Below are 57,671 nucleotides of genomic sequence, written 5' to 3' on the forward strand. Positions count from 1 at the left end.
CCTGCACGCCGACGGCGAGGTCACCGGCGAGACCCTCACCATCACGTTCCGGAACGTCGGCCGTGCCACCGCGGTGTTCCAGGCACGCTCGGCCCGCGAAGGCGAGGATCCCCGCAGTTACACCGTCGAACCGGGCAAGGCCCTCACCGGCACGTGGTCCGCGAGCGGCCGGTACGACGTCGCCGTGCACGGCCCGAACGGCTTCCACCGCGACTTCCGCGGCGGCACGCTCGGCGTCCGCACCGACTACGACTCGCGGGCGGAGAAGGTCACGCTGACCTTCAGCAACCCTGGCACCCGGCGACTCCAGCTGACGGTGCGGGACGCGTACACGTCGGGCCGATCCACTGTGTCCCTCAGGGCCGGCCGGACCGCGGCTAAATCGTGGTCGGTGGTCCGTACCCGGGGCTGGTACGACCTCACCGTCACCGACGGCACGGACCTCGAGTACCGCTGCGCCGGCCATGTCGAGAACGGCAAGGACAGCATCAGCGACCCGCTGATGGGCGGCCTGATCGGCTGAGCGGTTCGCTCAGGCGGCGGCGGCCGGCCGGCGCCCGAGCCGCGCGGCCAGCCGGTCGAGCGGCGGCGCGGACGGCGCCTGATCCACCGCGTCGGCGAACGGGCGCCGGCCCGCGGGCATCGCGGCCAGCATCGGCGCGGTATGCGCGAGCTCTTGCTCGACGACGTCATCGGCGAAGCCCGGCGGTTGACCCGTGGCGCGGGCGAGATCCCAGCCGTGCACCAACAGCTCGGTGAGCCGAAGGTGGAGGGCGATCGCCCCGGAGATCCGGCCGAACGGCACCTCGACGGTGCGCTCCAGGGCACCCGGCGCCTGGAAGGCCGCCGTCAGGCCGGCCGCGCTCTCGTCGAAGCCGGCCTGGAGATCGCGGAACGTCATCGGGCGAGCGGCGAGCACCGAGACGTCGACGGCGTTGCCGAGCACGAGGTGGCCGACGAGAGCCTGCACATCCCAACCGGCGCAGGGGGTGGGATCGCCCCATTGATCGGGTTTGACGCCGGCGATCAACCGCCCGACGCGGTCGGCCGCCGCCGTCAGCTGAGCAACGGTCGCCGCGGTCACGATGACACCCTAGGGGCACCCCGCACCTCCCCGTTGATCAATGAGTGGCATCGACTGCCTACGATCCAGACGCTGCGGCGCCCGGCCGCGGCATTAATGGAGGGACGAGGATGTCACTATTGTCGAGACGGCTCGGCACAGCGGGGATCGCGGGTGTGCTGCTCGTCGGCGTCGCCGCGACGCCGTCGATGGCCGCACCGACCGCCGGACGGCCCGTAGCGGCCGCTCAGGCCGCCACGTTCGACACGACGACCGCCAAGGAGCGGCAGCGTGTCGACAGCATCGAGGCCCCGAAGCTCGGCTGGTACAAGTGCTTCGATACCGCCGAGTGCGCCACCACTCGCCTGCCCCTGGACTACGACAAGCCGCACGGCGCTACCACGGAGATCGCCGTGCTCCGCGTCAAGGCCAAGGACCAGCAGCACAAGATCGGCACCCTGTTCGTCAACCCGGGCGGCCCGGGCGGATCGGGTACGGACATCGCGCTCGCGGCGCCGTCCTTCCTGAGCGAGTCGATCCTCCAGCGCTTCGACGTGGTCGGTATCGACCCGCGCGGCATCGCGGCCAGTGAGAACGTGCACTGCTTCCCGTCGGTCCGGGACCAGACCAAGGTGCTGGCCGACATGAACGTCGCCTTCCCGTGGGGCAAGGCCGAGGAGAAGAAGTACGTCAAGGCCGCGAAGAAGTTCGGCAAGGCGTGCTCCACCACCGGCAAGCCGCTGACCGGCGCGATGTCGACCGCCGAGGTCGTCCGCGACATGGAGGTGCTGCGCCGCTCGGTGGGCGACACGAAGCTGAGCTATCTCGGTTTCAGCTACGGCACCGCGATCGGGCAGTACTACGCCAACATGTTCCCCGAGCGTTTCCGCGCGGTCGTGGTCGACGGCGTGCTCGACCCGCAGCACTGGGTGGGCACCACGCAGACCGCCGACCAGGAGCAGGACCAGCGGCTGCAGTCGGCCGAGGGCGCCTACCGGGCGCTCAAGGAGATCCTGAAGCGGTGCGACCGGGCCGGCAAGCGCTACTGCGTCTTCTCGGCCGGTGACCCGGTCAAGAGGTTCGAGACCATCGCGAAGAAGCTCCGGCAGAAGCCGCTGGTCGTCGGCGAGGGCGCCGACAGCTACACGATCACGTACGCCGACTTCATCGGTGGCGTCCTGGGCTCCCTGTACGGCACGGGTGCCGGCGACTCGGTCACCTTCATGGCCCAGGACCTGTGGACGCTGCTGAACCCGCCGTCCCCGGCCGCCGCCACCAAGGCCAGGACCGCGCTCATCCAGCGGATCAAGGACTCGCGCTCCAAGCCGAGCCGGGACTTCCCGTACGACAACGGCTTCGAGACGTTCGCCGGTGTCGACTGCACCGACGGTCTGCACCCGAAGGACGCCGACAAGTGGCCGGCGATGATGGAGAAGGCCGACAAGCGGGCGCCGTACTTCGGCCGCGCCTGGGGCTGGGGCACCGCGCAGTGCGCCCGGAACACGTGGACCGTGCACGACGAGGACGCGTACACCGGCCCGTGGACCCGGCGGACCGCCGCGCCGGTGCTGATCGTCGGCACCAAGTGGGACCCGGCGACCAACTACGACGACGCGGTCTCGGCCGCCCGGCGCCTGCCGAACAGCCGGCTGCTCTCCAACACCAACTGGGGCCACACCTCGTACGGCAGCTCGAAGTGCGCCACCGGGGCGATCGACTCGTACCTGCTGACCGGCAAGCTGCCGGCCGCGGGCACGGTCTGTGAAGGCGACCTCCAGCCGTTCACCGAGCCGCTGCCGACCGACGAGACCCGGTCGTCGCTGCGGGCGGGCACCGCGACGCAGGGCCGGCCCCCGGTCGCCACGCCGCTCCCGCCGTCGGTGCTCAACGGCAACCGGTAGTCCCTCCGATCAGGACGGCGCCCCGGACCTCACGGTTCCGGGGCGCCGTTTTGCATGCTCAGGTGATGAGCGGGAGCCGGAACCACACCCGCTTGCCCCCGCCGGGCAGCGGCTCGGCCCCCCAGTCCGACGCGAGGTGGTCGATGATGTGCAGCCCGCGACCGTTCTCGCTCTCCGCATCGGGCGGCCGCGGCTGCGGCGCGCGGTCGCTCGAGTCGCTGACCGCGACGATCAGATCCCGCTCGAGCCGCAGCTCCACCAGCACATCGCCGACCGTGTGCTGGATGGCGTTGGTGACCACCTCGTCCAGCAGCAGCAACGCGTCGCCCGCGAGCGGCTGCTGGCCCCACGCGACCAGCAGGTCGGCCGCGAACCGCCGCGCCGCCGAGGCGCTGATCGCCTCGCCCCGGAACCGCCGCCGCGCGTACGGCGGGAAGGGCGCCGGGGCGTCGTTGGTCAGGCAGAGCACCGCGACGTCGTCGCTGCGGGGCTGCGGCCCGACCGCGCTGCCCAGCACGTGGTCGAGGATCTCGTCCGGGTTCCGGCTCGGGGCGCCGCGCAGTGCCTCGCACAGCTCCTCGAGACCCTGGTCGATGGGGTGCCGGTGGTCCTCGACCAGGCCGTCCGTGTAGAGCACCAGGTTCGCCCCCGGCGGCAGCACGAAGGTGGTCTCGGGATAGACCGCCGACCGGGCCACGCCGAGCGGTATCCCCCGGCGCAGGTCGAGGATGTCGGTGCGGTCCCCGGTACGCAGCATCGGCGGCAGGTGCCCGGCGAGGACCGCGGTGACCGTGGCCTCGGTCAGGTGCAGCTCGAGGTAACAGCAGGTCGCGATGGTGTCGAGGTGCAGGTCGAGCATGAGCTGGTTGACGTGGTGCAGCACCCCCGCCGGGGTGTGCCGTTCCGTGGCGTACGCCCGCAGCGCGTTGCGCACCTGACCCATGGTGGCGGCCGCCGCGGCGCTGTGGCCCGCGATGTCGCCGATGACCACGCCGACGACGCCGTTGCCGAGGGCTATGACGTCGTACCAGTCGCCGCCGACGTCGACGCCGTGGCTCCACGGCAGGTAGCGGGCGGCGTGTCGCAGGCCCGGAGTCTGCGGCAGTTCGGCCGGAAGCAGTGCTCGCTGCAACGCGGCCGCCATGGACGTACGCGCCTCGAACAGCAGCGCGCGTTGCAGGGCCTGCGCGCTCAAGCCCGCCAGGGCGGTGAGCGTGTCCCGTTCCTCGGCCTCGAAGGTCCGCGGTTCGCTGTAGCCCACGACCAGCGTGCCCAGCACCTCCCCGGCGACCGCGAGCGGCAGAAAGGCCCAGGCCTGCCGGCCCCCACGGGGTACGGCCACAGCGGGGTCGGGCTGCGCGGCGTCGAACTCGGCGACGGAAGTGAGGTACCGGGGCTGCCCCGTACGCGAGACCGCCGTGGCCGGGTACGGATGATCCAGGGCGAGCCGGCGGAGCTGCTCGACGACGTCGGGCTCGTACCCGGCGTGGTACTGCAGCCGCAGATGGGTGTCGTTCAGCAGCAGCAGGGCGAGGCCCTGACCGCCCGCGGACGGACGCAGCACCGAGCCGATGGCGGCGTACACCTCGGCGGCGGTGCTGGCCGCGACCAGGGCGTTGGTCACCTCCTGCAGGGTGCGGGCACGCGCCGCGGCCTGTTCCGCAAGCGCGACGCTGCGGGTGAGCTGCTGCTTCCGGTCGACCTCCTCGGTGACCTCGCGGAACGACACCGCCACGACGCCGGAGCTGGCCCGGCCGATGTTGACCTCCCAGGCCTGGCCGATCGCCGGATAGTTCAGCTCCACCCGGCACGGCTCACCGTTGCCGGCGACGGTGCGGTAGCGCTCGAACATGCCGTCCGTCCAGCTCTGCGGCACCACGTCGCTGAGGAGCTGCCCGATGATGTCCTCGACGGTGCGCCCGGCCAGCTTGGCGCCGAGCTGGTTGACGTACTCGCAGACGAAGTCGACGATCTCGCCGTTCCCGTCGCGGACCGGGCGCAGGAGCGTGAACCCGTCGAAGGCGGCGTCGAGCATGTCGTAGAGCCGCGTCCCGCCGGCGGACTGCGGCGCCACGGTGACCTTGCTCAGGTCGACGAAGCGGACACCGAAGCCGTCACCGTACGGGCCGATCCAGAACTCGAAGTGCCCGGCGACGGTGGCCCGGTCGTAGTACACCGTGCGGGTCGCCGGACGCCGCGTCTCGACCACCGTGCAGTAGAGCGGCAGCGTGCCGTCGTGAACGGTCTCCGGCCACAGCTCCCGGTAACGTCGCCCGACCAGGTCCACACGGCTGCGGCCGACGAGTCGGCATCCGGCGTCGTTGATGTAGGTCAGCTCGAAGTCGACGATCCGGCCGTCCTCACGGAGGGCCCGGGCGAGCACCCACCCCTGCGGATCACTGTCCAGCAGCGCCAGCAGCTCCGGGTCGGACGGCGTACCGGCGCCCGCTGTCACCACGCCCCCACCTCCGGACCACCTCCACGCTGCCTCGATGTCATCATCTCCCGGCACCTGCCGGTCCGTCAGTGCCGCTTACGGTGAAGGCATCGGGGCCCAAATGGGTCACAACGCCGCATTCTCCCACTTCGCGCCGGACCCGTCGCCGTTTCGCCCGAGCTCAGGGCCGCGCGACACCGATTGATCCGCATCAGCGGAAATGCCAGGATGGCCTGGCGGTTCAATAGACAACCTTCTATCGCAGGGGGACGTGTCCGTGAACAGAGGTGTGGTCTCGGCCCTCGGCGCCGTGCTCCTGACAGTGACCGGCGCGCTGACGGCGGCTCCGGCTCACGCCGCGCCCGAGCCGCCACCGGGCGCCCGCTCGGAACACCCGTGGCGGATGCGGCACTGGCCGCAGACCCAGCCCTGGCAGCGGTCGCAACCCGCCGCCCGGACGTACCCGGCCGGCGAACCCCGGCCGGTCGACCCGCAGAACTACGAGCTGCCGGACACCATGACCTGGGACGACTACGCGCCGATTCCGGGCACCGACTGGGCGGATCCCTCGACACCCGGATCGGTCGAGAACTTCCGGGGCGCCCTCGTGCTCGTGGACTTCCCGAACCAGCCGCTCGTCGTCACCCAGCCGGCCAACTCCACCATCTACGGCAACCCGTCCAGCGTGCACGATCTGCCGCGCGCCGACGCACCGGCCTTCTACCGGGATTTCCTCAACCGGCCCGGCACGCTGAACGGCGGCCACACCATCCACGAGTACTGGATGGAGGACTCCGGCGGCCGGTACGGCATCGACCTCACCTCCTTCGGCGTGTACCAGATGCCGCACCGCAGCCACGAGTACGGCATCGAGAACTCGATGCAGCGGGGACTCGGCTGCCCGTCCGGTGACACGTGCGGCCGCGATCTGCGTACCGATGCCAAAGCCGCCTGGATCGCAGCCGCCGGCGAGGATGTCGCCTCGAGCTTCGACTTCGTCTTCTTCCTCGCCGCAGGCCAGGACGAGTCGTCCACCTGGCAGGAGTTCGGCCAGATGAAGTTCGCCGGCAAGGAACAGGTGTCCGACGCCTTCGGGCTGCCCGACGAGGCCCTGCCCAACTGGAACGCGACGCGATACGTCGACTGGACCTCCTGGCAGGCCTCGTCCACTATCTGGCCCAACGCCGGCGGCGGCAGCTCACTGCAGGCGGAGAGCTCCGGCATGTCCACGTATGCCCACGAGTTCAGCCACATCCTCGGCGTGGGCGACAACTACAACAACCCGTACTCGGTGCCCGCCCGCCGCGACTACAGCGGCCCGTGGGAGATGCTCAGCCGAGGCACGTTCAACGGCCCCGGCGGCCCGCACAGCCGATGGCTGATCCCGGGCACGGCGGGCTCGTCCATGGGCGCCCAGCACATGCTGCGCAACAAGATGAAGCTGGGAATCATCGACGACGCCTCGGTCCTGCGCCTCTCCCGCGAATCCCTCGCCGACTCGGGCGTCGTCATGGCCCGCCTGACTGCCCGCGAGGTCCAGCCCGGCCCGCACGGCCTCTCCGGCATCAACGTCGCCCTCGACGGCGGCGACGCCGCTCCGCCCTGCAACACCGCGACCGACCCGTACTGCGACGGCGGCGGCTACGACAACTACACGCTCGAGGTCGTCGACCGCCAAGGCTTCGACTCGTTCACCCCGGACTCCGGCGTACTGCTGGCCAAGACCAAGAACGAGGACAACGCGCCGTTCATCTGGACCGTCGACGCCAACCCCCAGGACATCGACAAGGTCGACTTCGTCCTACCGGACGGCACCCCCCAGAAAATGACCATCGGCGACTACCGCCAGCTCTCGGACGCTCTATTCCACGCGGGTACGGATTCCGGCAGCGAATACGAGTACGTCGACACGGCCAACCGCCTGCACTTTTACGTCTTGAACATGCGGCGCGACCGAGCCGGCGTGCTGTCGTACACGGTGGCGGTCCGCTCCCTCGACGGCGCCGGCCCGCAAACCCGCGGCGTGACGGCCGCACCAGACACTGCCGCCGTGGCGCCCTCCGGGTGGGCCCGCTGCCGGATTCCGGTACGCAACACCGCGCCGTCCCCAGGTTTTGACGTGTACAGGATCGCCGCGTCAGCCGGAGCAGGCTGGACGACCTGGCTGCCGCACACCGTCACCGGCATCCCCGCCGGCCGCTCGTCCGGGGTGGACGTCTACGTGAAGCGCACCGCAGGCGCAGCGCGAGGCACGAAGGCGGCGGTCACCATCACCTCGGAAAGCGACCCGGTCGCGACCGTCACGACCGCCTGCCGGGTCGGTACACCGTGACGAGCGACCCCCGTATCGAGCAGGAGTCCGCGACGGTACGCAGCGAGATCTCGAGCGCGAACACGCAGGCGTCGATCGCCCTGGCAACCGTGGCGCTGGCGGCCGGCCCGGTCGCCGCCAACGCCAAAATCCTGTTCGACCAGGTTTGGCCGATAACGGTCCTTGCCGTGGCCGGCGGCCTGCTGGCAGCGGTCGCCGTCTGGTTCCTGCTCAACGTCGTCCTGCCCCGCCTGGACTCCTCCGGCGGCGGCAGCTTCCTGAGCTGGGCCCAGTGCGATCGCGAGGGGCTGCGGGCGGCGCTGGCGAGAGACTATGAGCTGGACGAACTGCTGGTGCTCTCCCGCATCGCCACCGCGAAGTACCGATCCCTGCGCGACGCCGGCAACATGCTGAAGGCGGCGCTGATCCTGCTGGCCCTGGCGGCGCTGCTCAGCCTGATCCGCTGACCGGTGTCCGCCGGTCGGTCAGATGATCTTGGCCAGCTGACCGTACGAAGACCGTCCGAACAGAGGGCCGTGCCGCCAGATCGCGAGGTTAACCTCGGCGGACCACGGAGTGAGGACGATCAAGCTCATGCACGAGGAGCCAACCGCCAACACGCTGCGCATCGGCGGTTGGCTGCCGCCGGCCAATTCCGTACGCCCCCCGGCGCAGGACCCTGCGACCCCTTCGACGCCACCGGTTCACGACCCAGGGGCGGCGGGTCCGGCGGCCGCCGAAACGAATACCCGAACCGCCCGGCGTCGGGCGACGGCATCGACCAGACGCAGGCGTGGCGTCGTCAGCGTCGCCGCGATGATCGTCGGCCTCGGCGGGGTCGGTGCACTGGTCGGCCTCCCCTCCGAGCCCGAATCCCCGGCTCCGGTGGCTCAGCCGCCCTCCGCGGCTGGTCCGCTGCCTTCCGCGTCCGCTCCTTCGGCGGCCGGGCCGGCGCCAAGCCCGTCCGAATCTTCGCCGTCCACCTCGCCGGTCCGGAGCTCACCCGCTTCCGTGCGTGTCGGCCGGCCGTCGGCACCGCGACGCTCGCCCACGCCGTCCGCCACGACTGCCCCGACCAGCCCGGCACCGTTCCAGGCGTCCTTCGAGGCGGAGTCGCAGCGCAACGTGATGGGCGGTCAGGCCCGGCCGATGCCGCGTGACGACGCCTCCGACGGCCTCGTCGTACGGTTCGTCGGCAACAACGAGTCCAACTTTCTGCGCTTCACGGGGCTGACAGTGCCCGATTCCGGGAGTTACAGCGTCCGGATCCAGTACATATCGGGCGATCCGCGGGATACGACCATCCTGGTCAACGGGCGTTCGCTGGGGAACCTCACCTTTCCGGCGAGCCCGGACTGGTACACCGTGGATGCCCTCAGCCTGCGGCTCTCCCTCAACGCCGGCGCCAACACGATCGAGATGCGCAACGATACCGACTACGCGCCCGACTTCGACCGCATCGACGTGACGCGCTGACGTAGTCCCTTCGACTTCGGCCTTGTGAGCGGGTCGCACATCCCTCGCCGAGGGTGATGTCAGGTGTGCCGCCGGTGGTATGTGCTGAACCGATGACGGACAGGAAACCCCGGCGCGACGGAGGCTGGCGGATCTGGCTCGGCATGGTGGTTGCGGCCGTGCTGGGCGCGGTGATCGGCGGTGTCGTCGTTGCCGCGAACAAATCGGATGCGGCGAAAACACCGGCCGCCGCCCAGCAACAGGTTGCCACCACCTGCGAGGTGACCAAGGTGGCCGACGAGGCGTTGCCGTCGGTGGTGACGATCAGCGCGACCAACGGCGAGGCCGGCGGTACCGGATCGGGCGAGGCCGTCCGCCAGGACGGTTACATCCTCACGAACAACCATGTGATCTCACTGGCGGTCGGCGGCGGTCAGGTGTCGGTGCTGTTCAACGACGGCAGGACCGTGCCGGCGACCATCACGGGCCGGGATCCCAAGGCGGATCTGGCGGTCATCAAGGTCGACGGCCAGCCGCCATTGCCCGTCATCCCGTTCGGCGAGTCGGCGGACGTACGGGTGGGGCAGCCGGTCGTCGCCCTCGGCGCGCCCCTCGGCTTGTCCGGCACCGTCACCTCCGGCATCGTCAGCGCGCTCGACCGGACCATCCAGGTGCCCGGCGACAACGGCCAGACGGCGCTGCTCGTCTCCGCACTGCAGACCGACGCCGCCATCAACCCCGGCAACAGCGGCGGCGCGCTGGTCAACTGCGAGGCCCAACTCATCGGCGTGCCGTCGGCCGGCGCGTCCATCCCGAGCTCCGGGCCGGGCGGCGGCGGCAGTGCGGGCGACATCGGGCTCGGCTTCGCCATCCCGGTCGACCTGGCGAGGTCCATCTCCGACGAGATCATCGCAACCGGGGCCGTGACGCACGCGTACTTCGGCGTCAGCGCGGTCACCGTACCGAGCGGCGGTGTCTACCTCAGGTCCGTCGTGCCCAACGGACCGGCCGCCAAAGCAGATCTGCAGGCCGGCGACATCATCACCGCCATCGACGGCGAGCCGGTGACCGGCACCACCGACCCCGCTATGAGCTGCCGCAGGACGAACTCCCGCCGGACGCCGCGTACCAGATCATTCACGACGAACTGATGCTCGACGGCAACGCCCGGCTCAACGTGGCGACATTCGTCTCCACCTGGATGGAGCCGCAGGCGGACCGGCTGATGGCCGAGTGCGCCGACAAGAACATGATCGACAAGGACGAGTACCCGCAGACCGCCGACCTGGAGATGCGCTGCGTCAGCATCCTCAGCCGGCTGTGGCACGCACCCGAGGCGGTCCAGGCGACCGGCTGCTCAACCACCGGCTCCAGCGAGGCCGCCATGCTGGCCGGGCTCGCCCTCAAACGCCGCTGGCAGCAACGCCGGCGGGCAGCAGGTGCGCCGGCGGACCGGCCGAACCTGGTGATGGGCATCAACGTCCAGGTCTGCTGGGAGAAATTCGCCGCGTACTGGGACGTGGAGATGCGGCTGATCCCGATGGAGGGCAACCGCCTGATCCTCTCCGCCGAGGAGGCCGTACGGCACTGCGACGAGAACACCATCGGCGTGGTGGCGATCCTCGGCTCCACATACGACGGCTCGTACGAACCGGTGGCGGACATCTGCCAGGCGCTCGACGAGTACCAGAAGCGCACGGGAATCGACGTACCGGTGCACGTCGACGGTGCCTCCGGCGCGTTCGTGGCACCCTTCGTCGACCCCGACCTGGTCTGGGATTTCCGGCTCCCCCGGGTCGCCTCGATCAACGCCTCCGGCCACAAGTACGGGCTGGTCTACCCCGGCGTCGGCTGGGCGGTGTGGCGTGACGCCGAGGCCCTGCCCGAAGACCTGATCTTCTGGGTCAACTACCTGGGCGACAACATGCCGACGTTCGCGCTGAACTTCTCCCGGCCCGGCGCACAGGTGATCGCCCAGTACTACAACTTCCTCCGGCTGGGCCACTGCGGATACCGCCGCGTCCAGTCGTACGCTCGAGAAGTCGCCACCCGGCTGGCCGGACGGATCGCCGAGCTCGGCCCCTTCGAGTTGCTCACCCGGGGCGACCAACTGCCGGTCTTCGCCTTCAAGATGCGAGACGAGATCAGGAACTTCACGGTCTTCGACGTATCCGGGGCGCTCCGAGAACGCGGCTGGCAGGTGCCGGCCTACCAGTTCCCGAAAAATCGGGAGGACCTTTCGGCGCTGCGGGTCGTCGTCCGGCGCGGCTTCACCCACGACCTGGCGGACATGCTGGTCGACGACCTCAAGAAGCAGCTACCCCGCCTGGAGAAGCAGCACACGCCGCAGCACGACCGCACAACCGCCTCCGGCTTCCATCACTGACTCCCGACTCTCCCGGCCCCGCCGGCGCTACCTCTTCTACGCCCGATAGCGCCGGAGCAAGGTCGTAATCCTTGCGTGATCAGACCGGCTGATCGCCGAAGGCGCCGTCCGTACGCCGAGTTCTGCCCCAGACAACGGGCCTTCGGCTTCCCACGACTCACCTACGTGGAGAGCACCCTCAACAACAGACAACCGACGTCGGCACCGAATTTCGCGAGTCCACTTCGCGAGATGTCACGACGACGTTGCAAGCGTCACACCGATCGACGTCGTCGCAGGTCAGCTCGGACAGGAATGTCCTCGTACGGCGAAGTTGATCTTCTCCTGTGACAAAAGCAGCAGCTTTTCCGGCATCGAACCTCAACGATGAAGGTCGACGCCCCGTAGCGGGCGAGATCACAACGGAAGGAAGCCGCCTGATTCAGCGCGCAGCACACAAGCAGTACCTGTGGCCGGCACGGGCAACAGCCCGGCAGGGGTCACACGCCATTCGGGGGAGGGCACATGAACCACAGGCGCAATGACGTTCTAGGGCCGCTGAGGCGGCTCATCGGGCTGCACGATCGGTCGACCGCCGGGTCGACAGGTCGTCCCCATCCTCAAGGAACCTACCGGTCCTCACGCGATACCGCGGCCGAGAGGCTGCGCGGCGAGGATGCCAGGCTGCTCGGCCTCACGGCCGTGCGCCCCGGGCCGAGCTCATCGTTGATCGACTACTACAACCGGGGTTAGTGGTCCGGCCGCCCCTTCATCGATCGTGACGCACCGGGTCCGAGCTGGTTCACCCACCTGGTGGGCCAGAGGTTTCGGCCGGTCGGGTAGCGGCAAAGGTCGCGCTTGAGGCCGGGCAAACGCTCGGCAGCGGTCGCCTCGCGAAGGGAACGCATGCATGCCGATCTCCGTAAACCTCGACGCCCTGCTCGACAAGGCCTTTGAGTCCACGCCGTTGGTCGAGCTGGCCGACGCACCCGTCTCCGCACTGTCCGGAGTCAGCGAGGCCGACGGCGAGGCTCTGCAGAAGGCGTTCAACATCAAGACCATTGGCGACCTGGCCGGCAACAAGTACATCCGGGCGGCCCAGGCGATCGCGGAACTCGGCCGCCTCGCCAAGTAACAACGGCCAACGGCAGGCGCGTCGCCCAGCGCCGCGCCTGCCGTCATCGCCAGACCGGGACCGCACCAGGCTCGGCCACGGACAAGGTCGGGGGCAGGCCAGCCCGCTGCGCAACCAATAGTCGCCGCGCGGGCCAGAGCTCGACCTCAACGTCGCCGAGGTTCAGCCGCGGCAACCGTCGTCCCGCGCCGCGGATCTGCCACGCCATCGCCATCGCCGCCTCATAGGTCGCCGGGTCCCATCCAGACGGTTCGACCGAAGGCCGCCGCGGTGAAGAGTCGAAGGCCGAATCGAGGAACGTTGTGGCAAGCAGCCCGCCACGGGTCGCGTCCCCTCAAGAGAGCCGAGGCGGTGTCGCCGGTAGTGGGCCGTCCGCGCGGTGACGTGACAGCCCCGAGCGGCGGTGCTTGCCGCAGTGCGGATGCCGTCAATGCCACCTTCCGGGCCGTCGATGCGGGCTGAAAGCCCGGTCGGCTGCCCAGAAAATCTAGGCGGGAACAACTAGACATGCTCTCCACGATCAGATAGTGTCTCTGACGTTGACAACAGAGATCGTCTAAAACGCAGACGAAACAGACCGAGCGTCAAGCAGGGCCCGGAACCGTTCGTGGCTCGCTCGGCAACTGCGGTGGAAGTACGCCTCACCGCACGCAGCAAGGAACGTGCAAGTGGAAGACCTTGACGTAATTCCAGGTCGAGGCGATGCAGGCAGGACCAACGCAAGCTCAGGGTCCCGTCTGATGCAGGAAGATCCGTCGCACGTGTGCGGGGCCACGAAGTTTGCGTGGGGTTCCGACACCGGCGGAGAGCACGACAGCACCACAGGTAATGGAAGCAGAGGAAAGGGAGGGTTAGACGCCGTTGGATCGCCCGCCGTCAGAACGTAGTTCCAGTTCTGAGGTGGACACCGCAGTTTCCATCGAACGTGAGGTGGTCTCCGGTCACGCTTATGCGATCCTCGCACCCAACCGCTGATAGCGGCAGGTGCGGATACGACAAACCGACGAACCTGTCGGTAGATGGTGTTTTCAGCCCGTAACCCCTGGGCCCCGGCGCTTCCCGCGCCGGGGCCCTCGTCATGGAGGTGTATATGGCCCAACTCGACGACATGTTCGGCGACGACGACTACCCCGCCTACACGATGGGCCGCGCCGTGGAAATCGTCGGCGCCTCGCAGGACTTCCTGCGCCGGCTCGACGAGGCAAAACTGTTCACCCCGTTCCGGTCAGCCGGCGGGCACCGCCGCTACTCTCGCTATCAGCTGCGCCTCGCCGCACGGGCCCGAGAGATGGTCGACCAGGGCACCGCTCTGGAAGCCGCCTGCCGCATCATCATCCTCGAAGACCAACTCGAAGAAGCCCTCCGGCACAACCAGAACCACCAGCGCCAGCAGCAAACGGAAGCCGCCTGACCCCCGCCTCACCGTCCTTCTCCACCCGCTTGCCGTAGCCCGGCCCCCTCTTGCGCCGTCGTCAGGGCGAGCAGGATTCGTGCGGGCAGGTGTTGCCCGTGCGGAGGGCGGCTATCGGGTCGGGGTTCGTGGGTGCTGGCGGCCGGTCCGACGCCGACCGCGGGCGGGGGCGGTCGTGGCGGCCTGGATGGCCTGGCCGGCCCAGGCGTGCAGGGTTTCGGGGTCGTCGAGCACATGGGGAGGGACGGCGTGGTATCGGCCCACGGTGACCGGGCCGCTGCCGGTGAGGTAGATGAAGGGTTCGGAGCCTGCTGCCCGGTAACGGGGCCGGGTCGCCTCGTCCACGACGAAGTACACGGTGGTGCCCATGACCATGGCGAACTGCGTTCCGTCGCAGACCAGGGCGGTTCCGCCGAAGAAACCGCGGGTCCGTAGGGGCATCAGCTCCGCCAGTCGGTCCACGAGGGACTCGAGGGTGGCGGTGTCCGTGGTGCTCATCCGGCGCCGACCCCGGACCCCGGTCCGGCGGCAGGGGTCGCGAAGAAGCCGGTGATGTCGGTCAGGCGGTGCTGGGCGTCGTGGACAGCGTGACTGATGCCGGCCTGGACCGCGACGTCGTCGGGACCGCGTAGCTGCCAGTGGGCCAGCGAGCGACCGTGGTGGGCGTCGACCGCGACGATGGCGAACCGGTGTCCGGGGAACCCCTGTCCGAAGTCGTGCATGTAGCCGGCCAGCTCGTCGCGGCCGCGTACCTCGGTGACCGGGTCGCGGTAGGCGACCTGTGGGCTGACGTGACGCTCGAGCAGGGCGCGGCGCTGTTCGGTGGGGGCCGTCCACGCTGCGGCGTAGGCATGCCAGGTGTCGGTGGGCATGGGTCAGTGTTCTCCCTGGGTGTGGGTGGCGAGGAGGGCGGGCAGGGCGTGGGCGACGATGCCGGCAAGCTTGGCGGGGGCCGTGCCGAACCGCACCAGCACCAGCACCCCCTGGTAGAGGGCCAGTAGCTCGGCGGCGCGCTGGTCGTTCGGGGTGGTCGGGGGGAGGTCGCCGGCGGCGATGGCCCGCTCCAGCATTCGCCGGAATCCGGCCTCGATCAGCTCCAGGCCCGCGGCGACCGCGTCCCGCCCGACACCGGCCAGGGCGGGCGCTTCGACCGCGGTGTTGGTGAGCAGGCAGCCCGGGTTGGCCTCCTCGCCGCCGTCGAAGGTCGAGACGAAGAACGCGTGCAGGCCCCGCAGCGGCGGGTCGGTCTCGTCGAGGTGAATCCGCACCCTGTGGGCGGCCACCTGCTCGTTGTAGGCCGCCAGGGCCGCGGTGAACAGCCCTTCCTTGTTGCCGTAGGCCTTGTACAGGCTGCCCGGGTGCAGCCCGGTTGCCTGCTCGAGATCCCGTACCGAGGTGTGCGCGAAGCCCTTGCGGCGAAACACCGCCATCACCGTCGCCAGGAGCTCCGGCTCGGTCCACGTCGGTCGACGGCCCATACCGATCCCCCTTTGTTGAACGCGTGCTCAACAAAACGTAGAGGACGGCACCGGCGCCGTCAACCCGGTGGCCGCAGGCCTGCGATTTGGACGTGCTCGAGCCGCGATCGCAACGGGCCGGCGTGCAAGGCGTGCGCGCGAAGATGCTCCGGCTTACAGGTCAGCCCGCCGTCATCGCCGCACCCGTCGAACACCGTGCGAGGCGCCTTCGAATTGGTCTGCGATCTGCCGCATCGGAGCGGCGCCACCTTCCTCGTTCCGTCCCGATGCAGACGCACTGCTCTACTGATGTCAATTCACCGGTTCGGGGGTCGATCAGGACTACGGCCCGGATGACTGCGGTTGTTCAACAATGCCATACTGGACAGAGCCTGCCCAGGGGGTCCCATGCGGTCGAACAGCATCAAGTTGGGAATCTACCTCGCCGCTGCAGCCGCAATTCTTGCGTTCCTGTATCCCGCTTACAAAGATTACGTAAGGATTGACGAACCGCAACGATGGGAGGACGGAGACGGCGTCTACCTGATCGTCCCTGACCCTCTCCTGTACTCGCACGTCGAAATGACGCTCGAGTATGACCCCACCAACAATAGCGGTGCCGATCAGGAGTCCTCGAACGTCGACACGTTGACCATCTCAGTCAGTGGCGTTTGGCGTAATGGAATCGAGCTCCCGGACCTTCCCCTGGCCTTTTCCGGGAAGGCGAGCGACCTCGTTGCTGGATGTCATGCTTCCGAGGGGGATGGAGTGGCGATCGAGCAGCGAGTCGGCCAGGCCCACGAGGGTTCGATCGTTGCGGCCGCCTCAGAAGACTCCGATCGCCGCAAGCCGGTTCGCTGGTTCTCCATTCGGGTCAACGATCCAAGCTCTGACCCCGTCTTCGCCGGAGCCACCTCGGCGACCTTCGGTGTAGCCGTCGAGTGTCCGATTCGAAGGAAAACCGTATGGCGGCAGAGCAGCGGGAAATCGAATCTCTACGGTCCGCCGGCGCAAGTACTCACTCTCGAGTCGATCGGAACCACCGAAAGTCGGGCGGTCAAACGCAAGGTAGGTGTTAGGCACTGCGTGAGCGTCATCTACGCCGAGCGTCCGGGCATGGTTCCGGTTTACCTCTTCCCGCAGCGACTGCAGAAGGAGGAGCGGGATCGCGTTACGTGGCGAAACTGCAAGACGAACAGGTTCGCCGAGCGTGAAGACGGCGACTTCGTGGACACACTCGAGAATGTCCATCCAGTCGGCGGAGATTCCGGCCTATATGTGTACGGTGCGGAAGCAGCCGCCGTCCGCGTCTCCGTAGAAGACACCGCTCGGCAGGATTGGCTCAATCGGAGCCTCTTCCTGGCCGGCGTCGGTTTAGGCATCGCCGGCAACTTCCTGGCGGAGGCCTTCGGCCTACTGGTCGCGATTGGTGGCGATAGCATCCCGCCGACATCGAAGAAGCTTCGCGCTTGGGCTGGTGCAATGCGCCCGCGGCTTCGCCGGAGCCGGAACGCGGCATTCGGCGCTGTCGCGCACCGGCTCGCCTCGTGTCGGCGCAGAATTGCCCGTCGCAAGAACACCAAGTGACGCGCCGCAGCAAGGGTGCTTTGGTTCCCGGATCGAGAATGCTGTGAAACGCAGGAGACTTCCGTGCAGCCCAGCGGCTCGTGGGCCAGCTCCCGGGTCACGGAGTCGCGCGGTATGCCTTCGCAACCACAGCGACGGCACCACTGGTCCGGCTCGACGACCCGGCATGCCAGCACCGCACGGTCGGGCCTGAGTCGTTGGCCGGTGACGGCCAAGCCGAGCTCATCGAGCCGGCAGAACTTGGTCAGGTCAGGGCAGGCAAAGGTAGCGTCAGACAAGTCCAGGTGTGCCAATCTGGAAGACCACGACTTTCGTCCCGGGGCAGCGATGCACAAGCGCAGCCGGACGCCCGATCTCGTGTCACCGTCGCAGCGGTCTTCTTTGCGTACCCACTCAGATCGGTCAACGGCGCACCCGATAGCGCAGGTGAAGCACCCGGTTGCCTTGAACAACTACGTCTGGGCCTTCCAGCAGGTGCTGCGCGTCGACGGAGCCGAAGTAACGCTTACCGGACCCGAGCACGACGGGTGCGACGTCCATGCGTACCTCGTCGACCCAACCTGCGGCGAGCGCCTGGCCGCCGACGTCGCCAGCAGCGAACTCGACAGTACGGTCACCCGCAAGCTCCCGCGCCTTGGCCACGGCCGCCTCGAGGCCGTCGACAAAGTGGAACGGCGCCCGGAGGTCCCAGCCCTCGGGCGCACCATGGTGACTCACCACGACCACATGGTCGATCCCACTCGGAGGCGTTCCATCCCAGCCGTCGGTGATGTCGAAGGCGTGACGGCCGGCAATGGTCACCCCGACCTCGTCCCAGTAAGGCCGGACGTAGTCGAACGAAGCCTGCGACACCTTCAGAACGCCACTGTCGTCCAACGGCACGTCACCGCTGACCAGCCACTCGAAGATCGGACCGGGATCGTCGTTCTCAGCCGCGATGAAACCATCCACCGAAACCGACGCGTTCATGACCACTTTTCCCATGGATTCCTCCTCTGTTTGGAGTCCCAAGTCTTGTGCGGCGTGAGCTGTCGCTCTTGTATGAAATCAATCGGCTGGGAGCGGCCAGCCGTCCAGGACGTGGTCGGGATGATCGCGCAGGAATCGCCGCCGGACTTCGGTGTACCGGGTCGGCGTGAGCCCGGTGAACTCCCGGAACTCGCGCACGAAGTGGGCCTGGTCGAAGTAGCCCGCACGAGCGGCAACGTGCCCCCAGTCTTTCGGTGCAGCGATGTCGAGTGCCAACACGGTGGAGCTGAAGCGGTAGCTGCGAGCCAGCCGTTTGGGCGTGACACCGATTACGGCCTTGAACCGCTTCGCCAAATACGTGCTGCTGGCCCGGGCCGCCACACCGATGTCGCTGATCGGCACTGTCCCGCCTGTCGCCTCGAGGGCGCTGCTCATTTGGCGGACCAGGTCAAGACCGTCGATCACCCGCAGCCGTCGCACCAGTTCCTCCTCGAGCAACATCAGCATTTCGTGCGGTGCGTCCGCCGAGGTCAGTCGGTGTCGCAATTCAGCGATAGCGGGCTCGCCCCAGATCTGCTCCACCGTCGCAGGTCGGTCGCACAACTCGGCCGCGGGCATCGGAAGGAACGGTGCCAGGCCCCATGGCCTGAAGTGGACGCCCACGGACCGGGTCGGGGTTGGGTAGCTGAACTCCCACGCACGCGTGGGCGTGGTGACCGCGCAGCCGTCGGCGTACTCCACGGCGTCTACGTCGGTGCCTGCGCGGATGAGAAACGGCGCCCCGAGGTTGACGATGAGTAATGGCGCGGGCGCCGCCGGCAGCATCAACCGGGAGTACGGCGGGGCGCCCTCCAGGTAGTAGAGGTCGTCGATCAGCCCGTCGAGCGGCGGGTCAGGCACCCTGGACACATACTCCACGCCGACATCATTGCCGACGGCCCCTCCGGCAGCACGCGCCGCCGCCAGCATCGAGCCGGCGCCGATCCCTGACGGGCGCCCCGGTGAATTTCGGTCCCCAATTACACCCCACGTTGTGAAGGGCCTGATAGGCCGTCGCTTGTTACCCGCGGCAGGTACATGGTGGCACTACTCGCTCGACGACGAGCTCTACCCGCGCACCTACTTCAATCTCCCGCGTCTCAACGTCCGATCCAGCGCTCCCCGTTGTCGATGAATGTGATGGAACGCCGGAGTCTTCGTCGCGCGCGAGGGTCGAGGTGCACGCCGTCCAAGGCGCGAAGCCCATCCCGGGCCGGGCGCCGGAGGTCGGGCGACATGTCGGCCAAGGCCTCGGCGGCCCAGCGTCGATGATCCAGCCGCTCCCCTGGATCGTCGACGATGGCCCAGAGCCGCCGCGCGTGCTCCTCACCCCCGGACACCTCGGCGATCTCTCTCAGCGCGCGAACCCGGAGGTAGCGATGGACCGTTTCGTCGCCCGCAAGACGTCGTAGCGCCTCGGCGTCGCCAAGTGCGACGGCGGCGTCGAGCGCCGCGTGCGGCGGCAGACCGGGAGATTGCAACAGTCGCCGCACCACTTCCTCGGCGGCCGGTCGCGGCGAACCCAGGCGGACCGCCGGCTCCGGGCCGTAGGCCCGGAGGACAACGACCGCCGCGGCGAGCCGATCGGCCGGCTCGGTATCCAGGTCGAGCAGGCGTTGCCGCACCGCGCGCAGATGCGGCCCGAAGGACTGCAGCAGCAACCGCCCGGCTAGCACCCGGTGATGGGCCGCCATCAGTGGGTGGTCCAGGATGGCGAGCAGAGCCGTCTGGGCCGCCCGGGCCGCCGGGCTGGAGGCAAACCCGTCGAGGGCAATCGCGGCCTTGGCCTGGGTGGCCGGCGGCAGCGCGGGGTCGGTCGCGACCGCCGTCAGCTCCTCGACCGCGGCGGGCAGGGTGTCCGGCAGCATGTGGGCCAGCGGTCCGAGGAGGGCGACCCGCCGGCCGGCGGGCAGGCCCGGCGCCCCGAGCAGCTGTTCGAGCGCCTCACCCGCGGCGAGGCGATGAACAGGCGTGCCGGACGACAGGCGGCTCGCGACTGCGACCAGCATCCTGGGTGTCGTCGTGTGATCTCGCATGAGGACGAGCAGGGCGTCGAGTTCGTCCTGACAGCGGGGGTCGATGGCGAGCACGGTGAGCAGAATCTCGGCGCGCTCCTCGTCGTTGAGTGGTCCGACGAGGAGCCGGCGCAGGGCGGCAACCATCTCTACAGTCGACCCCGGCGCCGAACGGGCGTGCCGGACGGCTGCCGAGCATCGAGCGGTCATAGAGAGGCACTCGTCGTGCAGCTCGGCGAGACCGGCGTCCGCGGCGGCCCGTCGAGCGCGCGGACCACCGTCGTCGAGCACGTCATACGCACTCCGGCGACAGATCAGCGGCTCGGTTTCGTCGGCGACGATCGTGGTGAGCATCGCGCCGGCAGCCGGGCGGTGGGCCACGATCGCATAGAGCATCCTCGCGGTGGTCACCCGGTCGATCGCGGGCAGGCGTCTCGGATCGGCCTCCGAAGCCATCGTCGCTGCGAGGGTCGCGACGGCTCGTGACCGGTCCGCCGGCGAGAGCCGAAGCTGGACTTCCAGCGCGCGGATGCGAACCCGAGCCGGGGAGGAGGAGTCATCGAGGAGGCGGCGGACACCGGCCGACAGGGCGCTGTCCTCGGGCAGCACCTCTACCGCGGCCTCCAGCGTCGCGATCGACGGCACGTCGGCGGTGAGAGCGGATCGTAGGGCAGCCGGGCAGCCATCGAGCCGGGCCAGGAGCCCGCCGATCTGCTCCCAGTCGTAGCGGTCCAGGTCGTCCGAGGCTAGAGATCGGAGAAACAGGTCGCCGACGGTGGCCAGGTCGGCCGGGGTGCCGATGCGGGCGAAGATCCCCATGAGGAGGCGGCCAGCGGTGGGCAGGTACACCGTCGCCAGGAGATCGACCGGCGCCTCGGAGGCATCATCCAGCAGCTCGCGCGCGGCGGTACGCCACGCGGTGTCCACCTGCAGCAGGTCGTCCAGCAGCGAGGCGCGACTGCTCAGTCCGGCGTGCCGGTCGGCGGCCAGTGCCGTCAGAGTCTCCACATTCGGCTGGTCCTGTTCCGCGATGGCCGGGCGCAGCGCTGCCGTGGCGCGAATATCGACCGGGGCATGCGGGTCGAGCGAGACCGACCGGAACACGTCTGCCGCACGGGGGTCGGGTGACAGATCGACGAGCGCGCTGGCGATTCTCAGGCGTTCCCAGGGTCTGTTCGTGCGCTCGTCGAGCAGGCGACGCAGTTCGCCCCTGACTCCATCCACGGCTCGCGGGAACCTCATGGCGAGCTGGCTCGCCATGGACACCCGTAGCCACACGCCGTGGTGCGGATTGCGAAGGCCGGCACACAGCGCCGCCCGCACTGCGCGGCGGTAGGACGGCATCCGCTGGAGCTGCATGACCTGGCCGGGGTTCAGGTGAGCGTTCGTAGGCGACGTGCTCGCCAAGATCTTCAGGACAACGTCCTGAGCCGTCCGCGCATCGTCGGAGCGCTGGACCAGGGCCAGCGCTGCCTGAAACCGAAAGCGGTCCGGCGTCAGCTCATCCGCCGCGGCTCGGCGCAACGCGGCGACAGCGGCGAGAGCGTGTTTCCGTCCGTAATCGAGCAGGCCCCTGGCCAGGCCGAAGACCACCTCGGCCGGCAGGTCGGAAGAGGCGTCGGTGAGATGGCGCTTCGCGATGTGCGCGAGTTGCACGGAGCAGGCTGGCGTCGTGTCGCTGCTGATGTCGAGAACGTCGGCGAGCTCGTCGAGGGACATGACCGGGTTGATCTTTGCGAGGGCGACCGCGTCAACGTGCTTCTGGTAGCGCGGGTCCAAGTCGGCCGCCGCGGCCCGGATGTAGTCCTGCGCTCGCGGGTCGATTTCGTCGTCGGCCATCGAGACGATCGCCTGCACCACCTGATCGCGGAGGTCGCGGTCCGCCCCGCGCAGCGGATCGAGAGAGACTGTTGCTCGTCGTAGCGACGTTTCCCGTACCGCCCCGCAGACGGTCTCCATCGCGTCGGGCCACCACTCTTCGCCGAGGCCGGCAAGCTGCCCGGCCGCCGCGAGTCGCTCCTGGGCGTCGGTCGTGATGTCCGTCGCGATCTCCCGCAGTTTCTCCGCAGCCAGGTGACGTTGTCCCGGCCCGAGGCCCGCGATGAATTCCGCCACCTCGAGCCGGCTGTAGGGCTGCGAAGCGGGCCGATCGATGTGCGTGACGGCCCAGCGAACGATCTCCTCCTGATGTTCAGGAGTTATCGCGATGATCGCCTTGGCGATCTCATGTTGGTGATAGTGCGGAACGCGTCCGGAGCGGAGGAACGCGAGCAGGCCTTCGGCAATCTCCTGCCGCGAGTCACCGTCCCATTCGGCGAGCGCTTCTGCCGCGGTACGCAGGTGCTCGGGCCGACTCGTGACGTCGCGCAGAACTTCCCGCATCGTCCGGACGGCGGCGCGGCGCGGCGCGCCGTCGAACTCGGCGAGATACGCGGCGAGTGTCATTCTGTCGACGGTGGCGTCGGCCGGCGTGTCCAAAGCCTTTCGCAACGTCTCGACCGTCCGTGCGGTCATCTCCGGCGCGATGTCGGCCAGCGCCTTGGCCGCCGCGAGCCGGCCGCCGTTTGACCGCTTGTTCTCGACAGTCCGGAGAAGCTTCTCGGTGAGCTCCGGAAGGCGGCGGCGATCTCGGTCGCCCAGGATCGCGGCGACCGCGGACCAGGTCGGTGAGCCGGCCGCGACCCTCTCCAGTTGTGCTTCCAGCCACCGTGTCAGCACGGGCGACGGCGGGAACCGGCGCAGCGGCGCCAGCGTCCGGTCGGGGTAGGGCCCGAGCGTGGTCCGCAGCTCGCGGTCGACAGTCTCGAGGCAGATGGCCAGCTGCTCGTCGGTGGCCGTCGCCCCTTCCGCAACCAGGCGCACCGCCACCTGGTGGTAGGTGGAGACGCCGTCGAGCAGCCACGCCAGCAGATCCCCGGCCGGATGCTCCCGGGTCCATCGCGTCAGCACCGCCACGGCGACGGGGTCCTTGTGGATGGCGTGGTGCAACCACCACCGCCACTTGTTGTCGTCCGGATCGAAACTAGCCGACAGCTCTGCCGCATGCCGTCGTGCGGCGAAGTGCTCGGCGAACGTCAGGTGGATGAAGTCGGGCCCGGCGTCCCGGCGGCTCAGCAGTCCGGTGCTAACCAGTGCTTCGGCCACGAGCCGTCCCCAGTCCTCAGGCGGTCGGCCGGTCACCGGGCCCGCCTCGCGCCGCAGCCACTCGATAGCGGTAAGCACCAGCGAGCGGCGGCTCTCCACCCGCACGACGGCGAGCTCTTCCAGTAGCTCGTCGGTGCGCTGGAAGAGCGCATCGACGACCGAGTCGCTGGTGCCTTCGTCGCGTAGAGCCGCGACGAGCTGCCTCCGGGCAGCGTCCTGCCGGTCGGCGTTCTGCTGGCGCAGCCAATGCAGGTAGCGCTCGTAGAGGTCGTGCCGGTTGCGCGGCAGTCCGGTGCCGGGGTTGTCTTCATAGACAGTGATCGCGATGGTCGCCATCAGCGGCACCGACGCGACGTCGTGCAGGCCGGCGGCCGTCACCTGGGCGAGGAACCCGGCTGCCTGGTCCGGGCCGTCCTCGTCCGCTTCGAACCACCGGTGCGCGAACTCGCCGAGCGACCGCCGGTCGAATGGCAGCAGCGTGTAGTGGCCGATCGAGCCGGCGCCGAGCATCGAGGTGGCGTGGCCGGCCAGCGGCCGGGTGGTGATCAGCAGCCGGTAGGGGCCGGTGGTGGAGGACGTCCAGCGGGACAGCCGCTGCAGGAATGTCTCTCGTTCGTCCGCCGGTACCTCGTCCAGCCCGTCGACGACGATCAGCCACGGCACGCCGTTGACAGCGTCGGCGAGCAATTCGGGTTCGATGTGCTCACCGCTGCTCATGCCGAGTCCGCCGAACGCCGCTGCCGCCAGCGCCTCCTGCCAGGTGGAGGTGACGTGCGCTGCGAGCGCCCGGGCGGTCACGAGCAGCGGGAGGAGCGGCGTCGCGGAGAGCGTGCACTCCTGCCCGGTCAGCCATGATGCCGCCAGCTGCCGGCATACCTGCCCCGCCGTGGTCGACTTGCCGGTGCCCGGTCCGCCCTCGATCAGCAGATGCCGATGCTCGTCGAAGACGCGTTCGAAGGGGCGCCGCACCGGAATCACGTGCGGCTGCTGATCGAACGGTAGGAACAGCCGCTCGTCGGAGAGCCGGCTCGGCCGACGTCGACGGCCGTCCGGCCGCGCAACGGTGGCTCGTGGCTGCTCGACACGCTGCTGCACGTACACCGTGGACACCGCCGTGCGCCGTGCACCCAGCAGCGTGTTCGGGGAGCGGTCGGCTGCCGACCGCGTCGCCTCCAGAAGCCGCCGCAAGTCGTCCCGGAGCGCCCGGCGTCCCCACGCCGTGCGATGCCGGCGGCTGGTCCGCACCCGAAGGCGCGGGGGAAGCATCGCGATCAGCGCAGCGATGAGCGCGAACACCCCCACGAACAAAGCCAGGACACTGGAGAGCTGATCGGCACGCTCCAGCCCGAGGCGTCCCATGAGGAACGCCGCCCCCGCCAGGACGAGCGCCATCGCCGCCGCGAGCGCCACAAGCCGTCGTTTCGGCACCCCACCATCATCCCTGGTCGACGGTTGATATGCGCTGGCCGTACAGGAATCGGGTGATCGCTGCGGCCGCGCGTCCCGACCCAGACCGCGCTCGTGGATGACCGCCCATCCGGAGTCGACACCACACGGCACAACTGATCGACACCGTGGCACCGTAGCGCCGGCTGCTATGCGCACGTCTACTGCGCAACTACGCACAACCACTCGTCAACTCACCGAACGACACTCACTTGTCGCCGCGCTCCGAGTCGGGCCGGTGTTCAGCAATCCACGCCTCCACCTGGCTCCCGAGCCACACTTTGCCTTGCGCCAGATCCGCAACCGGCTTCGGGAAGTCGCTTCCACTAGTGATCTGGTAAACCCGCTGCCGACTGATCTTGCCCAACCGCAGCCGGATCTCGTGTGCGCCCATCAGGCGAAGGACCGGGGCACCCATACGCATGACTATAGTCAAATGACTAGCATTGGCCGATGGCCGATGGCGGCGGATCGATGGGGCTTCCCGCAACCTCAGGCCACGATCGGGCTAACCGATCTACCGCTGAGCACCCCAGCCCCTACTCGAGCCGAACGCAAGCCATGGCTTCGACTCGGTGTGCGCTCATGGCTTCCTCTCTGTGAGCGTGCTCGTGATGTCTCCGGCGTGTCGGCGACGACACGGCGCAAGCGGGCCTCAAGTTCGGTTCAACAACGGATCACGCCATCGGCTGAGCGCTCAACTCGCCGGTCACCGCGCCGATCGAGGGCACGTCCCGCTGCCTGCACCCGGGCGGAGACGGCGCCGCACAGTGAGGTAACCCATGCGTAGGACACCTCGAACCGGTTCCGCTGTCGCCCGGTGGGGCGCGGGGCGGCGATCGGCAGGGGGGATTGTCATCGTCGTCCTCGCCGTCATCGCATCCGTGTCGCTGGTCGCTGCGCCTCTCAGCGTGTTGCTGGTCAGCGCAGATGAGCAGAAGCAGATCTTTGACGAATCGTTCGGTGACTCGGTCGGTCGAAATATGCGTCTCGGCGACAAGGCCAACGTGCGCAGGAACGCCGAACTGATGCGCTACACCGCGACGACGGCACGGATCCTGCCGGGCATGAGCAAGGTTGAGGCCGAGCAGCGGCTGATCGACGCCTACGAACGCGGTCTTCCGATCCTCGTGGCGACCATGCCACTACGGTTCTCAACGTCGGAAGCCGACCGCATGCTGACCGCCTGGGCCTCGTATTCCAGTCCAGCACAAGATGAGCTCGTCGCCGCGTGGCTGCAGTACGGGCACGAGTGCCTTGCAGAGCTCGACCGGACGTACGCCCGCGGGACGACGTCTCCGCAGGCGCCAACGGCTCTGGACGCCGCTGAGAAGCGCCTGGCAGCGGCGGCAGATACCTGGGAACGAGCCGAGAACCTGTCCAGGCAAGGGAAGGTCGACAAGGCGATTCGGCAGATTCGGCAGAAACACGAGCGGAAGAAGATCGCCGTCCCCACCGTACTCGGCGCGGGCGGTCTGCTCGCCGCGGTGGCTGCCGTCACGCTGGCTCGTCGACGACGACGCACGGAGAGTTCGCCCTCCGTGTCACGCCCAGGCCTGCGACACTGCCTGTGATGGCGCGTGTCAGCCGTGTCCGAAGCCCTGACGATCGCGTGAACCAGGACGACACTTGCGCCCCGTCCGCACAACGCCCTGACCACGCCTGACAACCCATCACCACGAGGGCGCTGACCTACGACATTCGGCGCACGGCCGCACGCTGCCCCGCCTCGCCTGCAGTGGTCGGGTAACCTGATCGCGCGGGCCGCTAGCTCAATGGCAGAGCTGTGGACTTTTAATCCAAAGGATCAAGGCAGCGACGGCGATCTGCGCACACTTCTACCTGCGAAAACAGTTAAATAGACTGTCCATCCTGGACCCAAGTCGCTCCCAGGACGATCGCGTGTCGGAACCGCGTCGATTGGTGCTTGCGGCGCCCACTTGGGTATGACCTCCACCGGAGACCGGGACCGAGCGTGGAGGTAGGGTCGTTGTCGGCGTGCAGGTGAACGTGCCCAACCGCGTACGGCCGAACGTGCCCACTGTCCGGTTGTGGAGGAGGCACGGGAAACCTCCAAATAGCGAGATCAACCGTGCAGGACGTCGATCTCCGCCATCGAGTCCTCGTCACACCCCGTTACGACACCTGGTGCGGGGAACGCACGGATCCGAGATGAGTGCATGTTGGTGAGCCGAAAGCTGGGCCTCAGCAGCGGCACTTCGATGCACTGGACCGGCTGACGCCACGTCAGGCCATCTCGGAGGGCTCGACGCCGAGTGCCTTGTGCTGACGGGTGAGAAGTTCGGCAATCTGCGAGCTACGGACCAGCGCCGTGGCGCCAGCGCGGAAGACCTCAAGCTCTCCGGCCGCAACCAGGTCGAAGAAAGCGGTTCGCGTCGTATCAAGCGTTATCACCGCCGCCTCCACACTGCCCAGCTCCGGCGGTGGCGAGGATTGGAACCGTTCCAGATCAAGGTCGTAAAAGCTCAGTCCCTGCTTCCAGAGAATGTACTCCTGGAACACGCGACGCCGGCTGCGATCCTCAGCGAACTCGGCAAGAAATTCGTCCAGCAGATCGAACAACCCACCGACTGCGGCACGGATATCTTCCTCGCGTTCTGGCTGCGGCACGGAGTGCGGAACACAGACCTTGATGACGAGATCCGGCCACCAGTACGCCGACTCTTCGCCGAGTCGCAGAATCAGGTACTCACGGAAGCCGTCGAGCAGACGATGGTTGGTACCGATGTCCACGCCCTGGACGAACGCGACTAACTTCTCGAAATCGAGGTTGCCACGTCCCAGATGCAGCTCAGGCCGCCGGCGCACCTTGCGCAGCATCTCTCGATGACTCACCCATCGATTCTAACGGCCGACTAGGCGCCCGGCCTCCCGAAGCAGCCGCCAAGCTCGGGGCCGCTCCGGCGGCAAGGCCCAACCAGTCAACCCGGGCGTAGAAAGTCGTCGACCGATAGTGCATGGCGTCCTGAACTGCCGGGTTGAGTGCACTGGATCACGCCGAACAGGTGAACGCCCAACATCAACAATCCTCTGTATCTTGGCGTGATGCCACTCAAGCGCATCAGGTCGGACGTCGAGCGCCGACTGCTCGACCACAGTCGGCTGTGGTTAGACGATCTACAGCAGATCGTTCGCATTGTCCGCGAGGCCGCCGCGCCAAACGACGTAAAAATTCTCATAGACGGTGAGTACGAAGCCGATGAGGTTTCCGACTTGACTGCTTACCCGAAGTCTCGGGTCAGAGCAGTCCTGATATCTGCAGATGAAGCTGGGGTCGAGATCATTTTATCGGATCGTGAAGCCGCGCTGACAATGCACGACCCAAACCTGACCCTTCGCGGCATGGCAACTGAGATCCAACGAATTACGTCGAAAAGGCGACGCTGGTTGAATCAGCCGAGGGCTTATTGGCAACTTCCGACACTTGCCCTCGGGTTGTTAGCGGCGATGGTCGCGGTCGCGGGCCTCCAAGAGGTTACAGGACCGCATTCGACGCCGTCTGCGCGGGAGATCATGGTCGCCCTAATTTCCGCCGGAGTTGCAGTAGGCGCATTTCTTCTTGCGCTCTTGCCGGGACGGGGGCGCAGCAGCGCTTATGTTATGACACGACCAAGGAAGGCTTCGTATCTACTAAGGAATGCGGATAACCTTACCTCCAACGTCATCGTTAGCGCGATCTTTCTCATCCTCGGCATTGTGATTGGCCTCCTATTCTAGCCCTCTTAGGCGGCAGGAGATATCCTGTTGACTCTAGCACTTACTCCAGGCGAGACGAATAGGTTATTTGCCATTGAGGGCGGCCAAACCCCGCTGCTCGCGCGGTATCGAGTCAACCTCGACTAGCGCTTGCTCATTGGTTCCGAGGCGGAGATCTCGTTTGCCTTGGTCAAGACGCAACGGGCGCTCGGGGCGCCGCGACGCTGTCTGGGGGCATGACCGGCTGTCGGGATCCGACGACGCTGCCCCGCTCTACCGAGATCAATGGGTCTTGACTAGGACTGCCGGCAAGGCGGAGATCGACAGTTCTCCGCATCACCCGGGACTCGCCAACCTGATCGATGAAACCCCACCGGCGATAGAAAGGCTTCAGGCGGGCTGGCACGCAAGCTCGATGCTGCGGATAGCGGCGAGCCGAGGATGCCCGACGATGGCAGCCGACAACAAGGCGGCGAACTGCTGCCCACATAATCAACCCTTATCGGTGAATGAAGTATCCGGCGAGGAAGCCAAGGACGCCGAATACGGCACTCACAATTACATTGGTCGTCAGGCCATCCTTGTTGCGCGCCAGCCAGGTCGGTGCATCCTTTTGCGACCTCGCGTAAAGGACTACACTCTCGTTGCCGCCAGAGACCTGAAGGGATTCTCTTACCAGCGGGGAGAACGGCGTAAGCGAAAGAGCTTTTCGAAATTCTGCCAGCCAGTCGCCAGCGTGGCGCCTCCGCACCTTTGCGATGCGTTCAATCTCGTTTGCCATTCCAAGTGCGGTGAGGTTCGGCTCGTCGAGGCGCAGGCTTGCGACACCGGCTCCAAGGATCAAGACAATACCAGGGGCAGTGACAACGAACGACGTCATGCGCACGTGCGGATAGTCGGCTAGGTCGGTGACGTTAGCTGCGGAAAGCTCGTCATCGATTCTGATTTCGACGTCTCCTTGGGTGGCTTGCTCAATCAGACTAACGATCGCCGCTAGGTCTTCCGTCCAGAAACGGACGTGTCCAAGGGGCCTGTGGTCAGCCTCAGACTTGATTCGTTTGAGCGCCATCGCCACAAGATACAGGAGGTGTCCAGCGTCGCAGTTGCAAACCCGGCCGAGATGCAGTGCCTTAACGGCAACCCGGCAATCGTCCAGTCGCAAGCGGATTAACCCTCCACGTCCGAGGCCCCTGGCGCGACGTCCTAACGTGCCGCCGTCCGTGCGCGCCGGCCCGCCGCGCGTGGTCACAGTCAGTGAACCGCATGCTGTTCTGCCCGACGGCCTCAACTGCCGATGAGCGGGTAGCCCGCTCTGTCCGCCGCCGAAATCCGTTGCGAGTGGTCGGCGTCGGGTATCTGGTTGGTGGGCCGCTACACGAGAAGCAATGGTGGATTTCTGGCTTTGTTCGCCGGGCGGCCTGACTGGGCGGCTGTCGAGCCCGGCGGCCGGTCCGGCAAGGTCATCTTGTAGCCTCCGTCGATGTATATGCGCTCCGTCATCGTTGGAACCGCGACCGTTTTTCTGCTGGCGGCTTGCGGTTCCGACTCCGACTCCTCGGATGCGGCGGCCGCTCCGAGCTCTCCGGCTGCTACTGCGAGTTCGGCCGCTGCTTCGCCGTCAGCCGAGGCCACGTCGGTCGCTGCGGCTACCCCGGCTTCGTCCACCGCTGCCTCCGGCAGCCGGGCGCAGTGCGCCGCGGTCAAAAAGGTCTACACCGCATGGGCGAAGATGAACACGTCCCTCACCGCGCGCAGCGTCGATGCGGCGATCGGGGCGGGGGACGCGTTCGCCGATGTGGTGCGTGCCTACGACGACCAGGCGTCGAAAGAGCTGAAGCGGGAGGTCACCGGCTACAACGTTCAGGTGCTCATCGCCCGGGCGCAGATCGCCCAAGGCACGGTGGACTCGAACACGCGGGAGAACCTCAAGACAGACCACGACGATGTCGTCGCGAAGTACGACGCGTTCCGGACGGCGGCGGCCTGCAAATGAGTCACCGCCGGCATCATGGCCCGCCCCGGCAGATGTTGTGATGTCGGGAGCGGCATTCCAGAACGTCCGGATCTGCCGCAGAGAATGACCGCCGAACGCTCGGGCCGGACCACCTGGAGATCAGGCAGCCGCTGTGATGGCTGAACGTCCCGGACTCGGACGCCCGCCAGCACGTTGTGCTGCTCGCTCGTGAACTTCGACTGGCCCCTCGATTGGTCAGGCTCTGCCGGTCAACGAAACCAAGATCAACTACAGGGGAGCAGAGCTGTTGTCCGGAATCGGCGTCGCGTTGACTTCCTCGGCCGGGCCGGTCCGGATGAAGGCGAGCCGCGCACCGCTGGCCTGAAGGGTGAGCAGCTCCGGGCTCGCGGCGAGGACGGTGACGTGCACGGGCGATGCCTCGGAATCGATGGGCGGTGCGCCCGAAGCAATAGGTGGCGCGCCGGAAGCGTCGGGTGACGCGGTCCATACGGGCGGTGGGCCGGACATAAGCAGACCCATCCCGCTCTCGGCGGCAAGCACGCCGGGATCGTTACCGCCGTACGCGGCTAGCGTCGTCGGCCCGCCGTAGATGTCGAAGCCCTCGCTGGTGGCTTTGAACGTCCCGTTGATCGCGTTGACGCCGTCAGAGGCCAACACCGTGCCGTCCGTCGCCAACTCCAGCGACGCGTCGATAGACGCGGGAATCGCCGTGGTAACGCTCCCTTCGGTCACCGCGGTCAGGCGCCAGTGGCTCTCCACATAGCTGGAACTGACGACCCCGGGCGACGCGGACGGCAGCGCGTCACCGACCGTCGCGGACGTGTCCCGATGGGTGCGCACCAGAACGACGCCGACCGCGATGACAGCGGCGACGCCCGCAGCGACGACGAGTGGAACGAGCCATCGGCTCCGCCGGTCAGGCGCAGGAGGTTCGGTCACATTCAGTTAACCGACGCATACCCTCCGAAGTTGCGCCGACTGCCGGAAGTCGACGGCCTTCAGTACCTGCCGGCAACACTCTGAACGACGAACAGCTGAGCGAACTAACATGCCGCCGTCCGTGCGCGCCGGCCCGCCGCGCGTGGTCACAGTCAGTGAACCGCATGCTGTTCTGCCCGACGGCCTCAACTGCGGATGAGAGTGCGTCGAGTCAAGTCGGTCGAAGTTGCGAGCATCCTGGCCACCTCATTCGCACGACGCTGCACGGCGGTCTTGGGTAGCTTGTGCGAATGGGCGTTGTTCGGACGTTCGAAGCCGATGACCACCGGCCCGATTACAGCCTTCTCGTCCTCAAGGACCCAGACGTCACGTGGCCAGGCGAAGATCCGCAGATACCGCACTACCGCGACCGAGGAGACACGCCGAACGGCACATTCGCCGGCTCAGGGGCCGGCTGGATCTGCGCCGACGCCCCCGACCTGGACGGTCACCTTGTTCGCTTCGAGCTGCACGACGAACCGCCGCCGGCCGGCTCCACGCCCTTCGACGAGGTGCTCGACACGCCGTACCGATCAAGCTCCGGCGCGATATCGCTGGCCTGGGTGACCGATGGCCCCGGGGACACGCGCAACCTCGAGCTGGGCGACGCCGAATGGTTCCGGGTCCGGATCGCCCGCCGACGATTAGACGCCGAGGAGCCCACAGAATTCCGCTTTCACTGGTTGCTGCAATTCTGGCCCAACTCGGCGATCGAGCCCCCCGTCTGGCTCGCCCGAAGCGAGGCTGTCAGGGAGGCCGACCTGATCGAGGACATCGAAGCGATAATGCGGTGGACACCGCAGCTGCCGCTGCAAACCACGACTCCCGCCTTGGCGAAGCGCCTGCTGGTCAGCGAAGCGAAGGTCCGTGACGCTCTCACCATCGCGGAGCAGGCCGGCCTGCTGCACACCGACGGCGAGGAACCACTGCGACTGAGGCTCGGGCCTCGAACAAGCTTGTGACACCGTCCGACGCCGACGCCGACGCCGACGCCGACCGCGGCGAAGCGATGGGATCGAATCGACACGCGGCGGTGGGGGCAGCCGCCACCGACACGCGGACGTGCCGATGTGAGTGCGTCGTCGGTTCCGACACCTCCCACACGTACGGCTGAATCTTGCTGCATTAAATTCGCCTTATCGGACAAACCTACATGCGACCGCTCGTCGTCATGCATAATGCCGACATGATTCTGGCCGTTGTGACAAGAGCGATCTTGGTCGCACTGGCCGGTGCGGCAGCAACAGCAGCGCAGCTCGACATCCCGAACAAGGAATTCTGGAGCGGGCACAGGTATCTCTTATACGCCTCGATCTTTATTGTGGCATATGTCGCCATGGCCGAAGCTCTCCGCCTTTCGCTGCCATCAATTCAGGCACGGAAGGTGAGGGAGTATGAGCAGAACATCAGGTCAACTCTCAGTTCCGGCGTGCGTGAAGTGGTGGATAAGTTCTCGTTGAGCTGGGAAGACGTAGGGGTTCATGCCTTCCTAATTCGCGGATTCTGGCCATTCAGACGGCTGGTAAATGTTGGTGGTGTTCGCCTCTCGGCTAAGCCATCAATGACGAGGCCCATATGGCGACCTGGCAAGGGAGTGGTCGGTGAGGCTTTTCGGACAGCAACACCGCTACCAACTGACTGGGAAGCCTTCTATGCCGCAGCCAACAGTGCAGGACGGAGCGCCTGGCGGGCTCAGGGAGAGTGGTATCATAGAATCTTTCCGCGATGGGGGAAAGAATACAGAATTTCATGGGGAGAGCTTCAACTTACCGCAGAATACAAAGGGATTGTAGCGAAGCCGATCTTCGCGTCGGGCGGAAAGAAGGTCGGATGCGTCGTCATCGATGCTCCGCTTAGTGCAACTGATCTCGCTAAGCCTGAAATGGAAGCTATACTAAGAGACGTTTCTGGGGCGGTCGTGCTAGCCGGCGTTCCTCCGCGCGCTTGGTGGAGTTACCGGATCTAAGGAGGGAGCGAGATGACCAGAAAGTCGCCCGATAGTGACAGCAGTGGCATTTCTCCTGAATTTGCCGATCTGGTTGCTGGCAATGGTGGATCCGCATCCTTCGTTGGGCGAGTGCGCGACGCTGCCGAAGGCTCAAAGATTCCAGACAAGTTTGGGTCGGAACGAATAATCGAATTCCTGGCCGTGGGGTTGCGGGCTTCTGTGACAATCGCAACCGCAGTGGCTGCGTTGATCCGGGTTTTGCATTGATCGAGCTGGCCTTTTGGCTTTACGGCTAGACCCGTTGAGGTCGCACTCTCTTGCCGCCGACAAGGCGCGCCGGCAAGCCGCAAGCGTTACAGCCGGTGATCGATGCGCTGAGCCGCCCGGAGCCTCAGCTGACGAGATGAGCGGGCACTTCGTCAAGAAAGCAGTTCATGCCCCGTAGGTCGTTTGCCTGGTACACCGTTGGCCGTAGCATTTCCGCAAGATCGGGTGACCTTGCGGCTTATGCTTCGCTTGTGCCTAACGAACCCGCGCCACCCCGTTCGCACGCCATGCGGATTTTCCTTGCCTTCCTCATCGATGTCGTTGCTGTCGCTGGCTACCCCCTGCTAGGAGAAGCCATCACTGCCCTCACCGGAAGTGACCTCGCGGGCGAGTTGACATCGACTCTGCTGCTGATATTGCTGACGGCATGGCTGGCACCCAAGGTCTCCTACCGCCGTCGAGATGCGCTCTGGTGGATCACCGGGCTGGGTGGACTCTGGCTTTTCCTGATCCTCGCCTGGCGCCTGGCATACCTGCCGTACAAGGACTGGCCACCGCGTGACGACGAACTCCCTCACGCCGTCTATCTTCGAGAACCTTCGTACGCCGGCGTCTGGCGAGACGGCCGCACGACAGCCCGCCAATTGCCGACGGCGTCCTAATGCCTCCGACCGACGGTCCGTACAGGCGGAAAGCCGCACTCATTTGCCGCTGTCAAGGCGCCCCGGTTCCTGCCGACTGGCTCATCACTGTTCGTGCCGTCTGTTCGGTGCCGCGGTATCCCATCACCGTGACGAGAGCCAACCGGGCCGCGCTTACTCGCCATGTATACCCCAGCCCGCGAGCACAATGAGCAAGCGGAAGAGGGCCCCCAGGATGGCGAGGATTGGCCAGATTGCGGTCCCTGCATAGACACCCGCGGCTCGACGTTCATGCCCGCGCTGTTGATGCCACCGTCCGACGCGCAGGGACGCGGTGACGCTGAGGAGCACCGCTAGGGTGAGGTATTGACCGGTCGAGGGGACCGGGTAGGCGGAACTGCGCCCGATGCAGCGGCATCGCAACCGCCGCCACCAGCATGTACATTGCCGCCGACTCCAGCAGGCCCAGGAGGAAAAGCAGCCTGGTTCGATAAGGCGGTTCGGGTCGGGGCTGATCCACACGTCCTCCAGCTATGGCCAGCTGATCATCCCACCGCGCGAACGTGGTCCGCTTGCCAACGTGCAAGTGCCGGCAATGCACCTGTAGAACGTCTTTCTGTGCCGCTCGGCACCCGCAGAGGGCCTGACGGCCGCCGTCACGTTCCGTGTAGACGGCGGCCGCCGGCCGGAGCGGGCGAACATGCCGAGATGAGTAAGACGGAGAAGCGGCGCGGCCTGCTTTTGGATAGGTATTATCTGGCTGTGCATGTTTCAGATGAGGACCCTTGGCTTCATCTGAGTTCCGATGCACGCCCTCCGAAGCCACGCAACCAATCCATGTGGCGCTGGCTCGTTGGCATAATCCTGATCTTGATCCTGGTCTGCGGTGGCGCGTACCTAGCGGTGAACATATGGATCGGACATGGGTTGGACAAGGCTCGAGAAAGTGATGGACAGCCCGTTGGACGGGTGCGCGGATTTGCTAGCGTCAGCGCTCGGCAGGCAGGCGCCCAGCACGTCGTCACCCCGTAGCCGTTTTTGATGGCGTGGGCATCCGGTCATGCCGAGATGCGTGCACCGAGTGGAACGTCCGTACTTCGGTCAGTTGACCGGAGTTCAATCGATACGAGCCGTTGAAGCGGGTACCGGATCGCCGGGCTGTGGCGTGTGCGTGCCCAGGTTGACATACCAGGATCCGTCGATAGAAGTCAGCGCTATCTGATCGGCGATCCTGGTGCCGTGGGTATCTGTGGCGGAAATCCGAGCAACATCGATGGCGCCGGTTATCGGGTTCGTCAGCCAGGTGGTCTGTGGGTCGATCCACTCGCGGTCGCCGATTGCAGCGATCTTTTCATCGATCTCGTCTACCTGGTCGAGGGCTGGATTATTGAGCTCGAGAAGACGGCTCTTGTCGCCCTGCTGAATGGCGTCGACATAAGCAGCGACAACCTTCTCCCTGCTCAGGCCTTCGGTTGGAGACGACGTGCACGCTACCGCCAAGGGCAACACGACCGATGCCACGAGTATCGAACGCGATAACTTGCCAATCATCGGTGCTCCATCAGACGGTTCGAGCGGGGCCGTGGTCATTATTGGGCGCTTCCGACTGCTCAGGTATCCGCTGTTCAGGCGGTGCGACACGCCGGGCGTGGGGCCACCGAGGGAGCAGAAAGCACGCCTTTCGCCACCGGTCCCCGTTCGGTCAACAAAGCTGGCACAGGCCGCCTCATGGCATGCCCCTACCGCTCAATCCAGCGCACGGATCTGCCGCCGTGTGGACACCCAAACGCCGCAACGGTCACTATCAGTAACCTTAGGGCAGCATTCGTCGCAATCCCGCAACTGGTCGGCCGGGCGACAGAACCGTCGCCAAACGATCAGCCCCGCTCACCGGTGCGTGATGCGCCTGGGCACGTTCACGCGGACGTGCCCGGGCACATTCACCAGTACGCCGACAGTCGCCATGCGTGACTGTCGCCGCCCGGCAACTGATGGGGTCTTCGGCTAGCAGCATCTGATCCGTAGTCAGACCGTCGCTACGCAGAGTTGAGGCGAGCGTCCGAAGAATTCGGACCGGTTTCGTCCGCATGCGCACAGCGACGTCGGTCTCGGCAGGCAGTTGATGACGCCACTACCGTCCGCGTCAGTCCGCGCCCGTGCTGGTTTAGTCGCGTCCGTGGCGAAACTGTCGCGAGCATCCGAGCAACCACGGAGCAACAAGCGAGCCCGCCAATGTCGATGATCATGCGCGCTGACGGCGCCCAACCATCCACATCATAGGAGAGCGAAAGTTCGGCGACGGTGCATTGGCCGGGGGTTTCCATCCAGGAGACGTAGCGTCCCTGCGCGAACCAGAGGCTTTATGACTTCGGTCAACGTCTTATCCACAGCCTGTGGACAAGCTCCTCGCCTGGGTGAGTCGATGCGTCCCCAGACGCCCCGGATGCCACCCGGACGCCACGTCCGAATGCAGCTTGACCTGGCGGTGTTAGCTCATCGCAGACCTGAGGACCTTGAATCACAGGATCATGGCATGTGCCGGTGTGTCTACATCCTCGTTCGCCTGCAAAAAATCACCTAAGGCGAGTTGTCGATCATGGAGCTGGATCGCTCCCGAGGCAATCGCGAGTCGGCATGGTGCGAGTTGTGGTCATGACCATGGCCGTCCTCCTGCGTGGCAAAGGACGGAGAGCGGGTCCCCGGTGGTGCGGTAGTGCGAAACCCGCCCGCTCGCGCAGTGATCAGGGCGAGAACGTAGTCGACCGCGAAGTCGGGATCCGTCTCGCCGGGAGCCGCACGTGAGCACCCTGCCTAACGCGTCGAGGGCGATGCCGGCGAGCAGGCCGGGGAGGTGATTATGGTCGACACCGTGGTCCAATCCCGCTGCTACCAGGAACGGGACGCAGGCCGCCCTGGCCTACCAGTTGGCGAAGCAAAAGTGTCGTAGGCCCTTGCTAGGCTCACCGTGCTTACCGTGAGGGTCGAGATGCGGGCTGTGATGATCTTGGTCTTGGCGACACCCTTGTGGAGGCTGCCGATTGAGGCCCTGGCTGAACATGACGATCGGGAGGTGGAGGTGCCTCTGCTTGGTGTGACGTGCCGTCTTGGCGGGGTGGCGGAAGACGTTGGCTGATCGCGTCGCAGGGACTGCCTCTGTCTTCGTCCGCCATCCGACCTGCGGCATCGGCAAGCTTCACAAGAGGACTGGCCTCGTTCACTTCTTTGACGGGCCGGCGACGCCGGAAATCACATTGCCTGCCGCTGGGGCGACCCTCGTACCCGTTCAGCTGGAAAGACACCAGCGTGTGTGGTGCCGCCGCGCCGAGGTGTGGCGGGCTGGGTTCGTCGATTCGTGCGACTCACGCGGCTCGCGATACCTCGTGGACTTCCCGAATGGCTGTAGTGAGTACGTCGACGTGGATCAGATGTACGTGCTGTGGTCACGACCAGTCAACGATCCCGTGGATCTCTTGAAGGCTGGCACGGTGGAAACCCGGTTCTGGCACGGCCGTAGGGCGGCGTTCGTGGCCGACGTTTTCCGTCAGCGGGTTGCTGCTCAGGGACTGGCGGGAATTTGGTCCTCTGGCGTGGAAATCTACGCCCACCAGGCTGGAGCCGCTCGTCGCATTCTGGCCGACCCGGTGAAGCGTTACCTCCTCGCTGACGAGGTCGGACTAGGGAAGACCGTTGAGGCAGGGATGGTTCTGCGTCAACTTCTACTCGACGGTGGCGGCGAGGCCCTCGTGTTGGCCCCTGACGGCCTGACGGAGCAGTGGATAGCTGAGCTTCGTTCGAAGTTTCGAGTGGACCAGCTTCCCGGGCGAGTGCTTGTCCATCCCCATTCCAAGGTTGAGGAGCTTGCCCCGACGGAACGGACGAGCGTCATCGTGGATGAGGCTCATCGACTCACTACGGTTACGCCTGATGGCGACGACGCGACCTACCGACTTCTCTGCGCGGTGAGCCGCGCCGCATCCAGCTTGCTGCTGCTGTCGGCGACGCCGGTGCGCTCGAATGAAGACGGATTTCTACGGATGCTCCACCTGCTTGATCCGTCAACGTATCCCCTCGACGGCCTTGAGCAATTCCGGCGTCGGGTGGAAATTCGTGATGAGCTCGGGGAGGCGCTCGCGGCGCTTGGTGAGGACACGCCGATGATGTTCCTCGCCGAGCCGATTACCGCGTTGCGCCGGATGTTGCCTGACGAAGATTGGCTTCAGCAGGAACTTGACGTGCTTGATCACCTGGTCGCCGAGCGGGTCACCGATGCGGTCCGCAGTCGCTGCCGGCGGGTACGGATGCATCTCGCCGAGACGCACCGCATCCACCGCCGGATGATCCGCACACGTAGAAGCGCCTCCTTGGCACGGTTGTTTCCAGTCCGCGGCCGCACGGTCGGGCCTGACTGGTTAGTTGCGGACCCAGACGAACGGCGTCCAGGGGTCTTCACGTTGATCGAGGATCTTCGTACCGAGCTCGCCGCCTTTGACGAGGCAGACGCCGTGGCCGTGTTTCGCACCGTCCTGGGTCGAGCGATGGCTCCTGTGATCGCCCTCGTTGATCTCGCAGAGGCTTTACGGGGCGAACCTGGGCACGACCTTGACGAGGCGGAACTGAACGCGCTGGCAGCCTTGTCGGGCACCGCCCTGGGCCACTCGGTTGCAGCGCAGATCGAGGCAATCCTGGTGCGCCACACGGGGGCCGACCGTTTCACGGCGATGGTCAAGTGGGCGTGGTCTGGAATCAGCAGCCGCAGGACGGCAGTGACGTGTTCGTTCCCGGCAACCGCCGCCGCCGCGGCGGAACGCCTTGAGGAACAGTTCGGCACCGGCCGCGTGGTGCGTCTTCTATCAACCATGGGTGTCGCCGAACGGTCGGCAGCCACGCGCCGCTTCGTTGCCGAACAGTTCCGGGGAGTGCTCGTCTTGGACCGCGGCAGCGAGGAAGGCATCAACCTGCAGGTCGTCGACGAAGTCTTGCACCTGGATCTGCCGGTCAGCGTCGCCCGCATCGAGCAGCGCCTGGGCAGATTCGACCGCTGGGCTAAGCCGGGACATTCGGCGAAGGCACCGGTGCGCTCCGCGGCGTTCCGAGAGCAGACCGCGGTCCTGGACGCACATCTCGGTGGATGGCGGCATGCCCTAGACGAAGGGCTGAGCTTATTCGGGGAGTCCACCGCGACCCTGCAGTACGTCGTGCCCGACGTCGAACGGGATTTTCTTACCGTCGCAATCGACCACGGCCTCGCCGAGGCCAGTGAGCGAACAGCCGCCCGACGAAACGAGCTGGACAAGCAGCGACGGCGGATCGAAGGACAGGATCTACTCGACGCGATCGAGGACCGCACCGAAGACAATGAGTTCGCCGAAGGCATGAAACGAGCCGACACTGCGGACGCCGCCCTCGGCGCCTTTCGCGGCTACACGGTCCAAATGCTCGGCTTCACCGAGGACGTCAGCGATGCCGGAACCCGCTTCGGCATCAGCACCAAGCACCCGCCGCGCCTCACCGAGTCGGATGTCAGGAGCATCGGGCCTGGCTACCTGCGTCGGCGCTATGCCCACCAGCGCACCGCTGCCACGAACGGCGTCGGCCTGCTGAGATGGGGCGAACCCCTCGTGGACCGGTTCGCGGACCTAGCGCGGAATGACGATCGAGGACGAGCCTTCGCGATCGAGGTCTGCCAGTCGAACCGCGAACCCGGATCCACTCTCGTCCTGTTCATGTTCAGCGTCGTCGTAGCGGCCGGCTCCGAGCCGGTGGACGAGTTGCGTGCCGCCGACCCGGCGGCGGCAATGGCTGCTGACGTGCGCCTCGGGCAGCTGCTCCCGCCGCTTGGCGAACGGGTGTGGTGGCGACCTGATCATGGCGAGCCCCCTGACCAGGTGTGCCGAAAACTGGACATCATCGACGGCGACAACCTGGGCAGCCGTCCGGAACGATTCGACGAACTGGTCCGACTCCTGCACTGGCCTGAACTGTGTGAGCAAGCCGCCCGTGACGCGTTGCGGCTGGTGGCGCAACGCCCTCGCGTGCAGCAACACACGTCAGCCGCAGCATCGAAGACCAAGGCCATGCGCGTCAGGGAGGAAGCCGTGGTCCAGGCTCGGCGCCGGGTCGGGGCAGACGCTGCCAGTGATCCTCGTGTGTTTGAAGCGGTCGCGGCTGCGGTCGAGGCGCCGCAGCTGGCGATCGACTCGTGCGGGGTCGTCTTCATCACCGGGCCCGGCGCGTGAGCACGGCAGACAGAACCCTGGACGAGTTGCGCGCTCACGACCGCCGACTCGACCGCCGCCTGGCGACCCACGGGTCGACCGCCGACCTCGCAGTGATGATCCGTACAGGGTTGGTCGCAGCGGGCCATGCAGCGCTGACCCTGACCGACACGCCGTTGGAGGACTGGAAGCCCACGGTGTGGGCCAACCACGGCCTCCTGCAGAACGGGCCCACACTACGGCCGGCAGCATGGAAGCCGGCCTGGCTCGATCACTACGACACCATCGCGCCCGACGATGCACCAAGCCGACGCTCACTGCGACGCTTCGACGCTGACGTGCCCGCTGATCGATTTTATCAGCAGACGATGCAGCACACCGCCGCGAAGACAGTCGGACAACGCGACGCAGTGAGGGCCGCGGCACTTGCTGGCCCGGGCGACACCGTCATCTGTGTCCTCCCAACCAGCTCGGGCAAGAGCGATGTCGTTCTCACTCGGGCGTTGCGACACCGTCCGCGCCAAACCGTGATTGTCGTGCCCACCGTGTCACTCGCCCTGGATCTTGAACGCCGAGTACAGGGATTGCTGGGCGACGACCGATTCGGGTACGCCTACTTCGGCGCGGCTGACCAGTCCGACAAGGACCGCATCCGTGCTGGGATCGCGGCAGGGTCGCAGTGGTTGACGATCGCCGCACCCGAGGCCGCGTGTACCGCGCTGGCGGCACCGCTCATCGAAGCTGCCGCGCGGGGATCACTCGATCTCATCGTGGTGGATGAGGCACACATCGTCGCCGAGTGGGGCGATGCGTTTCGGCCGGCGTTTCAGGCATTCGCCGGTCTGCGCCAGAAGCTGATTGAGACTGCGCCGGCGGGCCAGCAACCTGCCACTGTCCTGCTCACCGGGACGCTAGACACCTATGGCCTGACGACGTTGACGCGACTATTTCCAGGTCGGCAGCGACTACTCCTCTGCGGCCAAGCGACTCGGCCTGAGCCGGCATGGTGGGTGGCACCATGCACCGATGAGTCTGACAAACGCGACAAACTGATCGAAGCGTTGCGGCACCTGCCACGACCAGCCCTGGTGTATACGACGCTGCACGTGTCCGAGCGGTCCACGAACACCAGTACCGCACGAAAGTGGCTGACCGATGCCGGGTTCGCGGCCGTTGCCGAGATCGCCGGTAATCCCAAGCCCAGCATCCGGCAGGCCGCCGTCCGTGGATTACGTCTGGAAGGCCGGCCGGAGGAGGACCTGGACATCGTGGTAGCGACGTCCGCGTTCGGACTCGGCGTCGACATCGATGACATCCGAACTGTCGTCCACCTGTGTGTGCCAGAATCCGTCGATCGGCTCTATCAGGAGGTGGGACGTTCCGGCCGCGACGGACGCGCAGCGACAGCCTTGGTCCTGTGGACCGGCACCGACATGGCGGTGGCGACCGATATGGCCCGCGAGCGTCACATCGGACCGGATCTCGCATGGCTGCGATGGCAGAGCATGCGCCAGGGACGATGGTCGGGCGAGGACCTCACCGTCGACTTGCGCGCCGATCATGCCCACGTCACCTACCCGTCGAGCGACACGAACATCTACTGGAACGTGCAGACGCTGGCGGCGATGGACCGTGCCGGCATGATCCAGCGCCAATGGCCCCTACCAGCCGAGATACCCGTCGATGCTGGCGACGACGAGGCAGAGGCGTTGTTCGACGCACAACGGTCAGCGGCCGTCGTGAAGGTTCGGCACAGCGATCTTGATGATCCCGCCACGTTCCGGACACGGTTCGCCGCCGGCCAGCAGGCAACCCGCGACGCCGCCAACGCCGCCCTCACCGCCGCGACCGATCTGATCCGCGGAATCGAGGAGTGCACGAACCGGTACCTCGCGCGCCACTACCGCCTAGAAGACCACCTGGGAAACCAGTTCCCCGTGTCGGTGGCCTGCGGCGGCTGCCCGCACTGCCGTCGCACCGGGAGGCCGCCCACGCCGGCCCCAGCCCACCCGACCCTGTGGGCAGGCCGATTACAAACGGAGGCGGTCGACGACCTGCGTCACCTTGCTGCCGACGGCAGGATGAGCGTCCGGATGGAAACGCCCAACGACGAAGCCCTGCAAACCTTGGTGGACCGGCTGCTGCGCCGCGGCATCACCATCCTGGCTACCGCAACTCCCGAGAGCACGCCGTCGCGCACCCGGGCCACGGGGCCTTGGTGGCGCGACGACATCCACGTCTGGGCGGGGCAACTGGATACACCATGGCGGGTGCCCACCCTACTCGTCGTCGACGCGTCGCTCGACGACGCGACGTTGATACGCGCCTTGTCACGCCTGGCAAGGCAACCGCTTGGCGTCGTGCTGACAACCCCCGACCGCCGTGACCCGGCCAATCCGAAACAGTTCCTCCACGAGGCGTGGACGCCCAGCTATGAGATCGAAGACCTGTTGAGGAAGATCTGACATGCCGCTGCTCAATCCGCCTGACATCTTGCCCGAGGCGATGCGCTACCTCATGCGAGCCGTCATCGCCCATCGAGGAAACCGGTGCCCGAAGACGGATCTGCTGACCCTGGTGGCTCCTGAAGGTCTCGTCGAAGCGATGCGACCCGTGGACAGTGACCGGGACGACGACCCCGACGCGGACAACACAGCGGAGAGCGGCCGGATCATCGCCGACAGGTCTCTCGCGGCATTGATCTCCCTTGGGTTCGTCGCACAGCAAGACGCCCACGTGGCGGCGAACGAGGTCGCCCAAAGCCTCTGGGCCAGCGCTGACGCGGTTACCCCGGCGTCGTTCAGTCGCGCCATGAGGTCGCAAATCTGGCGCATCGCCGCAACCGACCAGGAGAATGCCACCGCTCATGTCGGAGACCTTGTTAGAGCGTTAGGGGTCCTGTTTGCTGCGCGCGAGCCACTTCGGCCCTTCGAGTTTGAGACCGGGGTAGGCCGCCACTTCGCCGAAGCGCAGGCGGCTGAGTTCGGGCCCCTCAAGAAGGACTGGCCGGTGACCAACTCTACCCAGTTCCTGCCCCTGTGCCGGTGGGCACCCTACCTTGGACTCGCCCAGCCGCTCAGCCCTCGGTCACTCGTCGCCGACGCCAGCACGGCGCTCCGGCAGGAGTTGGCCCACCTGCCCCCCCAACGATTCCGGGCAGCCGACTTCGTGGCGCAATGCGCCGAACACTTGCCGCTCAGCGACGGCGGGCCCTGGTCACGGTGGAAGAGCGACGACAGTCAAGAGCTCTCACCTGGGGTGTCGATGTCGTTGCGACAACTAGAAGCCGCCGGGCACGTCGCGTTCCCACCGTCGGAGAGCGACACCGACACACTCCTGGTGACGTTGGGCCTGCACGCGGAGTCCATTCGAATCTCGCACATCGATTGGCATCCGCAAGGCTCGGCGAAGGAGCGGCCATGACGGCTACCTCGATTCCCCCCTGCTGGTCCAACGCCGAGATCCAGGTCGCGGCGCAAGTGGACGTCGGCGGACTTGAGTTCGGAGATCCTCCCGCTGATGCAGTCTTCAACGCCGTCCATCAAACGGTTCCCCTAGCCCGACTCGCGAAGGGAGGCGTGCGCGAACCAGTAACCGAGCGGGAGGTCCTCGCAGACCTGTGCCAGCCGCTGGTTTCGAACGAGCCCCTGATCCGGTTCATCACGGGAATCGTCGGCCGAGGGAAGAGCCACTTCGTCCGCTGGCTGCGTGTTCACACGCCGCCTCGAAACGACTGGCACATCGTTTACATCGAGAAGCGAAACACGTCGCTGAGGCGCATCATCGAGCAGGTGATCGAAGGCATAGACGCGCCGTCGGCGGCCAGTCTGCGGGCCAGCTTGGCGAGTGCCGCGTCACGCGTGACCACTGTGCCGGAGGCGATGCTCGCGCTGCTCAATCACCTCCACCGCCTGGTCGAGTTCGACGACGCCCCCCTCATCCAGAATCTCTCCGGTGCCGACCTCGCCGACATCCGGGGACTCGTAGCGCGACTCGTAGGCGACTACACCTTCAAGCAACAACTCTCGCGGCCGGGCGGACCGATCGAGCGCATTGCGAAACTTGCCAAGGACGGCCACCAACCCGGCAGCGACGTCAACGCCGAAGACCTTCACCTCAGCGAAGCTGACCTCAGGGTCGACCCCGAGGAATTCCTCGACGCGGGCGTGGACATCCAGCGCAAGATCCGCGATTTTGCCGCCAACCGTAGCCTGCGCGCCGCGGCAGCGGCGGTCTTGGACTACTACCTCCCACGAGCCACAGCGGAGGTCTTCACGGGCACCTCCACCGATCTTCTGCAGGTCTTCGAAGACGTTCGCGGCGAACTGGCCCGCCGCCACCAACAGTTGGTCCTCTTCGTCGAAGATCTGGTCCTGCTGCACGGCATCGAGGCGCAACTTGCCCAAGCCTTGACAATTCCGGCGCGTCGTGACCTCTGCCGAATTCGAGCCGTCATCGCCGTCACCACAGGCTACTTAGACGACCGCTATGCCACGTTCGCCGAGCGAGGTGTGCATTACACGATGGACGTGGATCGTGCGGCGGTGGACATCGGTGACCTGCGTTCGTTTGTTGGCAGGTACCTCAACGCTGGCAGGGTCGGCCGCCACAAACTCGCAGCGGCGGCGAACGCAGGCGCGCGGACGCCGAACCAGTGCACCGATTGCGTGTACCGGGACCGCTGTCACCCGGCGTTCGGGGTGACACGGGAGGGCCATGGGTTGTTTCCCTTCAACGCCGCCGCGGTCGACCACCTGGTCGCCCTGGCCAGCCCACGGAGTTTCGACCCCCGGAACATCCTCCGCACGGTGATCCGCGAACCGCTTGCCGTCGCCGAGGCTGAACTGTCCACGCCCGGGCTGTTCCCGTCGGCACGGTTCGGGGCTAGCCTCGCACCCACCCGCATGTCCGTGCCCGTCGAGTTGCGGGACGCCATCGCCCGACAGTCAAACAGTGCGCAGGCCGAGATCAGCCTCCGCGCCTTCTACGCGACGAACCCGCCAGCCGCCGACGAGGGGCTACAGCCCATCGCCGAGATGTTCGGCGTCGCACTGACAGAATTGGCCGACGACCATAGCAGCGCCCCACCCATCGCGGAGCCGACCCCGACGGGACCAGCCCCGGCATCCGAGATCGACAAGTGGGTTGCTGGTGGCCGGTTGGCCGCGCCCACCGCCCAGAAGATCCGCCGTTGGATTCTCGACGCGCTTGCGGCCCGCCTCCTGACCGGTCCTCACGGGTTGAGCGTCAAGCGCGCCGCCAGCAACATTCTGGTCGGACCGGTGACCATCAAGCCGGGCCACGTGGTCGTGGAGAACGCTGGCGGCGGTGGCAGTACACCACCGGACAGTCTTACGATCGAGTTTCGGAGCAACGATCGCGACGGCGTCCTCTTGAAGGGCGTGCTTGCAGCCACTTCCGGCGACCTCCTAGGGCCGAACGGCGGACGCTGGTTCTTCGAGATCCAACAACGGCTGACCAAGCTCGAAGCCGAAGTCGTCGAGGTGGCCGGGCAATCAGCGAAGCCGGACGTCGCGTCGGCGCTCGCCGTCCTCGGCGTACTGAGTTCGGTTGACGGCAGGCGGCCAAATTCACCGGCGAGCGCCCTGGCCGTCATGATTCGGCCGAAGCGTCCCGCGGGCACGAACCCGAAGATCGTGAGGTTCCTCGACGCGGTCGAGCCATACCGGATCAAAGCGCTGACCGTGATCCGGGATAGCCTCACTCAGCGCAAGGGGTACGGCGCCTCGTCAATCTTCGACGCCGGCGCCGTCCTTCCATTCCTCGTGCCGAGCGTTCAGGAAACTGAGTTGCGCGCCGATCTCCGAAACTATGCGAGCCTGCACCTCAATCTGCGCGGTTTTCATGACAAGCAACTCTCAGCGGCGCAGGACATGTGGGCGCCGGTCCGCGATCTCGTTGTAAAGATCAACGGCTTTGTCGCCGAGGAAGAGGACTTGGCGGCCACCGTAGCGATCATGGACAGCTTCGCTACACAGGCGCACCGTGGGTCCGCACTGACCCGACAGGACGCCAAAGAAGCGTACGACCGGCTGCGGCCAGGGATCACCAGCGAGCGGCTCAGCGAGCTGCGGGGTCTTACTCGAGCCTGCCGGTCCACGCCCGACGCCAGCACCCTATGGGAGCTAGCTTTCGATCCCGTCCTCATGCTCACAGACATGCTCCAGTACTGGCGCCTCTGTGATCAACTCTTGCGGTCGCTCCGCAATCCGGCGGAGAGCACCAGCGGGCTACCGGACAGCTACAACCGGGCCAGGCTCCAAAAAGCTCTGAGGGATCTTGCGAACACGCTGGAAGGATTGGCCAAGCGATGACCGAGTCACTCCACGCCGCGGCCGGTTCGAGCTACGGCTCAATCGCAGACCGCGCCAACCAAGCCCTCCTGGCCCTAGCCGACCAAGCCGATCGGAAGAAGACCGAGGTAGAACTCAACACGATCTCCACAGCGTGCAACAGGGCTGAAGCGCTGACAGCACGTCTCGCACATTGCAGCGACAGCGCCGCGGAGCTTGCGGTCCGTGGGGTGGCCTACCCCAGACCGTCAGTGCCGCCGCAGGCGATCAAGTCGATCCCAAACCTTCGCCGAGTTGCAACCCTGGCTACCGACCCAAGTCAGGACCTGACAGAGAGGCTGCGTACCGGGGCGGTTCAGGAATCCCTCAAGTGGGCGGAATCCACGGCTAAGCTTCTCGAGCAATCATTGCAAAAGGCCGGCAACGCCGAACGGGAACGCCTGCAGCCCGAGGGTCTCAATCAGCCAATCGCCGCGATGCCAGGTAGCGAGTCGTTACAGGTACGCATTTCTCGGATCCGCTCGGCGTTGTCGCGACCCTTCACCGGGCCGATTGACGAGCTTCCGGCCGCCATCGATGGCTGGCGGCAGCACGCGTCGAACTGGGAAGACATTCAAGACGAGCTGAGCCGGCGCCTCGCCGACCTACCGCCCGAGATCAAGGCATTCATCGAGGCCGCCGCCAGCGAAGGCGGTGCGCCATGGCGCATGGTGACCACAGCCGTCCGGGAATGGCTCGACACCAACGCACGCGGCGACGGATATAAGGTCCGCAAGTGGTAGCCGATCCCGCCAAGACCCTCCTGTCCGTCCTCGACACCTTGGAGGACATCGAGGCGCGCCACCTGGTCTGGGGCTTGACGGAGGAGAGTTGGTCGCAGGACCGGCTGATAGAGGCCATCGGCGCTGCAGCGCCGGCCGACGATCCTCGCGACGTCCTCGAACAGTTGCTGCAACACAACCTGGTGTTCGAGCTGGATCGGCGGTGGCCGAAGGAGTACCGCACCCGCATGGCGGAAACCATGCGGCTGATGGCGCACCTGCGCCAACTCTTCCCCGGCCGTCCCTGGCAGGGCGCCCCCAGTCTGGTCGCCGACTTCCGCTTCCGGCATGAGCCAAGGTTGTTCCCCGAGCGCAACCTGGACACCGATGCCGTCGCGGCGCGTTTGACCGGCACCCAATTGTCCGACGCCCAGGTCGAAACCGCACGACAGATCCTCAACGGGCCACCCGACGAGCACGGATTACACAAACCCCGGAAGCTGTCTGAATTCCAGCTCAAGTCCACCATCGAGGTGTTCGCCGCGATGGCGGGTCGCGACCGCGGCGTGGTCGTGAGCGCGGGCACCGGGAGCGGCAAGACCCTTGCGTTCTACCTCCCTGCTCTCGCCCATCTCGCGACCCGGCCGGCGTCCACGCGTGGCGTCGGAGTCGTCGCGATCTACCCACGTAACGAACTACTCAAGGATCAGCTCGCCTCGGCGCTCGACGAGACCCGCCGTCTGCGCGCAGCAGGCGGCCGGCAAATCCGCATCGGCGCCTACTTCGGCAACAGCCCGAAGGGGAGCTTCGAACGCATACCCCACCGGACATGGCGTCGAGCAGCAAAGGGCTGGGCCTGCCCATTCCTCACCTGCCCCGCAGTGCGAGGCAAAGACCGCTGCGGCGGCGAACTGGTTTGGCTATTCGCCGACTACGACACCGCTCCGCGACCACACGAGCGGCTGACCTGCACCACGTGCGGCGGCGTCGTCGCCGACAACGAGGTCGTCCTGACCCGCAACTCCATGCAGCAGCGGCCACCCGACCTGCTGTTCACCACGACCGAGATGCTCAACCGCTCCCTCAGCGACGGCTGGAGCATGCACGTCTTCGGGGTCGGGCCGAGTGCGCAGAACAAGCCCAAGCTGGTCCTGCTCGACGAAGTACACACCTACGAGGGCACGAATGGCGCCCAGGTCGCCTACCTACTCAGACGGTGGCGACGTTTGCTCAATCGGCCGACCACCTGGGTCGGCCTGAGCGCGACGCTGGCGAACGCGGACCGGTTCTTCGAGGACCTGTGCGGCCTCGATGAGGGCACGGTGGTCACGGTCGAACCCGACCAAGATCACCTGGAGCCACGCGGACGCGAATATCAGGTGGTCCTGCGAGGTGACCCTGCCCAGCAGACCGCCTTGTTGTCCACCACGATTCAATCGCTCATGCTGCTGCGCCGAGCCTTGGACCCGCAGCCGACGCCACTGGGCGCCTATGGCAGCCGCGTGTTCGCGTTTTGCGACAACCTCGACTCCGTCAACCGGCTCTACCGGCAGATGCTCTCCGCCGAGGGACTCACAGAGAGAGGGCACCCTCGACGCAACGGTGTCGCCCTGGCTGCACTGCGCATGATGCGGCCTGTGCACGGCTTGGGTCCGGTTACCGACTGGGACCGGCGAGACGGCGACGGCCAGCACTGGTGGATGCCCGAACTGCTCGGCTTCGACGGCCAGGGCCTGAGGATCGGTCGAACGTCGTCGCAAGACACCGGGGTGCGCGCAGACTCTGACATCGTCGTGACCACGTCTTCGCTCGAGGTGGGGTTCGACGACCCTACAGTCGGGGCAGTCCTGCAACACAAGGCCCCGCGAGATGTCGCCTCATTTCTGCAGCGGCGAGGACGGGCTGGTCGAACCCAAACGCAGCGGCCGTGGACGGTCGTGGTGTTGTCGGACTTCGGACGCGACCGCACGGCCTACCAGGACTACGAAACGCTGCTCGCTCCAGACCTGCCGGAAAAGCGTCTGCCCATGGGCAATCAGTCCGTGCGCAAGATGCAAGCGGCCATGTGTCTGATCGACTGGGTCGCGTACCGGCTGGACGTGGCGGCCAGACCCAGATCTAGCGGGCGCAGCGCACGCCAGGTTTTCATCCAGCCCGATGCCAGAAGCTCGGAACTTCGCGACGAGGTGGCCAAGGTGCTCACCCAGGTCATGAACGGCGGTCCTGAACGTCAGGACCTGATGACCTTCGTCGCGGCCTCGCTGCAGTTGAGCCCCGATGAGCTCGAAGCCGTGTGCTGGGAGCAGCCCCGGTCACTAATGCTTGATGCAGTCCCCACCGCTCGACGCCGGCTCGTAAGCCGATGGGCCGCATACGTGGACGGCGAGGTAATTCCTGAGCGGGAAGAGTGGGTAAACGACTCGCCCCTGCCGGAATTCATCCCCAAGGCGCTGTTCAGCGACCTGTGCCTACCTGAAGTGGCCATTGATCCGCCCCCCGGCTACGACCAAGCGGCCAACGAGTCGATCGCCGTCCACATGGCGCTCAACGAACTGGCGCCTGGCAAAGTAACCATGCGGTGGGCCGTCGACCGGGGCCTCGGACTGTGGATCGAACCGGCCGACGACGGCGCCCCGATCGCCCTCGAAGACGGACTTGCCCGCGACGCTCTCGTCATCGGTGAAGTGCCCGGCGACGATGGGGCCCTCTCACTGGTGCGCCCCCTCATCACCGCGCCGCAAGTTCCGAAGCCCGAGGTGCAGCCATCGTCGAACGGTCGCCTGCACTGGCAGGTGCGCTGGCAACGACCCAACGACGGCCTGGAACTCGTCCGGCCCCGCTCCGGCCCGCTCGTCGCCAACATCGTCTCCGTACGGGCTTACCTACATACCGCCCGAGGCGCTCTGCAGTCCTGGCGGTATGGCACGCACACATCGGCCAACGTGGTGCGGCGGGGCGGCGGCCGCCAGCAACTGATCAACGGTTTCACCTGGCACGGTCAGCCGGCGGCCGTCGGATACGACGCCACCGTTGACGCACAGGTAGTCGCGATCATCGTGCCCCAGACGCTGGCATCGTTTGGGCTTCACCGCTCGCCACAACGGCTGCGCCAACTTCGCCGAGACTTCTTCGTCGACCAACTCCGCGAGCGGCTACACGCCTTGGGAGTTGATCCGTTCCTGTCCCGCAACCTCGCAGACTCCATCGTCGCGGCGGCCGCCGCGGCCATACGCGACTCCAGCGACCCGGCCCAGCTGTCAACGTTGGCACCGGCCCAGTGGCGGAACTTGGTCTCGGGTCTGCTGCACGATGGCGTCATCGGACTGGACGACGACTCGGACGATGACGACCATGCAACGGATCATGACCTTGGCCCACGCCAGCGCCAACTACTCGACGCGCTGACCGATGGGCCTATCGCGCAGGCGATCACCGAAACCGCCGTCCTGCTCACAGCCGAACCTGACGACGGTTGGGTGCCATGGCTGCGAACCCGCTTCGTCCAGACCATGGCCGCCGCCTGGCAGGCCGCCGCCCAGGAACTCTGTCCAGACTTCGACGCCGACCTCGACAGCGTCATTGACGTCGACCCGATCGGCGACGGGCACACCGCGACCTTCGTGCTCAGTGACGCCATGATCGGCGGGGGCGGCATGATCGAAGCCCTGACCTCCCGCATCAGCGACGACCCGCGACAGTTCGACTACCTCGTCGTCGCCGCGCTGCAGCCATCAGATCTGGAGGAGGTCGACAGGTCGCTGCGCCACACGTTGGCGTTGCTCACCACGGAATCCGAGATCGCCAATGCCGCGCAGCGGTTCCGCACCGCGGCTGATGATCGGCTCAACGCCTGGCAGCATCTGGTTGGAACTCTCCTCAACCACGGCGTGAGCCCTGCGCACGTGACTGTCACCACCTTGGCCAGCCGCGTGTTCCGAGCGAGGTCCGGGCCAGAATCCGACAATCTCATACGAAAATGCCTCGCAGTATGGGAGGACATCGAGGTCCACGCCGGCTTCGCGATCGATCACCGCAGCATCTGCATGGCGCTTTCAGCGGATCCCGACATCCTGGCTACGCTCGTCAAGGCGGTTCCTGAAGGCGCGGGCGAAGGTGAGAGGTGGGCGCAGTCGGTACTACAAGGACTGTTGTGGCCGACCGCCGAGGGCCGCCGGGCACAATCTCTCGTAGCATCGAACCGCTTCGTCACCGAGGCCCCGATGACTGAACGGACACTCGTGCTGGATGCTCTGCCCGACCCGATCGACGAAGTCGATGTTGACGATGCTGATTGGATCCGCCAACTGACCGACCGCGTCGCGGCATCGGGACGGTGCCAGTTGATTTCCGGCAGAAATGACCGTACCCGCATCAAGCAGGCAATTCAGCACCTCGTCACGAACCCGGTCGACTTGGGCTGGCTGCATGTGCACCCCCACGTAGAAGCCGCTTCACGCCGCGACGGGAGGTTAGCCGTGGACGTGTCGCTGGAGGAGGCGCCGCAATGAGCACTCGTTACATCCACCGACTAGCGGCTCGTCCACATCGGCTCATCAGCGAAGCCCTTCAGGGCTTGCTGGTCAGTGAGCTCCTGGCGCCGGGACGTCGGCTGCTGATCGCCTCACCCTGGATCACTGACGTGCCGTTGTTGGACAACCGGGGCGGTCGTTTCAATGTCCTGGACAACGTATGGGGTGCCCGGGTCGTCCGGCTGTCGGCGATCTTGCGCACCCTCCTCGCCCAGCAGACAAGCGTCTACCTCCATTGCGGCCCGGGCGGGGCCGAGACACGTTTTGTCGAGCGCCTTCAAGACGTTGCTCGACGTGACGGAACCGAGGCTCTGTTCCATCCGCGCCAATCGGTTCATCCACCGGGCACTGTGCTGGACCACGAGAAGGCGATCGGTGGCGATGACTGGATCATCCACGGATCCATGAACCTCACGTACCGCGGAGTGGAGATGAATGGGGAGTTGGTGACGGTGTCTACCGACCCGGTGCACGTCGCAAGCGTTACCACCGAACTGATGAGCCTGTTCGCATGAGCGAACCAGCAGTCGCGCCGACTGTGCTGCAACGGTGGGCCTCGTTTCGCGCCACGTTCTTCGGGCCGCCCAATTCGCTACGCCCTGGCAGCGGGATAGTCCCGCTTGACGAGGTCTTAGCGACCGCCGACGCCCTCATCTCCGAGGACCCGCCGAAGCCGGTGGTGCTGCCGGCCGTCATCGACGGAAGCACGCATTACTTTGCGATGGCATTCACCTCGGACCAGTCCCGTACGCTGCGGGAACTGCTACAGTCGCACGTCGGTAGGACCTGGACCGATTTCGACGGCCGAAGCCTGGCCGGCCACAATGGCAGCGACCCACTGGAGCAGGCCGCGGTCACGTTCACAGGTGACAGCCGTTGCGTCTATCGATTCCGCGTCGGCAACCAAGCCCGCAATTGCGTGCGCGAATCGGTGCATACCCTGCTGGCGTCGTTCAGGTCGGCGCCGCGACGGCAGGCACGCATCGCCTTGCCCATCGGACGCCTGATCGGCGACCTGACCGATGCCTGCGCCGCGCGAGCCGAACACGCTGCTCACGCCGCCTACGGGCTCCTAGCCGCGGATCATCGGCTGTCACAGGCAAACCGGCTCTTCCTGCAGATCCAACTGCTCGCCGCGTTCGAACGCTGGGATCAGCTCGAGCAACATCCCGAACTGGACACCCTGCTGCGGCTCCCGCGCCCGATCCTGGCATCCGACGCGCTCGCTCGTCTCGCGACGTCGATGCTGCCGGATCCGACGGATCTCGCGGCGTTCGCCCCGATCGCCACCCGCTTCAACGCCCTCATCGACTCGGTGTCCGCAATTCGCTCGATCGCTGGCGCACGTTACTACACCTTGTGGGCGCTTGCCGCCAACGAGGCGCCCGACCAGCTGCGGCAGCGCCTCGCCGAGGCTGGATGGATCAACGATCCCGGCATCACGGCCATGCTCGGCGCCACGCCGAGCGCCGCCCACCCGTCGGCCGAAGAGACCGCCGACACCGTAGTAAACCTGCGCGATCGCGCCAAGCAAGCCATCGAGGCCGGGCGCTTCGACTCCGCCATCGACCTGCTGACCAAGCTTCCCACCGACCGCATCGACCTCCCAGCCGTCGTGCAGGCGACAACCCACACCTTCACCGCCAAGGCCATCGCGCTACTCGAGCGCCACCGTGCCGAACACGGCGAGGACGCCATCCGTGGCGCGCTGAGCCCATGGCGTCCCGACCGCCAACTCGAGTCAGCCGTGCTACCCGACAAGCTGGTCAGTCTGTTCTCCGCTTCGACAAGCCCTCATCGGTTGCCCGACCTACGGGCGTCCGTCGAACGCACCGGCGTCGCCGAGTTGCGGGCCCCCGGAGGCACTGACGCCGCGTGCCAGGCGATCCTGGATGCAATGGACGGCGCGGGGCCTGGACGACTGTCCCCTGGGGTCGATGTCTGCATTGACCTGGTCCGCGACCTCAAGACCAGCACCGCGCCGGTCGATGACATCCGCAACCTCAGCCATCGGGTGTTGGAGCTATGGGCCTACCACGACAGCAGCGGCGACCGGCATCGCGCGGGCCGAATCGTGCAAATCGTCGGTGATCTGGTCGAATTGGGCCTCAGCGTGCAGGTCTACGACGAGGTTGTCGAGCTCATCCGGGCTGGCTGGGACCCGTTTCTCACCAACGCCGATCTCCCGACCGGCCTGGACTTGCTCGAACAACTCCTCGCTCACCGCCCCGAGGCCACCAACAGTCTCGACAGGTTCGCCGTCCCGATGCTGTCGCGGATCGGCCCGCACAACGCCGCGCGAGTGCCTTCGGCGACGCTCGCCGTGGCGGTGGACCTGGCCCCGCTATTCGGGCTTGCCATCGCGGTGCCCTCGCCGTCGGCTACCGTCCTCGAGCAGGAACCGTCCGTACGTCCCGGTACCCGGGTTGCCCTGTACTCGCTGCAAGAGCAGGCTCTGGACCGTGCCGCACGTATTCTGCGCGAACGCCACCCTGGCCTCCACGTGGTCGTCTGCGCCGATCACGTGGCGACCGACGCGCTGCGCTCCGCGGCACGGTCGGCAGACGTGTTCATTGTGATGGACCGCGCCGCAGCCCATGCCGCGACCGCTGCTCTCAAGGCGGAGCGGTCGGGAAGGCCGATCCGGTATGCCATGGGCAAAGGTTCGACGTCCATGATCGAAGCAGCCGAGGCATGGTTTCGCGACCAGCATGGATCAGCCGCCGACGGACTATCCGCCGCCGACCCCTCCGAGTAGTTGCGCGCCACCGCCAAGTCCTGCCGACATCACATCGGCGCCTGGCTACCTGTTCCTGTATCGGACCTGCAGAAAGTCCGCGACGCGCTTGATGTCTCGGGGCGTGTTCTGGATGTCGTTCCACCTGCGGATGACGCCGTCGCTGAAGGTCCATTCACCGTCGGTCCAGTGGCAGTCGTCGGCGATGGACTTCAGGTCTGCGGTGTACTCCTCGACCTCCACGATGCCGTCGCCTTGATCGCGGACGTGGGTGATGGCGTCCATCATGTAACCCATGCTGATGATGCCCGCGCCGTGCATGAGCCGAGACTTGCGAGGCGGCTTGTTCCAGGCGTCGGGGAAAACGGCTGCGACGGCGGTCCAGAAGTTAAACAGGGCGGTCAGCATATAGCCAGTGTTGGGCAGCGCCTCGTCGTTGCGGAACCGGTAGAGGGCTCCGTCGCTCAGGCTGGTCTCCAGCATTCTGAGCACGGAGTTGTCCTTGATGACGCCCGACGGATTGGTCGGCGTTTGGATCATGCGGTTGAGTGGCGACCGATCGTTGAAGTTCAGCCCTTCCAGCAACGTGGCCGGCAGTTGCCGCACCCGCAGAGGGGTAGGTAGTGCTCCCGAGGCTCCCGGCAGCAGCTCGTGGATGAGCCCCTTCGGCAGTGACTTGGTGGAGTTGACCAGGATGAACTGCGATCGCTGGTCGGCGGTTTCGTTCGTGATGAACGCGCTGATGCTCACCGGGAAGGCATCGACGTTGGCGTCACGGATGGCGGCGCTGCGCTGCTGGCCGTCAACGATGAAGCCTGGGCGATCGAGATCAGCTCCGTCGACGACGGGAATGATCAGGGTTCCGGTGCGTACGTAGTCGGGGCTGTCGGAGGCCGACGGGGCGGCCTCGAAGCGCACTCGTTCGTCGAACGCGATGACGATGGCATTGGGCAGCAGCGGGCTCGCGTCCGATTCGATGTACTTTCGGATCGCGGCAACATGAGCGAGGACCTCGGGCCGCTGGTAGCCGTGCAGGAGTGCGTCCTCATCCCGCCGCACCCGTGACACCGTGGCGATCTCGGGAACGAGCTTGCCGTCCATGGCGAAGGTGTAGAGGCGGCGTCCGCGACCTTGCTGAATCTCCAGGGCCGGCAGGCGCAACTCCCTCGTGGTGCTGGTGGGAGCGGCCGCCTTGGTCCGGGTGTGAGTCACGCGGTTGTCCTTCCTCGTTGTGCGCGGAGCCGTTGTTCGAACACGTACAGGTTGTGGAAGCCCCGCCGCTTGTTGCGCTCTGAACCTCTGAAGATCACGATCTCGATACCCACCTCGGTGCACAGATCGCACGGACAGTCGCGCCACGGGCGGGCGGCCAATGTCGCACGGTACTGCTCCCGACGATCGGACTTACCGTCCCATAGCTCGCTGTAGTGGCCCAGGGCGTCCAAGGCCTGGTCAATGTCGACCTCTTCGGCGTCGTATTCACGCAAGCGAGTGAGGGCTTCCCTCTCACGTTTCATGGCCTCGCCCTGGCTGATCTCACCGGAACGGATCCGGGCCTTGAGCTTGGCGTTGCCGTCCACCTGGGGGACGCGCAGGGCGACGTGAGTGCGGGTGGGGGTGTAGTAGTTGTCGCGGTCGTCCTTGAATGCCTGGCGAAACGGTGAGGTGCTGTCGAAGCTGGTGACGCCGTAGCTGGCAAAAGTGGGCACGTCGTCGACGCGGCTCACGCCGAGCAGGTGGAGTTCGGTCCCCGGTTCGAGCACGTCGTCGATCGCTCGTAGGCACTCGAGGATCTCGCGGGTTTTGAGCGGCACCATGCCGCCCAGGGCGATCCGGGTGTAGCCGATCTTCTGCAGTTCCACGATCGCATCGGCGTAGGACTGCGGGCTCCAGCCCTGCGCGACGCCGACCGGTGTGAATCCCACACCACGGGCGTTGCATCGCTCCCAGAACTCATCGGCCAGTCTAAGGGTGATCTCCTGACGGCGCGCCCACTCGGCTGCTCGGGGATCGTCACGGGACGTGGCCGGCTCGTACTGGAAGATCACGTGGTCGACGGCGATGCCATAGTTGAAGCCGCACCCGTCGTAGAAGTCGATGACTTCGTTGACGGTGTACGGCGGGTGTTCCTCGGCGACATAGGAGAAGGCGCCGCAGTCGCCCATGATCTCCAACGGGGTGTGACCGTTGTCGAGCCGGAAGAACTTCGCGGCTCCTTCGCGGTAGAGACGGTGTCGTTGTGCTCCGGTGTACTTGCCGGCTGCGCCGCTGGCCAGCCCGTCCACGATGGCCTTGGATACCAGAAGTCCGTCGAACGGGGCCTGGGTGAGGACTTCGTGGGCGTACAGGTCGTCGCGCTGCCGTACCCGGAACGCGTTGCGCTCCTCGGTCGCGAAGTGGAAGCTTGGGTCGATCTGGTCCTGGCTGTCGGGGAAGAAGAATTTCATCGTTGCTCCGCCTGGGCGTTGCGGTGCACCCGGATGAGGTAGTTGGACAGTGCTTGGATGTCGCGGGGGGTGTTCTCGACTTCGTTCCACCGCATGTTGAGGTCCTCCCAAGTCCCGGACGTCCATCGGCAGTGCGGGGCGATCAGCGTCAGGTGTTCACGGATCAGCCTCGGGGCGTCGGGTCCGCGGGGGTCGACGATGCCCAGCACTCGGTCCATCAGCCGTCCCATGGCGCGTATGCCTGCGCCGTGCATCAGCCGGCTCTTGGTCGCTGGTTTGCCCCAGGCTTCGGGGAAGGTGTCGCGTACGGCGCCCCAGAAGGTGTAGAGGGCGTGGATTATGCCGTCGAAGTCGGTCTCGTTGCGGCCGACGTCGCGGTACGGGAACAGGCAGCCGGAGGACGTGGT

Annotated in this window: 41 protein-coding genes and 1 pseudogene (2 of these 42 running past the window's edge); 25 read left to right on the plus strand and 17 right to left on the minus strand. The window is 66.4% G+C overall.

The features are described from left to right. Positions 1-523, plus strand: partial view of a phospholipase domain-containing protein gene (locus AB0368_RS06340; protein ID WP_366152923.1) — the 3' portion only. It extends 137 nt beyond the left edge of the window; 523 of the gene's 660 nt are visible here — the last part of the coding sequence; its start codon lies off the left edge, out of view; it ends in the stop codon at positions 521-523. Between the two features lie 9 nt (positions 524-532). Here the strand turns inward: AB0368_RS06340 and AB0368_RS06345 are convergent, their stop codons facing one another. Next, positions 533-1,084 (minus strand): TIGR03086 family metal-binding protein, encoded by a 552-nt coding sequence (locus AB0368_RS06345; RefSeq protein WP_366152717.1) that lies wholly within the window; start codon positions 1,082-1,084, stop codon positions 533-535. A 110-nt stretch (positions 1,085-1,194) separates the two neighbouring features. Between AB0368_RS06345 and AB0368_RS06350 the strand changes: the two genes are divergently transcribed. Next, positions 1,195-2,964 (plus strand): alpha/beta hydrolase, encoded by a 1,770-nt coding sequence (locus AB0368_RS06350; protein WP_366152718.1) that lies wholly within the window; start codon positions 1,195-1,197, stop codon positions 2,962-2,964. A 58-nt stretch (positions 2,965-3,022) separates the two neighbouring features. On the opposite strand, the gene AB0368_RS06355 is transcribed toward AB0368_RS06350, so the two are convergent. Beyond that, positions 3,023-5,422: a SpoIIE family protein phosphatase gene (locus AB0368_RS06355; protein WP_366152719.1), complete on the minus strand. Its 2,400-nt coding sequence runs from the start codon at positions 5,420-5,422 to the stop codon at positions 3,023-3,025. A gap of 256 nt (positions 5,423-5,678) precedes the next feature. Between AB0368_RS06355 and AB0368_RS06360 the strand changes: the two genes are divergently transcribed. The 7 genes from AB0368_RS06360 to AB0368_RS06390 all read left to right on the plus strand — a co-directional run bounded on the left by AB0368_RS06360 (position 5,679) and on the right by AB0368_RS06390 (position 14,078). Beyond that, positions 5,679-7,733, plus strand: a complete 2,055-nt coding sequence (locus tag AB0368_RS06360; protein ID WP_366152720.1) for a M6 family metalloprotease domain-containing protein — start codon at positions 5,679-5,681, stop codon at positions 7,731-7,733. Then, positions 7,730-8,179, plus strand: a complete 450-nt coding sequence (locus AB0368_RS06365) for a Pycsar system effector family protein (protein WP_366152721.1) — start codon at positions 7,730-7,732, stop codon at positions 8,177-8,179. Before AB0368_RS06360 ends, AB0368_RS06365 begins: the two co-directional genes overlap by 4 nt. Before the next feature lie 544 nt (positions 8,180-8,723). Next, positions 8,724-9,188: a hypothetical protein gene (locus AB0368_RS06370; RefSeq protein ID WP_366152722.1), complete on the plus strand. Its 465-nt coding sequence runs from the start codon at positions 8,724-8,726 to the stop codon at positions 9,186-9,188. Positions 9,189-9,280: 92 nt separating this feature from the next. Further along, positions 9,281-10,318, plus strand: a complete 1,038-nt coding sequence (locus tag AB0368_RS06375) for a trypsin-like peptidase domain-containing protein (RefSeq protein WP_366152723.1) — start codon at positions 9,281-9,283, stop codon at positions 10,316-10,318. Next, positions 10,303-11,553: a glutamate decarboxylase gene (locus AB0368_RS06380; protein WP_366152924.1), complete on the plus strand. Its 1,251-nt coding sequence runs from the start codon at positions 10,303-10,305 to the stop codon at positions 11,551-11,553. Before AB0368_RS06375 ends, AB0368_RS06380 begins: the two co-directional genes overlap by 16 nt. An 889-nt stretch (positions 11,554-12,442) precedes the next feature. Further along, positions 12,443-12,667, plus strand: a complete 225-nt coding sequence (locus tag AB0368_RS06385) for a hypothetical protein (protein WP_366152724.1) — start codon at positions 12,443-12,445, stop codon at positions 12,665-12,667. A 1,090-nt stretch (positions 12,668-13,757) separates the two neighbouring features. After that, complete coding sequence (locus tag AB0368_RS06390; RefSeq protein ID WP_366152725.1) at positions 13,758-14,078, plus strand: MerR family transcriptional regulator; 321 nt, start codon at positions 13,758-13,760, stop codon at positions 14,076-14,078. 111 nt (positions 14,079-14,189) lie between these two features. Here the strand turns inward: AB0368_RS06390 and AB0368_RS06395 are convergent, their stop codons facing one another. Genes AB0368_RS06395 through AB0368_RS06405 form a run of 3 tightly spaced genes read right to left on the minus strand, consistent with a single transcriptional unit; the run spans position 14,190 to position 15,556 of the window. Beyond that, a complete protein-coding gene (locus AB0368_RS06395; protein ID WP_366152726.1) occupies positions 14,190-14,576 on the minus strand; it encodes a TfoX/Sxy family protein in 387 nt (128 codons plus the stop codon). Beyond that, positions 14,573-14,950 carry a nuclear transport factor 2 family protein gene (locus AB0368_RS06400; protein WP_366152727.1) on the minus strand — a complete coding sequence of 126 codons (378 nt, stop codon included), beginning with the start codon at positions 14,948-14,950 and terminating at the stop codon, positions 14,573-14,575. The genes AB0368_RS06395 and AB0368_RS06400 overlap by 4 nt, the downstream gene beginning before the upstream one ends. Positions 14,951-14,953: 3 nt before the next feature. Then, a complete protein-coding gene (locus AB0368_RS06405) occupies positions 14,954-15,556 on the minus strand; it encodes a TetR/AcrR family transcriptional regulator (protein WP_366152728.1) in 603 nt (200 codons plus the stop codon). Positions 15,557-15,943: 387 nt separating this feature from the next. On the opposite strand from AB0368_RS06405, the gene AB0368_RS06410 reads away from it, so the two are divergent. Next, a complete protein-coding gene (locus tag AB0368_RS06410) occupies positions 15,944-17,122 on the plus strand; it encodes a hypothetical protein (protein WP_366152932.1) in 1,179 nt (392 codons plus the stop codon). 68 nt (positions 17,123-17,190) lie between these two features. On the opposite strand, the pseudogene AB0368_RS06415 reads toward AB0368_RS06410, so the two are convergent. The 5 genes and pseudogenes from AB0368_RS06415 to AB0368_RS06435 form a co-directional block, all read right to left on the minus strand. After that, positions 17,191-17,400, minus strand: a pseudogene (locus tag AB0368_RS06415) (ISL3 family transposase); the annotation flags it as partial. A 124-nt stretch (positions 17,401-17,524) separates the two neighbouring features. Then, entirely contained in the window at positions 17,525-18,106 is a 582-nt protein-coding gene (locus AB0368_RS06420; RefSeq protein WP_366152729.1) for a dihydrofolate reductase family protein, read from the minus strand. Between the two features lie 63 nt (positions 18,107-18,169). Beyond that, the gene (locus tag AB0368_RS06425) at positions 18,170-19,009 is read right to left on the minus strand and encodes a helix-turn-helix domain-containing protein (protein WP_366152730.1); all 840 of its coding nucleotides are present in this window, start codon (positions 19,007-19,009) and stop codon (positions 18,170-18,172) included. 221 nt (positions 19,010-19,230) lie between these two features. After that, entirely contained in the window at positions 19,231-24,717 is a 5,487-nt protein-coding gene (locus tag AB0368_RS06430; protein WP_366152731.1) for an NACHT domain-containing protein, read from the minus strand. A gap of 226 nt (positions 24,718-24,943) precedes the next feature. Further along, positions 24,944-25,153, minus strand: a complete 210-nt coding sequence (locus AB0368_RS06435; RefSeq protein WP_366152732.1) for a DNA-binding protein — start codon at positions 25,151-25,153, stop codon at positions 24,944-24,946. A 466-nt stretch (positions 25,154-25,619) separates the two neighbouring features. Here AB0368_RS06435 and AB0368_RS06440 point away from each other — a divergent pair, with 466 nt between their 5' ends. Continuing rightward, complete coding sequence (locus tag AB0368_RS06440) at positions 25,620-26,309, plus strand: hypothetical protein (protein WP_366152733.1); 690 nt, start codon at positions 25,620-25,622, stop codon at positions 26,307-26,309. Positions 26,310-26,982: 673 nt separating this feature from the next. Here AB0368_RS06440 and AB0368_RS06445 read toward each other — a convergent pair. Beyond that, entirely contained in the window at positions 26,983-27,591 is a 609-nt protein-coding gene (locus AB0368_RS06445) for a hypothetical protein (RefSeq protein WP_366152734.1), read from the minus strand. 210 nt (positions 27,592-27,801) lie between these two features. On the opposite strand from AB0368_RS06445, the gene AB0368_RS06450 reads away from it, so the two are divergent. After that, positions 27,802-28,473: a hypothetical protein gene (locus AB0368_RS06450; protein ID WP_366152735.1), complete on the plus strand. Its 672-nt coding sequence runs from the start codon at positions 27,802-27,804 to the stop codon at positions 28,471-28,473. A 478-nt stretch (positions 28,474-28,951) separates the two neighbouring features. On the opposite strand, the gene AB0368_RS06455 is transcribed toward AB0368_RS06450, so the two are convergent. Then, the gene (locus tag AB0368_RS06455) at positions 28,952-29,521 is read right to left on the minus strand and encodes a hypothetical protein (RefSeq protein ID WP_366152736.1); all 570 of its coding nucleotides are present in this window, start codon (positions 29,519-29,521) and stop codon (positions 28,952-28,954) included. A gap of 417 nt (positions 29,522-29,938) precedes the next feature. Between AB0368_RS06455 and AB0368_RS06460 the strand changes: the two genes are divergently transcribed. After that, positions 29,939-30,445 carry a hypothetical protein gene (locus AB0368_RS06460; RefSeq protein WP_366152737.1) on the plus strand — a complete coding sequence of 169 codons (507 nt, stop codon included), beginning with the start codon at positions 29,939-29,941 and terminating at the stop codon, positions 30,443-30,445. A gap of 249 nt (positions 30,446-30,694) precedes the next feature. Here AB0368_RS06460 and AB0368_RS06465 read toward each other — a convergent pair whose 3' ends face one another. Continuing rightward, positions 30,695-31,267 carry a hypothetical protein gene (locus tag AB0368_RS06465; RefSeq protein ID WP_366152738.1) on the minus strand — a complete coding sequence of 191 codons (573 nt, stop codon included), beginning with the start codon at positions 31,265-31,267 and terminating at the stop codon, positions 30,695-30,697. A gap of 389 nt (positions 31,268-31,656) precedes the next feature. Here AB0368_RS06465 and AB0368_RS06470 point away from each other — a divergent pair, with 389 nt between their 5' ends. The 4 genes from AB0368_RS06470 to AB0368_RS06485 all read left to right on the plus strand — a co-directional run bounded on the left by AB0368_RS06470 (position 31,657) and on the right by AB0368_RS06485 (position 34,282). Continuing rightward, complete coding sequence (locus tag AB0368_RS06470) at positions 31,657-32,367, plus strand: hypothetical protein (RefSeq protein ID WP_366152739.1); 711 nt, start codon at positions 31,657-31,659, stop codon at positions 32,365-32,367. Positions 32,368-32,591: 224 nt separating this feature from the next. After that, the gene (locus AB0368_RS06475) at positions 32,592-33,371 is read left to right on the plus strand and encodes a hypothetical protein (RefSeq protein ID WP_366152740.1); all 780 of its coding nucleotides are present in this window, start codon (positions 32,592-32,594) and stop codon (positions 33,369-33,371) included. A gap of 12 nt (positions 33,372-33,383) precedes the next feature. Then, positions 33,384-33,620, plus strand: a complete 237-nt coding sequence (locus AB0368_RS06480; RefSeq protein WP_366152741.1) for a hypothetical protein — start codon at positions 33,384-33,386, stop codon at positions 33,618-33,620. 251 nt (positions 33,621-33,871) lie between these two features. Then, complete coding sequence (locus tag AB0368_RS06485; protein WP_366152742.1) at positions 33,872-34,282, plus strand: hypothetical protein; 411 nt, start codon at positions 33,872-33,874, stop codon at positions 34,280-34,282. Between the two features lie 1,095 nt (positions 34,283-35,377). On the opposite strand, the gene AB0368_RS06490 is transcribed toward AB0368_RS06485, so the two are convergent. Continuing rightward, positions 35,378-35,812: a hypothetical protein gene (locus AB0368_RS06490; protein ID WP_366152743.1), complete on the minus strand. Its 435-nt coding sequence runs from the start codon at positions 35,810-35,812 to the stop codon at positions 35,378-35,380. 1,574 nt (positions 35,813-37,386) lie between these two features. Between AB0368_RS06490 and dpdE the strand changes: the two genes are divergently transcribed. From dpdE to dpdD, 8 genes are read left to right on the plus strand one after another with little or no spacing between them, the layout of a single operon-like run. After that, positions 37,387-40,497: a protein DpdE gene (gene dpdE, locus AB0368_RS06495; protein WP_366152744.1), complete on the plus strand. Its 3,111-nt coding sequence runs from the start codon at positions 37,387-37,389 to the stop codon at positions 40,495-40,497. Continuing rightward, positions 40,494-42,941 carry a protein DpdF gene (gene dpdF, locus AB0368_RS06500; protein ID WP_366152745.1) on the plus strand — a complete coding sequence of 816 codons (2,448 nt, stop codon included), beginning with the start codon at positions 40,494-40,496 and terminating at the stop codon, positions 42,939-42,941. The genes dpdE and dpdF overlap by 4 nt, the downstream gene beginning before the upstream one ends. A gap of 1 nt (position 42,942) precedes the next feature. Beyond that, entirely contained in the window at positions 42,943-43,899 is a 957-nt protein-coding gene (dpdG, locus tag AB0368_RS06505; protein WP_366152746.1) for a protein DpdG, read from the plus strand. Continuing rightward, positions 43,896-46,811: an ATP-binding protein gene (locus AB0368_RS06510; RefSeq protein WP_366152747.1), complete on the plus strand. Its 2,916-nt coding sequence runs from the start codon at positions 43,896-43,898 to the stop codon at positions 46,809-46,811. The genes dpdG and AB0368_RS06510 overlap by 4 nt, the downstream gene beginning before the upstream one ends. Continuing rightward, positions 46,808-47,572 (plus strand): hypothetical protein, encoded by a 765-nt coding sequence (locus AB0368_RS06515; protein ID WP_366152748.1) that lies wholly within the window; start codon positions 46,808-46,810, stop codon positions 47,570-47,572. The genes AB0368_RS06510 and AB0368_RS06515 overlap by 4 nt, the downstream gene beginning before the upstream one ends. Further along, positions 47,566-52,059: a protein DpdJ gene (dpdJ, locus tag AB0368_RS06520; RefSeq protein ID WP_366152749.1), complete on the plus strand. Its 4,494-nt coding sequence runs from the start codon at positions 47,566-47,568 to the stop codon at positions 52,057-52,059. Before AB0368_RS06515 ends, dpdJ begins: the two co-directional genes overlap by 7 nt. Beyond that, a complete protein-coding gene (gene dpdK / locus AB0368_RS06525) occupies positions 52,056-52,595 on the plus strand; it encodes a phospholipase D-like domain-containing protein DpdK (RefSeq protein WP_366152750.1) in 540 nt (179 codons plus the stop codon). The genes dpdJ and dpdK overlap by 4 nt, the downstream gene beginning before the upstream one ends. Beyond that, complete coding sequence (dpdD, locus tag AB0368_RS06530; protein ID WP_366152751.1) at positions 52,592-54,838, plus strand: protein DpdD; 2,247 nt, start codon at positions 52,592-52,594, stop codon at positions 54,836-54,838. Before dpdK ends, dpdD begins: the two co-directional genes overlap by 4 nt. 45 nt (positions 54,839-54,883) lie before the next feature. Here dpdD and dbpB (AB0368_RS06535) read toward each other — a convergent pair whose 3' ends face one another. The 3 genes in view from dbpB (AB0368_RS06535) to dbpB (AB0368_RS06545) are tightly spaced (each overlapping or abutting the next) and all read right to left on the minus strand, a layout consistent with a single transcriptional unit that may run on beyond the window. After that, a complete protein-coding gene (dbpB, locus tag AB0368_RS06535; RefSeq protein WP_366152752.1) occupies positions 54,884-56,029 on the minus strand; it encodes a DGQHR domain-containing protein DpdB in 1,146 nt (381 codons plus the stop codon). Next, positions 56,026-57,264, minus strand: coding sequence for a tRNA-guanine transglycosylase DpdA (gene dpdA, locus AB0368_RS06540; RefSeq protein WP_366152753.1), 1,239 nt, complete (start codon positions 57,262-57,264; stop codon positions 56,026-56,028). Before dpdA ends, dbpB (AB0368_RS06535) begins: the two co-directional genes overlap by 4 nt. Then, a protein-coding gene (dbpB, locus tag AB0368_RS06545; protein ID WP_366152754.1) for a DGQHR domain-containing protein DpdB crosses the window boundary here: on the minus strand, positions 57,261-57,671 show its 3' end. 735 nt of this gene lie beyond the right edge of the window; the window shows 411 of its 1,146 coding nt (coding positions 736-1,146); the start codon falls outside the window, past its right edge; the stop codon is at positions 57,261-57,263. Before dbpB (AB0368_RS06545) ends, dpdA begins: the two co-directional genes overlap by 4 nt.

The organism is Actinoplanes sp. NPDC051475 (genome assembly GCF_040689425.1).
Taxonomy (GTDB): domain Bacteria; phylum Actinomycetota; class Actinomycetes; order Mycobacteriales; family Micromonosporaceae; genus Actinoplanes.

Coding starts and splice junctions, on each gene's coding strand:
- AB0368_RS06350 (WP_366152718.1), top strand. CDS start 1,195: ATGTCACTATTGTCGAGACGGCTCGGCACAGCGGGGATCGCGGGTGTG.
- AB0368_RS06375 (WP_366152723.1), top strand. CDS start 9,281: ATGACGGACAGGAAACCCCGGCGCGACGGAGGCTGGCGGATCTGGCTC.
- AB0368_RS06385 (WP_366152724.1), top strand. CDS start 12,443: ATGCCGATCTCCGTAAACCTCGACGCCCTGCTCGACAAGGCCTTTGAG.
- AB0368_RS06390 (WP_366152725.1), top strand. CDS start 13,758: ATGGCCCAACTCGACGACATGTTCGGCGACGACGACTACCCCGCCTAC.
- AB0368_RS06395 (WP_366152726.1), bottom strand. CDS start 14,576: ATGAGCACCACGGACACCGCCACCCTCGAGTCCCTCGTGGACCGACTG.
- AB0368_RS06400 (WP_366152727.1), bottom strand. CDS start 14,950: ATGCCCACCGACACCTGGCATGCCTACGCCGCAGCGTGGACGGCCCCC.
- AB0368_RS06405 (WP_366152728.1), bottom strand. CDS start 15,556: ATGGGCCGTCGACCGACGTGGACCGAGCCGGAGCTCCTGGCGACGGTG.
- AB0368_RS06410 (WP_366152932.1), top strand. CDS start 15,944: ATGCGGTCGAACAGCATCAAGTTGGGAATCTACCTCGCCGCTGCAGCC.
- AB0368_RS06420 (WP_366152729.1), bottom strand. CDS start 18,106: ATGGGAAAAGTGGTCATGAACGCGTCGGTTTCGGTGGATGGTTTCATC.
- AB0368_RS06435 (WP_366152732.1), bottom strand. CDS start 25,153: ATGGGTGCCCCGGTCCTTCGCCTGATGGGCGCACACGAGATCCGGCTG.
- AB0368_RS06450 (WP_366152735.1), top strand. CDS start 27,802: ATGCCACTCAAGCGCATCAGGTCGGACGTCGAGCGCCGACTGCTCGAC.
- AB0368_RS06455 (WP_366152736.1), bottom strand. CDS start 29,521: ATGGCGCTCAAACGAATCAAGTCTGAGGCTGACCACAGGCCCCTTGGA.
- AB0368_RS06460 (WP_366152737.1), top strand. CDS start 29,939: ATGCGCTCCGTCATCGTTGGAACCGCGACCGTTTTTCTGCTGGCGGCT.
- AB0368_RS06470 (WP_366152739.1), top strand. CDS start 31,657: ATGGGCGTTGTTCGGACGTTCGAAGCCGATGACCACCGGCCCGATTAC.
- AB0368_RS06475 (WP_366152740.1), top strand. CDS start 32,592: ATGATTCTGGCCGTTGTGACAAGAGCGATCTTGGTCGCACTGGCCGGT.
- AB0368_RS06480 (WP_366152741.1), top strand. CDS start 33,384: ATGACCAGAAAGTCGCCCGATAGTGACAGCAGTGGCATTTCTCCTGAA.
- AB0368_RS06490 (WP_366152743.1), bottom strand. CDS start 35,812: ATGATTGGCAAGTTATCGCGTTCGATACTCGTGGCATCGGTCGTGTTG.
- dpdG (WP_366152746.1), top strand. CDS start 42,943: ATGCCGCTGCTCAATCCGCCTGACATCTTGCCCGAGGCGATGCGCTAC.
- AB0368_RS06510 (WP_366152747.1), top strand. CDS start 43,896: ATGACGGCTACCTCGATTCCCCCCTGCTGGTCCAACGCCGAGATCCAG.
- AB0368_RS06515 (WP_366152748.1), top strand. CDS start 46,808: ATGACCGAGTCACTCCACGCCGCGGCCGGTTCGAGCTACGGCTCAATC.
- dpdK (WP_366152750.1), top strand. CDS start 52,056: ATGAGCACTCGTTACATCCACCGACTAGCGGCTCGTCCACATCGGCTC.
- dpdD (WP_366152751.1), top strand. CDS start 52,592: ATGAGCGAACCAGCAGTCGCGCCGACTGTGCTGCAACGGTGGGCCTCG.
- dpdA (WP_366152753.1), bottom strand. CDS start 57,264: ATGAAATTCTTCTTCCCCGACAGCCAGGACCAGATCGACCCAAGCTTC.